Below are 43,721 nucleotides of genomic sequence, written 5' to 3'. Positions count from 1 at the left end.
GATGTCAAATTCTTATTGGTTGAACAGAGAATTTGAGCATCGGCTCGTCCGCTCAAATAGCCAGCCCCTCTTCAGGATCGATAGAGAACCAATGCCAACACCGCCGTGCTTTCACGCGATGTCAAATTCTTATTGGTTCTGCTCTGTATACCACGGCAAGTTCGCCGTCCACAAACCCTACCGCAACTGCATCGGCACGTTTCAAAATCCGAGCAGTTTCATCGCCGAATTCGAGGAAATCACGAAGTATGGTGCTCATGTTTTCCTGACACGATTCCCATTTACCCTCGTGCACTGCCTCTGGGATTGGGATCGAACGCGGAGAACCCACAAACATCTCGTCACAAGCCCAATCAGAGTCGGATTCGTCAAATGTCGGAGCGCCAATCAGTTCTACCGTAAACTGGCCGGCATTCTCGACCAGATTGAATGAGTAACCGCGTATCGCTGCAGTGTCTGAATCAGAGAAGCTACTCGCCAGCCAGACAGATAGTCGATCGAGAAAATTCATTTGAGCAGAACGGCAGGGTTCAGCGGGGCCGCGCGAACGACTCACCACTTCAAAAACGTCAGCTCGCGGCCTCCGCTGCAACCCATGGTTCGCCGCTCTTTGTGGTCAGTCAATCGGCTCAGTGGCGTCGGGAACGGGAGTACCATTGGCATCGCAGTATATAGGATTGCCAGCGTTGCCGTAGATGTGTAATTCAGGCATGTATTCATACGTGTATTTACTGCGGATGGTCCCATTTTGCCGCAGGTAATAGCCAACGCCACCAGTCGCCTTGTCGTAGGTTTCGGTCGCAAGCTCCTTGCCTTCAGGTGTGAACCAAGTCGACCGGTAGATCAATCCACGGAAGTACCATTCGCGAATCATCAGTGACCCATTGGCGTAGCGGTACTCTGCGACGCCGGTGCCACGTGGAAACCCGTGTTCGTTTTTATGATACGTTCCTGGTATTGCATCCGAGTAGATGTATGCAGCCAACGACAACGCAATTAGCGTTACAATGATGAGGAGCGTCTTGAGTCGGTACTTGAAGACGCGGCGAAGATTCATAAGAAATCGCGGATCACATCTGTCGGCGAACGCTACGAATTAACGGCGGGCGGCGAATGCCATTGCGATGGCCAAACCGACATGAGTCCGCCCGTCCGTTACATTCGATGGTTCCCCGCGATTCCCTATCGTATTCGGTAAGTGCCGTCGCCAGCGTGATCGCCACCGACGTTGGCCCAAATGTACCAATTTTTGTCTTGCCGCGGCGTGAATGTTAGCCGCAACCCACCAAATGTGTCGCGGTGTTCATAGAACCGAATTGCGGTTTCATTTTCGCCGTATGCGCTCGGTCCAATCTCGATGTCAGTGCACGTGAATCCATATTCGAGCATTGGACACCCCTGCTCGGGGTCATCCGGGTCGGCGGCGAGGAATACGCAAAGCGTATCAGGCATGAGGTTGAGCACGTACTTCAATCGTGCATCGCGAAAGTACAGGCGATGGCAAACAGGCGGTTGCTCTACATCCGCATACGGTTCTTCGGTTGCACGAAGGATGTCAGCGATTCGTTCGATGTTCCATCGCATTCAAGCATCAACTTTCGGGGAACGGCAGAATTCACGGGGGACGGGCGAAAGACTTGCGAGCAGACCATTAAACACGACTCCCGTCCTCCCGTGCAATTCATGGTTCCCCTTCTTCCGGCATCGCGGGCATTGTATTGTGGTCGCCAAATGCCAAATTCCACACCGCTCGCATGCGAGACGTCAACGTGAAGCATTCGCCTTCGAACTCTGCGTCCGCACAGCACCAATAGTAAATCATGCTCGCGTGAATTGGGGCGTCAGCAACCAGTTCGTTGAATATCGCCTGCCATTCCTCATCATTCAGTTGCCGATCTTCGAATGCGTGATCGGCAGAGGCCACAATCAATGACATCAGCGCGAATCGCTCATCATCGTCCAAATCGCTGGTGAGATACGCGTCGAGGAATTCTCGCACCCGAGATCCATCTGCGAGTTCAATCTCCCAGTCGTACAGAGAAAGGTCCGGCGAGAACCCAAATTCCGCATCAAACCTTCGTCGCGCCTCAGGTGTCACATATCGATCCGGCGGTTCAGTAGGAAGGTCGTCCACCATGTTTGTACAGAAGGCTTGTAGGGGAACGATCAGGATTAACGAGTCGGCGGTGAAAGACTTGGATCACAGTTCCAGACCGGATTCCGCCGATCCGTTACATCCCTTGGTTACGAGCCGTCTTGGCCGATGTTGGAAGTTAGTTGAGATGCGGATCTCAAGTTAACCACTGCGAATCGCCAAAGCAACTTCGAGCATTGTACGAGTGTTGATTCGGTCCCAGCGGGTGTTGGTTCAAGCACGGGGCGAAGCGGTGATAGAAGCGTGGGGATCGCCGGCGACAAGGCCATCCAGGAAGTGTCATCGCGCAGTCGACGGCGATCCCGTCGCTTCGAATCAGGTCAATCGATTGAGTTGAAATGGCAAGCCCCGTGCCGACCACTGGGCGGTCACGCCCGCAGTCCACGAAAGGCGATGACGAGTCGAAGCGTTGGCGACAATCAATCTGCGTTTCCAGAGCAAGTCGCCAGCGGTTCGGCTGGTCGTCGCCGCGATTGAAATTTTAAAAGGCGCCCGCACACAATAGCCGTCTCCATCCCCAGCAGTCGAGCGTTGGCATACGCAACTCGTGTGAGTGTGAAGCTGAGTCGTTCAGGCCGCGAGCGAAGGACGGAGCCATCAAGCAAACCATCAGCCAGTGACTGCCGCAATCCATCCGCTACTCCGGCTGAGTCTATTACTCGTAACTTATTTATTGGCGGTCGGGCGGGTGAGAATAGGGTGCCGAGACGTATTCTCACTGATTGCACCTTCGGTTGGCCGGGTGGTTGCCCGGTTGTCGTGACCTATTCTCACCGGTCGCGTGACCTATTCTCACCGGTCAGTGAGATTGTAGCGGAACCCTATTCTCACCGGTTGTGGGCGGCGGGTCAATTTTTTTGCGTCTGGCGACGGTTCGCCAGCGAATTGGTGAGAATAGGGGGTGGATTCTGGAGGTGCCGTTTTGATTGCAACTCTCTAGGACGAGCCGAGGTGGGATGGGACAGTGGGGGTGACGCAATCGAACAATGCATGTTCGATCTTGTGTCTTGAGCGAATGCTTGCAAACCAGCGGGAGGGTTGTCGGGGATGACGGTTTGCAGCGGCAGCGCGGATCAGTGAAATGAGAGGGATTCCGAAGGATTCCTGTTCGCCAGCGGTGGGGGATGCCGATCACCTTCTGATAGCTAGGGGTAGCGATTTTCAAGGACGATCAATCTGCCACCCGTCTCAGTGCATGCGTTGCCGAGAGCCAATAGGGAATAAGGATGTTCCGGATCAGGCTAAACTGTTTTTTCGCTGTTGCCACACTCACAGCCAGTCTGGTTGGGCAGGCCGCTGCGCAGGAATCCGATCAGCAGGAGACGGCTGCGGCCGAGCCAGAGTTTCGCCTGTTGCGGATCGCCGAACGATGGTCCATGCGCAGCGTGTCTCCGGTGCAATTCGAAGAAGACAACCTACTGGGTGGCAGTGCCCCCGAGGACATCGGTGATCAAGGCATTCAGCCGGTCGACAGCGGTCCGACACAGGGATTTGAATCGTTTCAATTGAGTCAGATTCCGGACAACTATGGCTTTTCCGATTGGAGTCTGATTAGCAAACCGCAGTTGGGCGGGGACACCGGATCGTTGGTCGATTCGGCCAGCTTTGTCGACGAACTCGAAGCGGTTCAGGGTACCAGCGCGGTCGCACTCAGCGAGGCACCGGCGGTCGACATCATCACCTCAGGCACTTTCCATCTGACGCCCACACCAGATGCGGCTGAAACGTTGGTGGACAATGCGAGCACGCAAAAAATTCGCGCTCGACGCCGCAGTCCGCTGGGATTTGATCCACGCATCCGGGGTTTTTATACCGGGCAGATCTATGCCTCACTTGATGGTTCGTACCAGTTTCCGGTGCGCAGCGATTTGGACGGCGTGTTTTCCAAGATCGACAAAGCACTGATCGGGAACGTCCAGGTTTACGGAGGTCCTTACACGGTACGCTACGGCAGTGGATTTGCATTTTTAAACGTCGACACGATCCCCGCCCCACGCTACGAAGACGGCTGGGAAAACCATGTGCGTGTTGGCACAAACGTGCGAGCCAACGGCGGCCAAACTTACAACACCGCCACGGTCTATGGCGGCGGCGAAAGTATGGGCTACTTCGCCAATGTCGGCTATCGCAAGGGCAGCGATTATGAAAGCGGTGACGGGCTACTGGTCCCGTCCAGCTATGACGCATTCAATTTGTTTTCCGGCATCGGTTATGACATCGACGAAACGACCCGTAGTGAACTGCGTTACATGCACATTGACGAAGGCAATACGGAATACGCGGGGCAGTTCTTTGACGTCGACGGATTGAAAAGCGATGGATTAAACCACAGCCTGATCCACCGTGATGATTGCACCGGGTTTGCCTATCGCGTTGACAGTTGGCTGAATTTCACCAAATTCGACGGCGACACATCCAACGGCAGTAAACGTCGTGCCGATTTCCCTGTCTTGCAACGGGTCGACCAAGCATTGGCAGGACAATTTCGACCGCCCAACGGTCCCGGATCTGGTCCTGGTTTTGATCCCAGCCGTCCCTTTTTTGGCTCCGTCAACGGCGATCTATTGAGCACCGGGATGCGTGCCGGCATGACTCAAGAAATCGATCGCGACACGACGTTTGGGATGGGAACCGACATTCGCTATGTCCGTCAGGACATCAACGAATTCTATGATCTGAACGGATTCCTGAATTCCAGTGGAATGCCGATGGGGACGTTTACCACCGGGTTGCCGACGGCCGAAGTGATCGAACCGGGATTGTACACCGAGTATTCGTTCGCCACACGTGATTACATCCAAACCGCTGTCGGGGCGCGGATCGCGTTTGCCCATTCGCAGGCGAACCCAAATGACGTCGGCGCCAATTCCAACTTCCGCGATGCTGGAACCGGTGCGATCAACCAGGATTTAGACGTCTCCGATGTTTTGACATCGTTCTTTCTGACCAATGACATTGATCTGGCACCGGGTTGGTCGGCGCGCTTGGGTGCCGGCTATGCCGAGCGGCTGCCCAATTTGGAGCAGCGTTACAGTGACGGGTTGTACTTGGCGATCATCCAAAACGGGTTTAGCCGGCTGATCGGCAATCCATCGTTGAGCAAAGAACGCAACTGGCAGGTCGATGCACAGGTGAGCATGGAAAGCGAATATGTGCGGACACGATTGAGTGGCTTCCATAGTTGGATCATTGACTATGTGACTTACACTGTCGACGAAATCGACGACCCGACCGGATCTCGAATTCTGAATTCGATCAACACGGATTTCGCAACGCTGACCGGACTGGAGTATTACGCCGAAGCCGACTTGTCACGTCGTTGGCAAACATTTGCCAGCCTGGCCTATCTGGAGGGGCGTGACCGGGAAATCGACCAACCGCTGGGCGGAATCACTCCGTTGGAAGCTCGATGGGGATTGCGTCTGTTGGACACGAGTCCGCAAAACAGATGGGCGGTGGAGTGGGGTTTGCGAGCCGTCGACAATCAAGATCGCTTAGGAACCTACCGCACCACCGGATCATCGCCATCGGTCACCCAATTGGAGACGGAGACGCCGGGATTCGTCACCAGTTACATCCGCGGCTACTATAGCCCGACCGATCGCGTCAACATCGTGATGGGTGCCGAAAACATCTTTAACCGCGACTACTATGAACACCTGAACCTGCGGTTACCAGCCAACGGTCAATTCATTGACACCGTCGTTAAATCGCCCGGTTTTTCACCGTACTTTGGTGTCGAAGTCGACTACTAAGGAAGGTGGGAACCGGCAGTGACCCCGGGCTAAGCTATTGAACGCCGTTGGCGTAGAGATGGGATTGAAGGCATGCGACTCTCCCAATGGGTGGCACGCGAAGCTGCACGACCTTCGGGGCGGGAGAGTGAATTGCTAAAACGCTGGCTTCTAAACTCACGCGTCGCGCTTGCCATTTGTGGGGAATCACCAGCCCTGGCGGGATCAGGTGCGAACAGGGATGGAAAGATTTAACGACTGTCGAAATCGAGGTCGATCGTGCCTTCGGCGTAAAGCGAACTTTGCTTTTGAATCTGGTCGCTCGAACAGGCATCGAGCGTGACCGTCACGCCAGGGTCATCGTACTGAAAGATCCGTGTCACGACTCGGTGCTGGGGAAAGACCTCCGTTGAGGCGTTCTGGGGTAGTGGACTGGCCAAGAGCCGGATGGATCCTGGCTGGCGTTGTTCGCTGTACTGTTCCGTGACCGTCACTGTCGCGCCACCACGATCGTTAACCGAACGTTCGACATGAAAGGAAACGCCGGGCAGATTGTCGGAGGTGAACGCATCGGCCAATCCGATCGGAATTGCGGTTCCGGACATCGTTTGTTCTTGAAAACGCAGCCACGCACGGACTTCGACTCGGTCCAATCGTGTCGAAAAATCATCGATCCGGCACAGCAAGATGGGGATCGGTTGATGCAACTGAAATTCAGGCATGCTGAATGAATGTGTCACCTTGCTTTGACGACTGGACAACCGGCTATCCATTCCCGTCAACTCAATCCAGATGTCGACAGGCCGCGGAGTGAATTTCCCATTGCTCCGGCGCTCGGTTGCACTCTCGATCGCCAACTGCACCGTCAGTCCGCGATTTTCACGCGTGCTGATCGGGCCGGCAGCGACCGTGAATCGACTGGCGTCGCTGCCGCGCGTCGAAAGCATTTGCAATTGCGTTGATTCATAGTTGAATGGCCGGTGCAGCAGCGACTCGCTAGCAAGCTTCAGCTCAAATGCTTCACCGCCTTCGACGCGAACGTCAGCGGATTGGTCGATCGGTTGCCGGCTACTGGGAACGACAGCGCGAATCGAAAAGGGTTCCGCCGGACGAACCGGTTGCCCTGCGGACACGCCAATTCCGATCGGTGGCCACTGGGAAATCGCGATCTGTGATCCGAAATCACCGCGGGTGCTTGCAGGCTCTCGATTGCGTTGCCAGTAAACTTCTGGCTTGGAACGAATGTTTTGCAAATGTCGTAGCAAGGCTTGGCCATTGGCGGCTTGCAGCACATCGGCTTTTGGGAAATCCTTTTTCAGTTGCGTGTCTTGGTTCAAGTAGTTGACGATCGTGATCCGCACGTTGTCCGCTTGAGCCGTCGCCGCACGGATAGCGGATTGTCGCGAATCATCCACCGGGGCATCACTGGTTTGAACGACGTTGGGTTTGCCATCGGTCAGCACGATGATGTGACCGCTGCGCCCGGCCATCTGCTGAATTGCTTTTTCGATTGCCAGGTAGGTCGGCGTGGTTCCGATCGCTTGCATGGCGGTCAATTGTTTTTTGAGTGCCAGCTTTTGCTCGGTATCGAGCGGATTGATCGGCAGTCCGACATGCACGTCAAAATTCGGGTTGTGCGGAACATTTTCATTCGCCCGAATCCAACCGCCATCGACCTCTCGTTGACCAGATAGTTTGACCACCTGCAATTTGTCTACGCCATTTTCTCGCTTTGGTTGAATGACCGTTTTGTTGCTAGTGGCCGATTCGATCTCCACAAATCCATAACGATCACCAAACAAAATCAATCCGATTTCCACGTCGGGGTCGAGTCCGTCGACAAAATTCAACACCGCGTTTCGGGCCGTGGTCAGCCTGGAGAGTTGGTTACTGGTTGGTTGGCGCATCGAAAGGGAGCAATCAAAGACCAGCAGCAATCGTTCCGGTTCCTGTTGGTCGCGAAGAACGTGGGCGGTGGGAGGACCATACTGGGGTAGCCGAAAAACTGTCTTTTGGCCATCCGTTGGCTGCATGATTTTCAGTTCGCCGTGACGTCGCAGCCCGCGAAAGAACATTGATGGAGCGAGTGAATCGGAGTCGTCGGAAAACTGTTGGGGAACGGTCATTGAGACGGTGACAGATTCTGTCGCGGGTTCGCTCAATTCAACCGCATGTGCTTCTTGGCTTAGATCAGCCCAGACCGATAGGTAGCCTGTTGGGATGAACGCAGGTCGCTGGAGTTTGAATTCGACTGGTTTCCCGGCGACAAAGCGTTTGAGGACGCCGTCGCGGTTGTCGGCGGTCGGATAGGGTTTCAACGTCGTTGTTTCGTCGACGCATGTCTGACCCTGTGTCAATCGTTCGCCCAAATTGATGCCATCCAGGTTCATCGCTAGCTGGGGAAACAGGGGATTCTGATGCCGCGACGACAGCAATCGATTGGCCGCGGCGACAAAAAACGGACGCGTTTCCGACGCCGTAGCGGCACACCAGAATTCGTCCATCGTTCGCGCGGCATGGTCATAGAGAAACAGTTGTTGATCGAGCGCAAACCGGCCGCGTCCGAGACGTCCGACGGGATCAGGCGTATGACTGAACAACATCGTTCGCCCTCGCAGGTAGGTGTCCCAATGTTCCAAATCGCGCCGGATGGATCCCACACTTGCCTTTTGTCGCGATTGGTCGATCGGCGTCTGCATCACCTGGTCGGCAGTCATTTGATCTGACAATTGGCCTTTGACCAGATCTGCGACCAAGGATCGAAACCCGGCGCCGCTGCTTTGAAATCGCTCCGCCAAACCCAGCGTTGCAACTGGATCGGTATTGTCAGCCGATGGTGATTCATCGGCCGGTTGATTCATTTCGGATCCAGACGAAACGCGGATCCAATGATCCCAGGCTTGGCTGTCATCAATCGACATCAGTTGCAAAAACTTTGAATCGTCGGTGAGCATCGATTCGGAGTCGAGAATCCAATCGGCGGATTCCGAATCGTGGGACCAATCCTGGTTCAATCCGGGGACGACGGGTTGCTGCTCGATCAATCGGCACAGCCGATCGTGAACCTGTTGCCGCAGCATCGCCTGGCTGGTTCCTGACCCGACCAACAAGGCAACGTTTTGGCGCAGCGCACGAGCATCACTCGCCTTGACATCCGTAGCGTCGTTCAAACGATCGATGATCCGCTTGTTCAGATTGTCCAGTGCGTTGGAGGCGGCGACGGTGGCAGCGACAATTTGTGTTTCCAAGGTTTCCAGCGATCGCCTGTCATCATCTTCTGGTAGCTGTAGATGCCGATCGAGTTCCGCCAGACTGTCGATCGCTTGTTGCAGAACCACGCGGCTCTGTATGGCCCGCAAACGTTCGTGGTTTTCGAACGCCGCCAAATCACTCATCAACGTTTCCGCGATGCGTGGGATCGCGTGCAGCATTTTGTCGCGCAAGATGTATGCGTCGGAGATTCTGGCGGCGGTCTTGTTTAACCCCTCCAGGGCCGGCGCGATGAAGCGTTGCCAGCGGTCGCGCCCGGCGGACTGTTGATCGCGATCGTGAGACAACATGCGGTCGATACAAGCCAGACGGTGTTGATTGATTTTGTTCAATCGCCGGCGAATCCAAAACGATGACCTCAAATCCTTGGCGCACAAGGTATCGCGGACGGCGTGTTGCGAATCCATCACAAATGCACGAGTCGCGGGATCGACATGCGTCAGGTCATCAGCATTCAGCATTCGTAACAGATGCGTTTCCAAAAGTTGGGCGGGACGGTCCGTGGTCCGCAGCGGGTGTGTCGACAGCAATTGGCCCGCCAAATCGAGCGATGAATTGTCAAAGTTTTTTTCCTGCAACCAGGGCAGCAGGACGCGAACCGCTTGCGACTCGTTCAATGACATCGCGGCAGCAGCGGCGACGTCCGGTTTCTTGTTCCACTGTTGGGACCATTGCGTCAACTCCGGTGACAGCGGCGCCGGCGGGTGGAAGTAGTCTTGGAGCGTGAGTTCCGGAAGCGAATCGTTTTTTGGCAACGTGTCAGGACCAGTTTCAAATTTGGTCAGATCACTTTTGCATTCCGCCAGCAATGTCCTGAAAGATTCACGGTAGCCATCGCCGGCCAACAACAATGCGTCCAACCGAGCAAGTTTTTTTTCCAACGTCGACCAGCCGAGCGGGTCAAAGGCCAGCGGTGAATGTGTCATTTGTGACAATTCGTTATGGCGTTGCCACAGTGAATCAACGGTCGCGAATTGTGATTCCAATTCATCGACATCCACCGCAGGGATGGTCGGCGCGGTGACTTGTTCGGGTTGGCGAATGAAGGCCCAGTCGGCAGCGTTGTCGCCGATCAACACGGGCGTTTGAATCGCATCCCATTTGGCGGCGGCCAATTGTTCGACACGAGCTGAGATGTAGCCCGCTATTTCACCCACGCTGACCAGACCGTCGCGATCGCGATCGCGTTTTCCGGTCAATGCTTCAACCATGGCTTTGGTGAACAACCCCTGTCCGGAATTGGGGTCCCACCAACTGCGTTGTCCGGGACTGGATGACAGGATCACTGCGACACGATCGGCGTGGGCGGAACTGACGCGTGCGCAGGCCGGGGCAAACGATTCGGAAAACTGTCCCCAATCCCACTGTGGTCCCACCCGCGCGGCATCGATAAACATTACCAGCCGAATGCCTTTCCCGTTGTCATCGCGGTCATCCAGTGTTTTCAGCACCGCGTTGAACAGGTCTTGGAACGGGATCCAGGTTGATTCGCGATCGGCGCGGCTATCGCCCACGGCTAAAAACGCAGTTCCCTTGTCGACAAATCCATGGGCACTTAGATAGATGGCGATCATTTGGCCATCGGGACCACCGGGCGTGGCCGTTTTCAATGGTTTGGTGATCGCATTGATCAGCGATCCGGTTTCGTACTCCATCGCGCCGCCGGCCGCCGATAGGTCGCCGATCAAGCGAACGTTTTGCTGTGGGTCGCCATCGCGTCCGGCAAACCATGCGGTCAGTAATTCGACGTCTTCGCGGGCGTAGGGATTCGGCCCGGTAAACAGCGCATCGTCTTGGTTTCGAATGCCAGCACCGGTCACCGCCGAGACGATCAACGGAACGTCATGGTCTGGGGTTCGCAACAGCACCAACCCCAAGATCACGATCAGCGCAACGGCAAGCGTGACCAGCATGCTGACTTGGAACAGCAACGTGCGTCGTGGGCGTCCCTGTCGACCGAATTCAGAAGCGGTACGAGCAACCGGTCTGGTTTTCGATTTTCGCCATCCCGACCGTTGACTGGCTTTTGCCATTGAAGTGCTACTCAAAAAATCGAATTCGGTGACTCTCCCCCCACTATTCTAGCGGTGAAACGTTGGCCACATTGATCTGATTGAGGTCTCGGCGGATTGATAGAGACAAAAAGCGCGTCTCCAACGCGCCTTCGCCGCTGATGCAGACGGTGATCGTTGTCCGCCGGTTGTTGTTTCGCAAAAATGCGACAGAATGTTCGAATCACGACATCATGTGATCACGGGAATCGAATTTGAACCCCTTTGCAGCAAGCCAACGCGCCAGAGACGACGATCCGTCGGGGCCGAGCGACGACAGTTCGCAAGCCGTCTGGTCGATTGTTTTCTGGGCTGCCGCTTGGTTCTTTTTCATTTTGCTCAGCTATTCGATTATCCGCCCCGTACGCGAGACGATGGGGGCGATCGGTGGAACTAGGCAGCTTCAGGGGCTGATGTTGGTGACGTTTGCGGTCATGGTGCTGGTCGTGCCGATCTATGCCACGTTGGTCAATCGTCTTCCGCGTCGATGGTTGGTCCGAGTGGTCTTTCATTTTTTCTGTGTATCGTTGCTGGCGTTCAGCTTGGCACTCGATAGTGGAAACGAATCGGTGCAGGTGTGGGCGGCGCGAACCTTTTTCGTTTGGGTCAACGTTTTTGGACTGTTCTCGACCAGCGTGTTTTGGTCGGTGCTGGCGGATTTATTTTCTAGCGAGCAAGGTAAACGATTGTTCGGACGGATCGCCGCCGGAGGCACTGTGGGTGCGATCAGCGGATCGCTACTGACCAGTCAAATCGCGATCAAGGTTTCGACGTCGACGTTGTTGTTGATCCCGATCGCCACCCTTCAATTGGGATTATGGTGCGCCTGGCGGCTGGAAAAAAGAGTCGCCAAACAGGCGACCGAATCAACATCTGATGCAACGGTTGAATCCGGTGAGGAAGCCTTGCCGACCGGCGGGTTATGGGAGGGCATCACCCATGTGCTGAGTTCCCCGTACCTCGCGTTGATCTGCATGTTCCTGTTTTTTGGCCAAGCCGCTGGGACACAGCTGTATTTCCAGCAAGCCGAGATCGTTGCCCAGAGCGTTGTTGACGATCAAGCCAAGACGCAGGTGTTTGCCTACATCGACTTTGCCACGCAGATCCTGACGTTGACCGCTCAGTTGCTGCTGTCCGGATTCATTTTACGGCGGTTGGGCGTGAGCATTGCGTTGTTGCTATTGCCACTGGTGTATCTGGTTTCGTTTGTCGCGTTATCGTTTCACAGCAGTCTGGCGGTTGTTGCGGCCGCCATGGTGGCAGCGCGAGCAACCGGTTATGGCATCACGGTTCCGGCGCGAGAAGTGTTGTTCACCGTGGTGAGTCGCGAAGCAAAGTACAAATCAAAAAGCTTCATTGACACGGTGGTGCTGCGTGGCGGCGACGCGATTTCCGGGCAAGTGTTCGGATTTTTGCGAAGCACAGTCGGACTAGCGTTCACGACGTTGAACCTGTGGACACTACCGATCATCGCCTTATGGGGTTTCCTGGCCATTCGACTCGGCAGACAACAATGCCGCTTAGCCGATTCGATTGCTGATGACTTTGACCGCGACGCAGGCAATTGATTTTGGCGGAAAAGCAAGTCAGCTTGGCTCGTCAGACTCGACCGGATCCTGTGGTTCGGTGACCTGGATATTCGTCGCCAGATGTTCCAGTGCGGTTCGTTGAATTTCGTCGGTGGCGACGTGTTCTTCGTGGCGTCGAGCGATTTTGGAATTGGCCAGTCGGCCGAGATGCACGACCGGTTCGCCGGGCTGGACCGCCGGTAGAGTGGTCATGCCAATCACAATGCCGGAGAAGGGACTTTCCAACCGGCTTTGTTCCTCGGTTAACAAATTGCTGTTCGATGCGATGGCCTGGCCCTTGACCACACTGTCACCGGGAGCCACATGCATCGACATGAACCCGCCACGTTCGGCGCGCACCCATTTGGTCTGGCGAATGACCGCCTGATTTTCCGGTGTGTCGGGTTTGCCGTCCATCATCTGCAGTTCTTTCAGGACATTAAACACGCCACGCAACATGCAATCGACGACGGACGATTCGACTTTCCAGACCTCGCCGCCTTCGACCACGATTGTCGGACATCCCAACGCGGTGGCCTCGCGGCGTAGCGATCCCTTGGGGCCTTTGCCGTGCAGGATGATCCCCGCCCCGAATGCTTCGGCGAGTCGCTTGCACTCTGGATTTCCCAAATCAGCACGGGCGTTCGGGAAATTCGTGCGGCGGACCGCTGCGGTGTGCAGGTCGATGCCAAAATCACAGCGTTTGATCAAGTCGTCAAAGATCACTTTGGCCAACCGCGACGCCATGCTGCCCTCGGCAGTGCCGGGGAAGCAGCGGTTCAGGTCACGGCGATCCGGCAGATAGCGAGAATGTCGCTCGAATCCCAGTACATTTAGCACCGGGACCATCAACAGCGTCCCCGCCTTCAATTCCCAACTCGAATCGCTCAGCATGGCCCGAATCGTGCCGGTGCCGTTGATTTCATCCCCGTGCAGAGCCGCGGTCACAAAGACCGTCGGCCCGGGTTTTAATCCGCGGCGGATACCAATGGGGATCGCTACATTTCTGCTGCTGTAGCTTTCCGAAACGACGAGTTCCGAGCTGACGGATTGGCCGGGTGCGACCTGATGGCCAAACCAATCAGAAGAGTCGTTCGAGACAGGCATGGATGTTGATTCAAGGGAAACGAAGCTGCCGGGCGAAGCTGCCAGCTATGCCCCATCTTACGCATAAACCGGCGGTGCGGAAGCGTTTTCGATTGCCGCCGGATCGAGCTTTTTGATTTTTGGTGCCCGTTGCTTGCGTGTTTTCGATGGCACCATCGACTTCATCGATTCCTGCTTGCCAAAACACAACAAGCGATCGCCGGCTTCTAGTGTCCGCGATGGCCGGGGGTTGGGAATCACGGTTTTGCCGCGATACAGAGTCAGAACATTGATATCCTGTTCCGAAAATGCGGCATCGGTAATGGTCATGCCGACGAAGTGCGAGCCTTCTGGAACCGCCAACTCACAGACTCGATAGCCGCGGCTGACCGTCAATCGCTGGCGAATATCCATTTCCGGGAAATCCACGTAGGCGGCGCAGTACTCGACAATCGCACCGGCGATGTCTCGGCCGGTGGCGCGCTCGATGCCCTCTAGCCCTGGCGAACTGTTGACCTCCATCACCTGCGGTCCGTCATTGCCTTCGAGCATGTCGACGCCGGCGACTTGCAAACCCATGATTTGGGCGGCGCGGATTGCCGTGTCCCGGTACGTGTCGTCTAAATCGACCGACTCGACGGCGCCACCGCGGTGAACGTTGCTGCGAAACTCATCGCCCTGTGCAACACGTCGCATGGCACCGATCACGCGATCCCCCACCACAAAGGCGCGGACATCGCGGCCTTTGCTTTCGGCGACAAAGCTTTGCACCAACACGTTCTGTTTTGCGGTTTGCAAGGTTTCGATGATCGCTTCGGCGACCTTGATCGAATCCGCCAGAATCACGCCGACACCCTGTGTGCCTTCGAGCAATTTAATGATCACCGGCGCACCACCGGTACGCTCGATGGCCGGAATCACATCGGCGCGGTCGCGGACAAACGTCGTTTTGGGCATGCCGATGTGATGACGACTTAGAATTTGCATGCTCCGCAGTTTGTCACGGCTGTTGGAAATGCCGCTCGATGAGTTGGCGACAAACACATTCATTTGTTCCAACTGACGAACCACCGCGGTACCGAAATACGTGATGCTGGCACCGATTCGTGGAATCATCGCATCGTAGTCACCGAGCGGTTTCCCCTTGTAATACAAGTCCGGTTTGCCGGCTTGTAAATCGATCGAGCATTTCAGTGTGTTGACCACCGTGACTTGGTGGCCTTGGTCTTTCGCCGCCGCAACCAGACGACGTGTGCTGTAGCAACGAGGGGCGGTCGATAGAATTCCAAGTTTCATCGCTGGGGTCCTGATCAGGCGAAAATAATTCGGTTTCGATAAGAATGACGGGGGTCGGGGGCAATTGGCGTCCCGCGCTCAAACCGGTCATGCAGTGGTCTATTTTAGTGCAATTGCTGTGCCACAATCCGATGATTCCACGGTTACAGTGCAACGTAGCACAATTGATTTCGCAGGCGGTGTTGTTAAAGTCAGATCGCGTCCGATTGGCAACATTTGAGCCGAATCGGTCACCAACCGGATTTACCCCGCAAGAACTCCACCCCCAAGGATTTCCCCATGCCATCACTGCGTTTGCCCCATTGCCTTGTCGCATTTGCCCTGTTCACTGCTGTGACCTTTGTTGGCTCGACCGGCCAAGCCGAGGACGGCAAGTGGATTTCTCTGTTCGACGGCAAGACGCTCGACGGCTGGGAAAAAGTCGGTCGCGACACGAGTGTGTGGGAAGTCAAGGACAATGCCATCGCCGGCTCGGGCGATGCGTCGATGTTGGTCTGCACCAAAGGCCCCTATAAAAACTTTCGCTACCGCGCCGAAATCAAAATCAACGATGGCGGGAACTCCGGTCTGTACTTCCGTACCACCCGCAAGCCCGGATTCACCGACGGTTACGAAGCTCAAATCGACAGTACGCACACCGACCCGATTCGCACCGGATCGATCTACGGAATGTGCCATGTCTACAGCGAACTCGTGAAACCCGGGACCTGGTTCACCTACGATTTAGAAGTCCGCGATGACGTTTGGCGAGGACGCGAAATGACGCGAATCAAAGTCACTGTCGATGGCAATGAACTGTACGAATACTTGGATTTCGACAAGACGTTCAAAGAAGGCCACTTCGCCTTTCAACAACATGATCCCGGTAGCAAAGTCAGCATCCGCAAAGTGGAAGTGATGCCACTGCCGTAGGGCTGCTGCCCGAGTGACGCTGCCGCTGCCCCCCAAGTTCCCACCCCATTACTTGCCAGGTTTTCTGAGATGCGTTTGTTCAATCTGTTTTGTTTCGTTGCCGCGCTGTTGATGCCGGCCGCGCACCTAGATGCCGCCGACGACGGATTCGTTTCGTTGTTCGACGGCAAGACACTGGACGGTTGGGATGGGAATCCCAAATTTTGGAGTGTGCAGAACGGTGCAATCACGGGTCAGACGACGGCCGAGAATCCGACCGCGGGCAATACGTTTCTGATCTACCGGGGCAAAGAGTTCTCGAATTTCGAACTGCGGTTTGAATACAAAATCGTTGGCGGCAATTCCGGCGTCCAGTACCGCAGTTTTCAGCCTCCGAATGCGAAAGACAACTGGGTTGTCGGTGGCTATCAAGGCGATTTTGAAGCCGGTGACACCTATTCAGGGATCCTGTACGGCGAGAAATTTCGCGGCATTTTGGCCAACCGTGGCCAGAAAACTGAATTGGTTCGCAAGGACGGAAAATTCGAATCCAAAGTGGTCGGTTCCGTAGGCGAATCGGCTGAGATTCAAAGCAAGATCAAGAAGGAAGATTGGAACGAGTACTCGATCATCGCCGACGGGTTTCACTTTGTTCACAAAATCAATGGAGTACCCACCGCGGAGTGCACTGACAACGATGCAGAGCAACGACGTCAGACGGGGATCATCGCCTTGCAATTGCATGCCGGTCCGCCGATGAAAGTTCAGTTTCGCAACATCCGCATCAAACAACTTGCCGCGGTCAACGAAAAGACCGGCGCGATCGAAAAGAAAAAAGTCGTGTTCATCGCTGGCAATCCCAGTCACGGCTACGGCGCTCACGAACACTATGCCGGTTGTCGGCTGTTGGCCACGGCGCTCCAGTCCGCGATGCCGGCGTATGAAGTCGAGGTGTTTCAAAACGGATGGCCCGAAGCGGGCGCGAAAGCGATTGAAGACGCGGACACGATCGTCGTCTATTGCGATGGCGGCGGACGACACTTACTGAATCCACATGTCGACGAATTCGACCCATTGATGAAGAAAGGCGTCGGTCTGGTCTGTCTGCACTACGGCGTTGAAACACCCGCGGGAAAAACGGGCGATGCATTTTTGGATTGGTTGGGCGGCTATTTCGAAGCCAATTGGTCGGTCAATCCACACTGGGAAGCCAGTTTCGAATCGTTTCCCAAACACCCAATCTCCAACGGGCTAAAGCCATTCAAGATCAACGATGAATGGTACTTTCATATGCGGTTCCGCGACGGCATGGATGGCATCACGCCGATTCTATCCGCCCATCCACCGGAATCGACGATGAGCCGTCCGGACGGCCCGCATAGCGGCAATCCGGCCGTTCGGAAATCCGTTGCGGCAGGCGAAATCCAGCATCTCGCTTGGGCGTCCGAGCGAGACGGCGACGGACGTGGATTTGGTTTTACCGGCGGCCACTTTCACTGGAATTGGGCCGATGATAATTTTCGCAAGTCCGTCCTGAATGCAATTGTCTGGACAGCTCATGGCGAAGTGCCTGCTGACGGGGTGTCGACTCAGACGCCGTCACAACAACAGTTGGAAGCCAACCAAGATGAACCGAAACCCGCTGGAAAGAAGTGATTCGATCATTTCAGTGGTTGCAACGTTGTCCTCGGTCTGAGCCCTCCGACCTCTCCTTCCGGTCTCGTTTTCTTTTTCGATTGTTGTCCTCGTGAAACCGTTTTTCTTTTTGATCGTTGGTCTGTGTGTTCCGTGGTTGACTGCTAGCTGCGTGGCACAGGACCTGGGGGAACAACCGGACGATGCCACGCTGGTCAAACTGACAGCGTCCAGCACTCAGGCGGGACACGCCGCCTATCACGCGATCGATGGAAATCTTGACACACGTTGGTGCGCTGATGGCGGTGATTACCCGCAGTCACTGCAACTGGAATTTGAGAACCCGACGCGTGTCAACAAGATTCAACTGGTTTGGGAGTTCACCGACCAATGGATGAAATACATCGTCGAAGGTTCACTCGATGGCCAGGCATGGTCGATGTTGTTGGACAACAGCCAGACCGATCGACCGCTGCCTGAATCTCAGCCGCTGCCGGATCCAGGCGAATTCCGCTACATCCGGATCACCGGATTGGCCTCCCAAGGCGGCTGGTGCAGTATCCGTGAACTGAAACTGGGCGGTGATTCGATCGGCACGCTGTGGCCGGCGGAATCCCGCGCCGGATCGGCTTTCGTGGCGCTGCAGTTGGATCCCTATGCGAACCAAGGAAACACCGTTCCTCGGATCGAACCGCTGTCGACCGATCAAGAAGCTCAGATCTTGAAGGACGTGAGAGTGCCGGACGGTTTTAAAGCGACCGTTTTTGCTGCGCCCCCAGCGGTTAACTACCCGGTCTTTGTCGCTGCCAGCGTGGATGGAACGCTGTACGTCAGCTCCGACGGAAACGGATCACTCGGCCGCGCCCCGGGACGGGGACGTGTGATTCGATTGCGTGACACAGACCATGACGGACACGCCGATGAAACCAAAGTGTTTTGCGAAGTCGATTCACCACGGGGATTGGTTTGGGACCGTGACCGGTTGTATTTGATGCACCCGCCCAACCTGAGTGTTTTCATCGACGAAGACGGTGATGGTGTCGCCGATCGGCAACAAACGCTGGTCAAGAACTTGGCGTTCGGTTTCGACAAACGTCCGGCCGATCACACCACCAACGGTGTCAGTTTGGGCGCGGACGGCTGGTTGTACATTGCCGGCGGTGATTTTGGTTTCATCGACGCGGAAGGTACCGACGGACGCAAGCTGACCCATCGTGGCGGCGGGGTGATTCGAGTCCGGCCCGATGGCAGTGATTTACAGCTGTATTCGACGGGCACACGAAACATTTTGGAGGTCGCCATCAGCCCCGAAATGGATCTGTTTGCCCGCGACAACACCAACGACGGCGGTGGCTGGGACGTACGGCTGCACCATCTAACAGGCATGGACGATCACGGCTATCCGCGTCTGTACAAGAACTTCAACGATGAATGTATTCAGCCACTAGCTGACTATGGCGGAGGATCAGGTTGTGGTGCAGTGTTTATCGACGAACCAGGATTTGGTGTCTGGAACGATGCCCCCTTCACCGCCGACTGGGGAACCGGTTCGTTGTATCGACACACCGTCTCGCCGATCGGATCGACGTTCCAAGAAACGGCGCCTCCGCAATCATTCATCAAAATGACCCGCCCTACCGACGCCGATGTGGACGGCAATAGCCGTGTCTATTGTGCCAGTTGGCGGGGGGCAACCTTTGACTGGAACGGCCCCGACGTCGGTTACATCGTTTGTGTTCAACCCAGCGAATTCCGGCCAGCACCGCTGCCTGATTTTGCCAGCGCCAGTGACGATCAACTCGTTGATTTGATGGGATCCCCCAGCTACCGTCGACGGATCGCAGCGCAGCGAGAACTGATGCACCGTGGTGAATCGGCGTGGCGACAATTGCTCCAGCAGAGCATTGATTCTCGCAGCGATCAACGCAATCTGTTGGACCAGTTGCAAACCACGGCGACCGACGCGGAGTGCATTGCCGCGTTGGATAGCGGCGATCCTGTGGTCGTGCACACGGCGATACGATGTCTCGCACAGCGCGCGGCGATCGATCCGTGCTTTGTTGCTCTGGACAACAACACCGCGCCCGCCAAACCAATCCTGCGGGCGTTGGCAATGATGCACGACCGGCGTGTGGTTGATGGATTGATCCAGCGATTGCCCACGGCGAATCCCTCGCAGCGGCGTGGACTGTTGGCGGCGTTGTGCCGATTGCATTTCCAGGAAGGTCAATGGAAAGGCGATTCCTGGGGCACCCGCCCGGATACACGTGGTCCGTATTATCAACCGGAATCGTGGAGTGAAACAGCGAAGATTCAGCAGACGCTGCAACAAGCATTGCAGGCGGCCGGTCCGAACGAGGAAGCGGATCTGATTCAGTTGATGCAGCAAAACCGAATTGAATCCGATGATGTGCTGGACCGCATGCTGCGGTTAGCGGACAGTGATGACCAATGGTTGGGGCCCGCCGTCGCTCGCCTGGCATCCATGAAACGCGTCCCGCCGCGCGCCATCGCGTTGCTACAGCAGGCCGTGCAAAAAGAGGGGCTGGATCCAGCTGTCCTTGCCAACGCAATCGTTGCCTTGACCAAAGTCGACGACAGCGGTGCAGCCGAATCAATGTTGATCGGTTTGACGAAGTTGCACGCTGTGTCCAATGCCATCGACACCCAGAAACTGGCCCGGCAGGCATTCGTTGATTCGCAGCAGCTGGAAAAATTTGTCCATTTGTTTGCGGAGACGTCGGCCGAAACATCAAGTCAATCGCCATCGGCGGGGCCGGGATTGTGGTCCGACGCAGCACTGTTGGCCATTGCCGCAAGATCCAATGCCAGCCCGGAAACACGCGAATCCGCTGCGAGCGCGATTGATCGCGGCTGGGACAATCCAAATCGCCGGATGCGATTGATGCTCGCAGCGGTCACACTGGACAATCACTTCCTAGACGACCGGATTTGGACAGCGTGCCAAAATTCCGATGGCAAAGTGGCTGAAGCGGCGACACGTGCTGCAAGACAATTGAAAATCCAAGCACCTGCGGTGGACGATTCCCCCCAGATTCAGTCGATGTCCGTTGAACAGGCAACCGATAGCGTCGCAGCGGCAACGGGTGACGTGACGATCGGGCAGAGAGTATTTGCCAAAGCAAACTGTGCGGCCTGCCACACGATCAGCAAGGATGAAGTTCAAAAAGGGCCGTTCTTGGGCAACATCGCAAAAACCTACAAGCGGCCTGAATTAGCCGCTGCGGTGATCCAACCGAGCAAGACGATCGCGCAGGGATTTGCGACCAACTCGATCTTAACCGTCGACGGAACCGTGCTCACAGGATTTGTCACCAGCGAGCAAAGTGACCGTGTGACGTTGCGAGACCAAACGGGCAAAGAATTCACCATCCTGTCTGACGACATTGAACTTCGAAAGGTGCTGCCGACATCGGTGATGCCCTCTGGACTACTGAACGAATTCAGCGTCCATGAGGTGGCATCGTTGCTCGATTACCTTCAGTCGCTGTCGCCATAGTCGGTGCGGAACGGAGACGCGGGCAGCCCGGATTGGTTGTAGAGATTGCAATCCGGATTGTTTGCCCAGCCATAGCGAACGGCCGTCGGCGATTTGATTGTCGCCGCAGAAACGACGACCGTATCCGCTTGGATTTCGGCATCCCCCCAGACAAACTTCTTATCGTCTGCTGCGATCGCAAACCCATTTAGTTTGTCCCCTTGGGCTACTAAGCCGGCGCCAATGCGATCGAATTTCAGATAGGCTTTGCCGTCTTTGAATTCGGCGGAGACAAACCGGGGGCCACCCGACACGACGTCTTGGTGATACGCGATTTCGAGTGCCGACAGTGCCAACCGACGTCCCACTTCTTGTTTGTTGCGGGGGTGGATATCGTCGGCTTGGCCGATGTCGATCGCCAGCGCCAAACCGACGTTCTGGTCGTTGCGTGCGGTCAACCACTGGGCCTCGCGCAATTCCGCCCAGCCCGATTCGACGGGCTGCTGTTGCGGCGCCATGAAATTGGCCAGCTGGACCACCAAAAACGGAAACTCCCCTTGGCCAAATCGAGCACGCCAATCGGCGATCATTGTCGGCAGCAAGGTGCGGTACTGCATTGAGCGTCCCGCATTCGATTCGCCTTGGTACCAGATTGCCCCGCGAATGCCGTAGGGAACCAGCGGCGCCAGCATGCCGTTGTACAAGACCGTCACAACGTTCGGATTGTTCTGCAACGGTTGCGGTGCGGTGGTCGTGTCTTTTAGCGCCGTGCTGACCTTGTAACTCCACTGTCCGGCCAGCGGCAACGTTTTTCCACCTTTGATTTCAAGTGACAACTGCTGGGGCTGGCCATGCATGCCTCCACCGCCGCCGGTGTCTAACACACGAATCGTGATCACATTGCGACCGGCCTGTAAAATGCCGCTGTCGATCGAGTAATTACGCTGGGCGTTCCAATCATTCATCGCGCCCACCATTTGACCGTTGACCCAGGTTGTGTCACGGTCGTCGATGCCGCCCAGGTGCAAGACCGCCGCTTTTCCGGCGTCTTCCTGAGATACGTCCACCGCTGTTTGGAACCAGACGATCCCATCAAAATCACTGAGGCCCTGCGATTCCCAGAGGCCCGGGACGTTCATTGATTTCCAATCACTTGCATCCACATCGGCGGCATTCCATGCCTGTTTCGAACCCGGATCGTTCTCGTTCCACCATTTCTGCATCAACTGGTTGAAATCCAGTTTGCCCGAACTCTGAGCAGCAATCACATTCTGCAGTGAGGTGACGGCAGGACGAAAGTCGTCCATCGTCATCAATGCTTCGGCGCTCGTCCAGGCTTCCGCGATCGTGCCACCCCAGGACGTGTGGACCAGTCCGATAGGGACATCCAGTTGTTGATCCAGTTCACGTCCAAAAAAGTAACCCACGGCACTGAACCCGCCGACCGTTTGCGGAGTGCACCGCTGCCATTGGCCGTCGACTGTCTGCTGCGGTGACGGGGAGACGCGTTTGGGGACGGTGAACAATCGAATCTGCGGATAATTCGCTTCTGCAATTTCCTGTCGCGCGTTGTTCGCGGCCTGTACGGGCCACTCCATATTGGATTGACCGGAACAAATCCAAACGTCGCCCACCAACACATCGTTCACCGAGACCGTTTCGGTGCCGGTGACTTGCAAGGTGTGTGGACCACCGGCAGTGAGTGGACCAACGGTTGCCATCCAGCGACCGTCATCGCCAGCGGTTGCGCTGGCCTGTTGGCCGGCGATTGAAACCGTGACAGTCTGACCCGGTTTGGACCAACCCCAGACCGGAGCTTTGATGTCACGTTGCAACACCATGTGATCGGTGAACAACGGATGCAAAAACGGCAGGGTGTCTGCGGCGGCAGATGTCACCGCCGTGGCGGCGATTACCAAGAAGCATGCGGTCGCAATCGACCGTCGAATCGTTTTCATTGGGATTCCATGGGGTGGAAAAATCGACCTGGACAGAGGATGGGTCTGCACGCAGCCCCATCCTGGAATCCATGATTCTAACCACCCGCCCCGCCGAGCTGCTTGCTTGCGTTGCCGATGCGCTATCGCTTTTGATTCAGTCTTTCTTCATGCCCAATCCGTCTTTGACGGTGTCGGTCACTGCCTGAACTTTCTCTTCGATCTGGGCCTTTTCAGCTTCGTCGCTGATGTAGTCACGCAATTCGATCAATTTTTCTTTGGCGGCGTTCAGGGTATTGGTGACGGATTCGGGAAGCTTCAACTTGCTGAGGTTGGTTTCGATCTTTTGGATCAAATCGTCCGCAGATTGTTTCAGCTTTTCTGGTTCGTCAACCATTCCTTTGAGCGCCGCAAATTCGTCCTTCAACGGACTCATGAATGCTTTGGCGTCTTCGCCAAGTTTGTTCAATGCATCGCCGGCATTTGCGGCAGCCTCTTTGGCGGCTTCCGTGGTGCTTGCGGCAGCAGCGGAAGCGGCTTCGCCAGCATCGTGGACGGCGGAGTCGACTGATTCGGTCGCCTTTTCACCGCACCCGGCCAGCGATCCAAATGCGACGCTAGTAGCCACAACCAATCCGAAAAACCGAAACTTCGTCTTCATCTTTAATGCCTGGGTCGAGGAACACTGGAATTCACGATCAAATCGTGAGAGACGCACATCTTAGAACCAAGCGAAAGCGTGACAAGTTTGCGGAGGCTCTTTGCCCCCCAAAATGTCGGGAACCAAACGATCGTGCCGGTTGGGTAGGCGAGGAAAGAAGGTGGGCCGCTGGCAGTCGATCAGTCAAGCTGATCGTGATGAAGACGGGTTGATTCCCCGCGTGCCCCTGGCGATAAGTCAGATCGAAAAATCAGGGATGTTGTCTGATCGAGTACGGCGAGCTCCTAAAAACCTAGTGATGACGCCCCCTAACTCTGTTGGCTGGCACCGGCTAACCCGCGAATTTCGTCGATCAACTGGACGATTTCGTGCTGGTGCTGGTCGAACGATTGACGGAGTTCCTGCAGATGGCCGCGCCGCGCGTGCTCGAGCATCTCTTGGATTTCCAGTGCCACCCCGTCGGCGTCGAACGTGCTGAGCATGCCTTTGAGCTTGTGCAAGGGTGCGGCGGCAGATTCACACTCCCCCTGGCCGAGACTGGATTCGATTTGTTCCAGCACTGCCGGACAATCCGGAGCGGTGATCGCAGCCATCTCGCACAACAGGTCGACGTCACCGTCAAGTCGCTCAATTGCGGCAGCAAAACGTTGCTTGATGTTGGATGTTCTATTCACCAATTCGCACTCCACTTTCTAGGCGTATGTCATAGGTTGCAATCCGATCTCGCAACTTGCCTCGCGTGATACCCAAAATCTCGGCAGCCTTGCTCTGATTCCCATCGGTCTCACGCAATACACGCAGTAGCAAATAGCGTTCCGCATAGGCGATTGTTTCGGCATACATGTCAGTCGAACGTTCTTGAAACAGTCGGTCCACGATGTCGGGCAATCCGCGACCGTTGGGTTCGGAAAGATTGGCAATCGGTTGCGGATCATCGGTCGGCAACGTACGCACGTCGGCGTCGGAATCTTCGACCAATTCAGGCATTTGGTCTGCGCGGATGGATTCAGGCAACAGGTCGGGTACCAGCACCGGCAGCACCGTGTCCAAAACACAACGGCGGACGACCGCGCGCAATTGGCGGACATTGCCCGGCCAGGAATGCCGCTTGAGCAACGAGACGGCTTCGGGCGAGACGCCTTCCAGATCCGGTTTGCTGAACTCGCTTTTGGCCTGACTTAAAAAATGCTGAATCAACATCGGAATGTCGTTTGGCCGATCACGCAGCGGCGGCAATTCAATCGTCACCGCGTTCAACCGATACAGCAGGTCTTCGCGAAAATCGCCATCGGCAACCATTTTTTCCAACGGACGGTTCGTCGCGGCAACAATCCGCACGTCGGTCTTCAATTCATTGTTGCCACCGATCCGTTCGAACCGCTGGTCTTGCAGCACACGCAACACCTTGGCTTGCACGATCGGCGCCATGTCACCGATCTCGTCCAGAAACAGCGTCCCGTTGTTGCACTGTTCGAACTTTCCGATGCGGCGCGAATCGGCGCCAGTGAAGGCGCCCTTTTCATGGCCAAACAACTCACTTTCGAGCAGGTTGTCCGGCAGGGCGGCACAGTTGACCGCCAAAAACGGGCCTTCGCTGCGGTGGCTATATTGATACAGCGCCCGAGCGACCAACTCTTTGCCGGTTCCGCTTTCACCGCGGATCAATACGGGAACGTCTTGCTTGCTGACACGACCGATTGCCTTGAAAACCTCCAACATCGGCGTGCTGCGACCGATGAACAGTTCCCCGGAGTCTTTGGCCAGATCTTCGTCGGCAACAATGGCAACCGGTACCGATGCCAGTTCGCGTTGCTGAATCGCTCGGGAGACGAGGGTGCGGAGGTGCTTGACCGCCAACGGCTTGGCCAAGTAATCGAACGCGCCCAACTGCATCGCTTCGATCGCCGTTTTACTGGCCGCTTCGACCGTCATGAAAATCACCGGCAATCTGCGATCAAGTTCATGAATTTCGCAAAAAACCGCCATCCCATGACGATCGGGCAGGACGATGTCCAACAGCACGGCATCAAAATGCCGCTTCGACGCGAGGTTCAATCCCTCCTCGGCTGTCGCCGCCGTCTCAATGTCGGCCACGCCGTCGAGCGCTTTGCGGACAAGCAAGAAGATGGACGGATCGTCATCAATGACTAATACGGTAGGCATGAGCTTTTCAGGGCGACTTGATGTTGTGCGACAGGCTAGTGAGGGGGATCAAACGTGCAGGTTCCAAGGTTATCGCAGGTGGTCGACGGTGCCAATCGGCTGACTTGTCGAGTGATCGGGTGTTCCGCACTGCCGCACGCGCATGTAGGCGAGGTGCTGTGCCGCGGTTCGGATATTGGTGATGTGGCGACGCAGGATCGCGGTGATGGCTGCGTCACTGACGTTGCCCGCAGCCGATTCATACGCCCGGCGAGTTCCTGACTCGGCATCCACCACCGAGTTGATTAACTCGCTTTTGCGACCACTGACGACTGCGGACTTGCAACGTTGCCACATCAATCTCAGTTGATTCAATTCGGTTGATGGCGAAGCGACGTTTATCGTGGTCCCGACAAGACGCTGAAGCTCGGCCGCTTGCCCGCTGCGCTGGACGCTGATTTGTTCAAATGCGTCGGCCAACACGGGGTCACTGACCCGGTGTCGCGCCCACTGATAAAAATCACGACTGTCGCGGTTGAGGTGAACCAATTGACAAAGCTCCGGTTGGTGGGGCTCCGGCTGGATGTTCACAGACTGGTCCTCCGCCGAGTTCCGCGCGTCGGGACTCGGGGACCCCGTGCGGGAGAATGACAGGCAACGAGTTGACGATAGCTTCCGCATGGATCAGGGGGGCAAGAGAGAACGAAAAATTCAACTCAAGCCGCGGGTGCACTTGGCGTGCCAATGATCACCACACCGGCTGGTGGTTGCCGCCGCTCTGATCTGCTGGCCGCTGGGCGACCAGGCTGGCTAAAAACACACCAGCCGCAGCAATCATTCCAGCGAGCAGCGCTTGGTTGGCGTGCCTGCCGCACGAATCACATCGCAATCAAGGTTCCGGTTGCTCTGAATTGCCAATCGCCCGACGCAGAAAACGCACAGAGTCTGAGATCAAGCCGAGTCAATTGGCACACGGGATGCGACGAAGTTGCTGAATGATCACTTGATCGAAAACGGGGTCCGTCAGAAGCGTTGCGTATAGAGCGCGGGGCGCGGCCACACACTTGGAGAAATATCGTGAACACCAGTCATACGAAACCTGACGTGGAACCTGAGCCCGCCAACGGCGGTAAGCCGTTTCGCAATTCCACGGTCGACGAACACCCTGCGGACAGTCGCCCCCTACAAGAAAAACTGCACGACCAAGCGGTCAATGAAGAACCGCACTTGGCAAAGGAAGTTCCCAGCAGCCCCTTCGTGATCGTGGCGTTCAGCTACCCTGTACTACTTGCACTGGCCATTCTATTGCTGGTTGTGGTCACGTGGTTGCTGAGATAGTCGGCAGGTAAACTGCGGGCCGTCGAAGGAGCTTTTTCGGAGCTCCCGTTTATCTCCTGTCCCGCTGCCTGCCCGCCTTCATGCTGACCAATCACGATTCATCACAACCCGGCCAGTACAGCGGAGGGACCTTTGTTGTCGGCATCGGCGCTTCGGCGGGAGGGGTGGAGTCACTCGAAGGCCTGTTCCGAAATTTGTCTCGCCACGACGACTGTGCCTATGTCGTCGTTCAACACCTGTCAGTGGATTTCAAAAGCCAACTGACACAGATTTTGCAGCGTTGGACTGACATCCCGATTCAAGCGATCCAGGACGGGACGCAAGTTCGTGGCGGAAACGTCTATGTCGCTCCAGCGGGCAAGCGGTTGATCGTTCACGAGGGACGCTTTCTCGTTAGCGACAAAGACCCCCGGGGTGTCTCGTTACCGATCGATGAATTCTTTCGCTCATTGGCCCAAGAAGTGGGCCGCTATGCCATCGCGGTGATCGTGTCAGGCACCGGGTCCGATGGAACATTGGGCGCTCAAAAGATTGCCGACAGTCAAGGGTTGGTGATCGCGCAGCTGCCTGAAACCGCCAGTTTCAAAGGCATGCCCGAAAGTCTGATCGCTTCTGGGGCGTCTGATCTGGAACTCAGCCCCGACGCAATTCCGTCTGCGATCGACCAATTCATCACCACCAATCTCTCAACCAGCGATCCAGCGGATCGGAACACTGGGCATCACAGTGGCAGTTTGGATTCCATCCTGCAGCAATTGGATGAACACTTTTCGATTGATTTCTCGCAATACAAACAAACCACCATCGAGCGGCGCATTCAGCGGCGGATGGGTTTCAAGCGTCTGGACGACTACGACCACTATGCGGCTCTATTGCGGCAAGACCCGACCGAACGCAAACGTTTGTATGACGATTTGCTGATCGGGGTCACAGCGTTTTTTCGCGACTCCACCGTGTTCGATTTACTTGGGAAAGAATACCTGCGTGAATTGATCCAGGATCTGCCGTCGGATCGTCAATTTCGGGCTTGGATCCCCGGCTGTGCCAGCGGCGAAGAAGCGTATTCGATTGCCATCGTGCTTCATGAGATTTTTGACGAACTTGGCCGCACGCCGAACGTCAAACTGTTCGCAACCGATCTGAATCGGCGTGCCATTCAAACCGCTAGCGCGGGGATCTATTCGGCCGCGGCGATGTCCGGCATTGATGACGTTCGAACCAAACGCTATTTCGAACGGACCCCCGGTGGATTCCAGGCAATTCATGAATTGCGGCAAATGCTGGTGTTCGCGGTCCACAACGTGGTCACAGACACTCCGTTCTTGCGATTGGACATGGTGTGCTGCCGAAATCTATTGATCTATCTGCAACCGTTCGTGCAGAAACGCTTGATTTCATTGTTCCATTTCAGCATGCGAAAAAACGCTTTGTTGGTCCTGGGAACCAGCGAAACGCCAGGCGAATTGGGCAGCGAATTTGAGGTCATCGATACCAATTGGCGCGTCTACAAAAAACGACAGCAATCATCGACGGCCAGAGCTTTGGCGATTTCGGAAACGTTGCGCAGCCCGCTCACGATTCCCGGCAGCGGACAACAGACGCCTTCTGAACCCACAGCACCGATTGAAACCAAAGGCCCGCTACTGGACCAGTTCATGCCGACCGGCATTCTGATCAATGGCAAACAAGAAGTGGTTCATTGTTATGGCGGCGCGGAGTCGTACCTGAGAATTCCAGCCGGCCGAGTGTCGCGTCAGATCACGGGTCTGGTGCTTGAATCACTGCGTCCGGCAATCAGTCGGGCGTTACAGCGGTTGGCCAATACGGATGCGTCGACGACCGCCGGTGGAACACTCGGCCCGATCCAGGATGGCCCAATCGAGAGTGGCCCCATTGAGAGTGGCCCGATCGATGCTGGCCTGTGTGATGTCGTCGTGACCGCTGAATCGGTCACAGCGGCCCCGGACTGGGTGTTTCTGCGGATTCAACCGGCAATTCATCCCACCGGCACTGCATCGGCGACCCATGCGGACCTAGCGGCCGGTTCGCCGGCGGGCGCGGAAACCAGTGCAGCAGACCGCTCGCCGGATCGACTCCACATCGTGGAGGAAGAACTGCAGATCACACGTCAGAATCTACAATCCACTATCGAAGAATTGGAAGCCGCCAATCAAGAGTTGCAATCCACCAACGAAGAATTGACGCTTAGCAACGAAGAACTGCAAAGCACCAACGAGGAACTTCACAGCGTCAACGAGGAACTGTTCACCGTCAACACGGACCACCAACGCAAGATCGGTGAACTGATCGAGGTCACCGACGATTTGAACCAGCTGTTGATCGGTACCGAAGTCGGTGTGATGTTTTTGGACGCGGACCTGCGAATCCGCCGATTCACGGAAAACATGACCACCGTCTTTGCACTGGTGCAGGAAGACATCGGCCGCAAAATCACCACGTTCAGTGGGCAATTTGGCGACGCAGATTTTGTCGGTGGTTTGCACCAGGTACAAGCAACGCGGCAATCAATCGAATACGAAGTCACCGGCAAAGACGATTCGAGGTTCCTAATACGGGTCTTGCCATATTCGACCATCGCCACGCCCGATTCGGAATTGCCGCAACTGATTGTCACCTTGGTCGATATCACGTCGATCAAACGCGAGAATGCCAAACGGCAGCGATTGCGAAAATTGATCGACCATTCCAGCGACTTCATCGTTTCCACCGACGGCAACGGGATCATTGAAACTTGGAATATTGGTGCGGAAAAGATGGTCGGTTTGAAACGTTCCGAAGCCACCGGCCGACACATCGTTGACGTACTGAAAGACAAGATTAGCGAACGCCCGTTTGAGGATTTTTTTGCAGCGGAATTAAAAGCCGAGCACGAGGAAATCACGAACTGGACGCTGCGAGAGACGGATCGGCAGGAAGCGTTGCGAGTGCATTGGCGCGCGTCATTGCAACACGATGAAAACGACCAAGTCGTGGCCGTTTCAATCATTGCCCACGATGTCAGCGAGATTGCTTCCGCCAATCGTCGGGTCGCTGCAAGCGAACGTGAGCTTCGGCAGGTGATGGAGAGCGTCACCGAAGCGATCATCGTCTTGGACAAACAGTGGCGATACACGTTTGTCAACGACGGGATGTGTGAAATGATGGGCATCAATCGTGACGATCTGTTGGGCAAACAGATCTGGGACGTTTTTCCCGACGCCCAGGGCACTGCTTTTGATGCCCAATTCCACGAATCGATGCGGACGGGAAAGACCATTCGTTTTGAAGAACACTATGCCGGAACGAATCGTTGGTACCAATGCTACTGTTTTCCCCACGAAGATCGTTTGACAGTCTTCTTTACCGATGTCACTGATTTACATCTCAGCAACGACCTGATTCGGCAACAGGCTGAAATGCTGGATCTGTCGCACGATGCCATCATCGCATGGGAATTAGGCGGCGGCATCTCGTTCTGGAATCGCGGTGCAGAACTGCTGTACGGATTTAGCCGCAGCGAAGTGATGGGGAAGGTGATTCATGATGTGCTGCGAACCGAGCATTCGGTGCCGCGCGATGAAATCACTGCGGCGATGTTGGAAAAGGGAGACTGGGAAGGTCGCGTGGTGCACTACACGCGTCAAAATCAACCGCTGGACATCGCATCCCGCCATCAGTTGATTCAACTCAATGCCGTCGGGCGACAAGTGGTCATGGAAATCAACCGTGACATGACCGAATACGATCAACTGTCCAGCCGTGTCGCCCAGTTGGCATCGATCGCAGATCTGACCACGGATTTTGTCGGTACGATCAACGCCGACGGCCAAATTCTGTATCTCAATCACGGGGCGGCTCGAATGCTGGACTATGATTCGCCCAAGCAGTTACAGGGAAAGCACATATCCGAGTTGCATTCCCCTGAAACCTATCGGGTGCTTCGCGATTTGGCGTTGCCAACGGCCGCCTCCGGCCAGGCCTACCAGTTCGAATCGGAATTGTTGACGAAAGCAGAAACGCCGCTCCCGATCAGCCAAGTGGTGATGGCACACACTGACGGCAATGACGTTGTCACTCACTATTCCACCATTGCACGCGACATTTCAGGACGCAAGACCTATGAACTGGAGCTCGAATCAATGCGTGATGCGGCCGAAGCCGCCAACCGTGCCAAGTCTGCGTTTTTGGCGCAGATGAGTCACGAGATTCGTACACCCATGACGGCGATCTTAGGTTGCAGCGAACAGTTGCAAGAGTCCGTTCGTCTGGAAGAAAATAAACAGCTCAGCCGTGTGATGGTCGAACAGGGGCATGCGTTGATGGCCATCTTGGACGACATTCTGGATCTGTCACGTATCGAAGCCGAAAAAATCGAATTGGAATTCCGCTACATCAACGTCGCCAAAGTGCTACGCGACTTGCACCGGTTGATGATGCCACGGGCCCAAGACACCGGGCTGGCGTTTGAGTTGGATTTACAGGGCGAATTTCCTGTTCGTTTTCATACCGACCCGGTTCGATTGCGACAAATCATCGTCAACTTGCTTAGCAATGCGTTCAAATTCACACCGCGAGGAAGTGTCACGTTACGGGCCTGTTGTCGTCATGAGACGGATGAATCCATGATTCAGATCGACGTTGTCGACACCGGTGTGGGCATCGCAGATGAAGGGCTTCAGGATGTCTTTGATGCCTTCACGCGGCTTCAGAATCCGAAAGCCAACGCGGCGGGAACCGGATTGGGATTGACCATCGCGCAACGTTTAACCAATCGACTTGGTGGCGAGTTAGAGGTCGAGAGCGCCGTCGGCAAAGGCACGACATTCTCAATCCGTTTGCCGGTTCCCCATCCACGTGACGCCGTCTACGCCGTTTTTTCCGAGCAGCGCGCCCACGCCACCGGAAACGATTCCACCGTCGAAGCCGAACAACACGAAAAGCTGCCGATTCATATTTTGGTTGCCGAGGACACACCGGCAATCCGTTTCTTGTTGTCACGGATTCTCAGTCCGGTCGTGCAAGATTTAACAATGGTCGAAAACGGACAACAAGCCGTCGATCTCGTCACCGATGATCAGACCGTTTCGATGGTGTTGATGGACATGCAGATGCCGGTGATGTCCGGTGTTGATGCCACTCGCGAAATTCGTCTTGCCGGCTACACCCTGCCGATCATCGCGCTGACCGCCGGCGCCATGGATGCCGACCGCAATCAGTGTCTAAAAGCCGGTTGCAACGAATTTCTAACCAAGCCGATCAACAAACGAAAGCTGTTGTCACTGATCGAGGAACTGGCGGAAACCGAGTCGGATTCGCACTGAATGCCAACCCGATTCATCCGCCACGATGCCATGTTCGTGTAGTACCGGCACCGTCGTCGCTGTTCGGCTAGACCAATAGTGTCAGCATCATGGTTGCAAATCCCAGCACCAAGAAAAAGCCGCACATGTCGGTGACCGTGGTCAACAGTGGACCGCTCGCGACGGCTGGGTCGACGCCCATCTTCTTTAGACACAAAGGAATCAAACCGCCGATGGAAACGGCGACCATTGTGTTGATCGTCAATGCACCACCGACCACCAGTCCCAGATACACGTTTCCGCTAAAGACAAGGGCCACGATCCCCACCAGTAGCCCCAGGATGGATCCGTTGATCAGCCCGACAGCGATTTCTTTGCTCCAGACACGAAAGAACTCACTGGGCCGAATCAGCCCTAATGAAAGTTCCCGCATACTGACCGCAACGGCTTGGTTGCCACTACAGCCACTCATGTCGCTGATGATTGGCAAGAAAACAGCGAGCGCGATCACCGATTGCAGCGTGTCTTGAAACGTCGCGATCACAGCCGCTGCGCCGATGTTCAAGACGATGTTGACACTCAACCAGCTCAATCGACGTCTGGAACGCAGCCACAACGGCATCGTCCGCAGTTCTTCCCCGCCGACAATCCCCTGGCTTTTCAAATAGTCGCTTTCGGCCGCACGAACGGATTCGTAATCAACCGCCTCACGCCGCACCACGCCTTGCAGAACCCCTTCGCTGTCAACGACGGGGACGCCCAAATAGGCATGTGATTCGAACAATTCGACCAGTTCGTCCAGTGGAGCGGAATCGGCGACCGAAACGGGATGATGAATCATCACATCGGAGATCGATGCCGATCGCCGTGCGAACAACAGGTTGTGCATTCGCAGCACACCGACCAGTCGCCCGGCATCATCACAAACGTAGCCATAACGAATGTCCATATCGTCGTGGCGTTGGTGATCGTGACTCAGTTGTTCGATGACCTGAGCGACTGACATGCGATCACTGAACCGCAGCAATTCGCAGATCATCAATCCGCCGGCGACGTCGTCGTTGTAGGCGGCTAGTTCGCGCGCCGCGGCAGCTTCCTCGGCCGGCAATTCATTCAGAATCGCCTGCAATTGGCTTTCATTCAAATCGCCCAGCACGTCGGCTTGTTCGTCGCTGGGCAACTCTTGGATGATCGCCGCCGCCGAGGCCGCTTCGAGCGATCCGATCAGCTGAGCCGCCTGGACCTCCGGCAAATGGCTTAGCAACTCCGCCGCATCGTTGGCGTGCAGTGTCTCCAGGACTTGGTGCGTTTCCTGGTCGTCCAGGTGGCTTAGTGCCAATGCCTGGTCGGCTGTCGACAGCTGCGAGACATAGTCATCGAGCGCATCGGCATCACCGCTGGTCGCTAGATCCAGCATTGTTCGCCAAGGTTGTTCTGTGTCTGGCGTTTCGGCGGGCGCCAGCGTTGCTGGCTGATTGTCATCCATTGTTTCAGGCAACCTTGGTGGACGCGGCATTGCGATCGGGCATCAATGCTTCCAGCGATTCCAGCGATTTGATATGCAAATCACGCTGCGGGAATGCGATCTCAATCTCCGCCTTCTTAAACTCTCTGGCAATGGCGTTGTTCAGGAAATTGACGACATTAACATACATTTCCCGTGTGGGGATAAAGACACGCAACTCGACGTCCAGAGTGCTGTCACCAAAGCCTTTAAAAAGCGTGCCCGGACCTGGTTCACGCATCACATAGGAGCATTCCCGTGCGATCCGCATCAAAATGGTTTCGACTTGCTTGATATCGGTGCCATAGGCGACACCGACCGGCAGCACGACACGGCTGATCGGATCGCTAAGCGTCCAGTTGATCACATTGTCGGTGATGAATTTTTTGTTGGGGACGATCAATTCGCGGCGGTCAAAATCGGTGATCGTCGTGGCGCGAATCTGCATCTTGGTGATGTTGCCGGTGATGTCGCCGACGGTCACCAGGTCACCCATTCGGATCGGGCGCTCAAACAAGATGATGATCCCGCTGACCAGGTTGGCAAAGATCTCCTGAAGCCCAAAACCTAGACCGACCGTCATCGCTGCGGCCAACCATTGCACACTGCTCCAGGACAATCGAATGATGTGGCAAGCCAGCAACAAGCCGGCCAAGGTGGCGGCGTAGCGGATTAAAATGGCCAGTGCTTGACGACCGCCCTGATCGACAGGCAATCGTTCCATCACGGTTAAATCCAATAGCCCCGGCAAGCGGCGGCCGATCATGATTGTCCCCATACAAATCATGATGGCTTTTAACAAATCCATCAGAGTTGTCGGCACGTTGTGGTCGACCATTTGCACGCTTTCGGTGCCATTGGTGGATGTCACGGCTTCGGCGACGGTTTCAATGTTCTGCCACAGTTGGACACGATCCAAAATGTGAAGCGCCGGCAGCACGTCGGCCCAAATGATCCAACCGCCGCAAATCATCATCGCCAGCGTCGCATAGCGCAACAGGTGTCGAAACTCGTGCCCGGCGGATTGATACGGCGGCAGCGGCTCGGTCGGTTCTGATTGCACGACCACGTTGGACATCGAAAGCGGCGAATCGACTTCGATCGGATCATTTTCCAAGGCTGCCTGTTCTTCAGCGGCTTGCTGCTGGCGAATCGCCTGGTTGTGGCTGGTCGCTTCCAACCAACACAGGGCAAGCGCATACATCAGGACGACACCAACAATCGCAGCTCCGGTTTCAGCCAGTCGCCCGGAAAGCTGGTAGGCCGAATAGTGGTAACCCAGAATCGATAGCACGGCAAATCCACCGGGTGCCGCCACCGCACCGCACCAGATCAATCGGCGGGCGCGAAACAGAAAGGCGTTGGGCGAACGGGCCGCGATGGAGTTCATTAGACTGCCGTTTGGCATCAACAACACGCCGATTTGGAACACAAACAGCGACACCGACAGGATGAACAGCAGGCGATGCAAGCTGACGGTTTCGGCCAATTCACCAAAGTGCGCGAGTTGCAGCAAGGCGATTAGGGGCGTCCCAAACAAAAACGTAGCTCGCAACGTTCGTCGCAGCGAGCGCGTCGCCGCTTCGGGCCATTGGAACAGGGTTTCGGCGATCCCGCCGACCCGGGCAATCTCGCGTAAAAATTCGCAGCTCCAGACCAACACCACGGTGGTCAAACAGGCATCGCCCACGGATTGAGTCCAGGGTGTGGCGTCGGCAGCGGTTTTCAATCGATAGCCGAATGCCAGCAGCAACACCGGCCAGCGCCCGGCGATCAAAAACGTGATTGCAAACGCTGAAACGTAGCGGCCGAAACTTGCCTGTTCCCCGGCGGCTGGTCGTTCGGCCAAGTCACGCTGAATCGAAAGCAATTTGGCGCGGAACAGCATGATCAGCGCAAACAATGCCAGTACGCCCAATCCGATCGCAGGGCGGCGGGCGATATCACCACAAGCGACGCGCGCCACTTCGTTCCATCGCGACTTGCCCAACAGGACTCCCATACCGGTCGTCGCTTGTTGGAAATCATCGCCATTGAGCATGTCGTCACTGCGCATCCACAGGATTCGCTGGTCCAGGAACTGACGAAATGCCGTCACTTCTTTTTGCAGCGTCTGATTGGCAAAATCCAAGTCATTCAAATCTTGCAGGTAGGTTCCCTGATCGGGAATCGCATTGGTCAACAGCACCCGGCGGTCTTCCAACAGTCGGGCGACCACACGGCTGACCTGGTCGGTTTCAAATCTGTTTCTCAGATCGGCTGATTCGTCGATCATTTTTTGCGCCAGCTCGTCTGGGTCGACGCTTTCCCGTTGCAGTTTTTTCCACTCCATCAATTGCAGATGCACACGCGGCATTTCTTCTTTGACGAATGCATCGCGCTGATAGAACTCTTGGGTGTCTGGCAGTTCGCTACGTTTTTTTCGCAGCAGCACCCCGGTTGATGACGTGGCGCCGGCGTATTCGACCTTTTGCCGCAGGTCTTCGAATTCTTCGGCAAGCGTTTTCGACAGGTCGGTCAACGTTTTGACTTGGCGACCGATTTTTTGGATCCCCGACGCGGTGTGAATCCGCGCTTCGGCGATCGCGGTGTTGCCTTCGGCCAACGAGCGCAGCGCCGGGTGCGCTTGTTCAGCCGTCCGCCTGGCAACTTCCGCCTGGCGCTGTGATTCATCTTTGCGCCATGCTTCAACGGCGGACTGAAATGCCGCCAACTGCTTGCTCTGTTCTTTCAGATCGCGTTGGACAACGCCCGTTTGCAACGACAACAATTCGGTAGCGGCTTCTAAATATCGGCGTTCCGATTGCAGGCGTTCGCGTAGTTGCAGCTGATGACTGAGCCGTGCTGCCTGTTCAAACCATTTGGTCCGTGCTTCGACATCGACCGGTGCGACGGGGGTTAGCTGCTCGCGGTTCGTCGCAATCCGCTTTTGTAGTTCGATGACTTCCTTGGCGATGTCCTGCAACCGCGCCGGCCGCCCGTCAGATTCCTTTTTCTTGGCAGCCAAGTCGACTTCCAAGGCTTCGACATGCTGTTTCAGTTGCACCAACTGTGACTCCAATTGAGCGACGGTTGGATCGGCCGGCAGTGAGATTTCCGCGGCTTGAGCGGGCGCAGCCAGATTGGACCGCAATTTAGCAAGCGTTTCTGGGATCGCCTTGGATTGGCTTTCAAAACTGGCGCGCCGGGCGATTTCTTCGTCGGCGGTCGAAAGCAGCGCAAGGGCCTTGGTTAGCCTAGCTTCACATTCGGGTTGCTGGGTTTCTGACAAGCCCGCCGATGCGATCGCTGATTGTTCTTTTTCGACCAGCTGCTTGGAGATTGCGATCGGAGTTTCGTCCGGTGTCGGACTGGCTCGATCCGTAAACGACGCGGCGACGACGCCATTTTGGGAAACGGCTTCCTGGCTACCAGCGATGCTGGAAAACAACAAAATGGCAGGCAAAAATGCTAGCCAACGGCGAGTGATCACGGGACAAGCTGGCGGTTGAGAGAGGGGAACAAAGTTCAACCGATGAACTACGCGATCTGCATTCGGAGCGTCAACAGGATCTGGGCCCGGCTGATACCGAATCGGCTGCCCCACCGCGGATTTTTGCGGCGTTTTTCGGCAATCATTTGCCTGGATTGGCAAACAATTCTGGCGGTTCCGCGGGGGGATCGTTGAAGTGACCTTGGCTAACTGGCTGGGGGCGTGTAGCTTGTCCCGTTAACGATATGCAAATTCAATGACAAATGGTCGGAACGGATCGAGAAGCGTGGCTTTAATCCGCAGACGTGTTCTGACTTGTATGAGAACCAAACCTGAGCTGAGTTCTCCACCTTCTCGCCCCGGTGAACGTAACGATTCACCCTCTGCTGCCAACGCTCGGTCACTTGGACCCGCCCACCAGCGTTAGATTGACACATACAACCTTATCTCGCGATCGCAGTCAGCCCGCACTTTGACCGGCTGATGCATCCGATGACAACCTACCCCGCGTGTCGGGTCGGCTCCGTGAACGTTTCACTGAAGCCTATCAGGCACAACTATTTTGAAGAGTTTTGGATAGAAGAAATGGAACAAGGCACCATCAAACGTATTACCGACAAAGGATTCGGTTTTATCTCGACTTCGGATTCCCGCAACGACCTGTTCTTTCACAGCTCCGCTGTGGAAGGCGTTCAGTTCAACGACCTGCGTGAAGGCCAGGAAGTAACTTACAACGTCGGGCAAGGCCCCAAAGGACCGCGCGCCGAAAACGTTCAACTGATCGAAAACTAGTTGCGTTTGCCCGAGCGATCGGGGTTTTACGTTTCAGGCTCGCTGCGTGTGCTCGGTCATTCGGAGCGCTCCAGCAGCCAGTTCCACACCGCCAGATTTTCGCCTTCTGACTCGCCGAGCGCTGTCAGATCGGTCGGAGATTCTGGAGTTGATTCAAACGGAGTTTCGGCGCGAAAGCCCCAAAGCTCTGCTCGGCCATCGGTCACTCGATAGCCAAAGGGTTTGTGGCCGACCGGTTCGGTCGGCCCCAAATCACCCACCGATTGGTCGGCCGATAATTGCCCCAGTGTATCCGGCCAGCGACCGTGGCGTTTCTCATACAGCCGCAACCCAATCGCTAGTTTGACCAGTCGCGTTGACATGGTGGATCGGACAATGGCGTTGCCATAGGCGGCCAATGCCGGAGCGGTCAATTCCGTCATCAGCGTTTCGTACTGATTCAGCCAATTGGCCTCTGCCCGTTGAGCCTGGAAATCGGCGTCCAACGCAACGATCTCGTGATAGAACGAATTCAGATCGTCGGTCGGAATCGATTCTGCACGCTGCATGTAATCCAACGACGCCAATGCATCGAGCGGTCGTTGATTTAGATTCATCGAATGTGTCGCCCGTGGATCAGACAGCCGCTGGACGTTGTCGAACATCGGCTGCGACATCGCCCTTTCGCCGATGATCGCAATCCGGTATCCGGATCCAAAGTCATCCAGCGCCCGGTATTGTGTCAACAGTGCCGACAATTGCTCGCCGTCGAGAAGGTCCAGTTCGATCGCTTGTTTGCTGTACTGGACTGTGATCCCGACGATCGCAATTCGGACCAATTGGGACACCAACACCGGTTCTTTCTCAAGTGATCTGGCGACCCCAATCATCGCCACTAGCGAATCAAAGACCTGATCGTGATCGTCGCGACGGATCGCATCTTCCAATTCCAATGACAGCAGACGGACCGCCGTACGCGTGGCTTGGATGTATGGCAGTAGGGTATTGAAGGAGTCAAAATCGGCTTTCGTCCAGATGGCGCCGCTGCCTTCGACGATTTGATGGAGTTCCTTTAGCAGGTCCGAGTGTTCGGCCAAGAACACTTGGACTTGCCGATCGTAAGGATAGGGTTGACCGGGAACAAAGGCGACTTCGTCCTCCGGGGTACCCAGGATCGGGATCTCGCGGCAAGCCGTTTTAAATTCAGCTGCTTCCAGCTGATCCAAGAGCTTCATCCAACGCTCGGAACGCTGATGATCCATCTGTGCCGAGCGATATTCCATCATCGTCTGGTCATCGATTGGCAATCCCCGCGCGACGATTTCGTCACGGCGTTGATGAAGGGTTGAAAACGCATTTGAACGCCGCGCCATCCACCAGGTCAGCGGGCCTCCGCACAGCACGATTGGGACCCCAATCAACAACACCGCCATCAAAATCCATGCGCGAGAGGTCGTCGAAGTTTCCGTGATTGGCATTGAATCGGTGGGGCGAGCGGAAGGCGGGTAAGAATCGTTGGAACCGAGTCCCACTTTGTCAAAGTTCGATCTTTGGGCAGGACGGGCTTCCAAGTCCGTCGAAATCGTACACAGGTCAACCGTAAATTTATGCTTTGGCGCACTACTAATGGGACTCCAACGATTCGACGCGGCGTAGCCAAACCAATGACCCGTTGTCACCAAATTTCGATTGGGTACCAAAGTCAGCGATATACAGGCTGCCTGTCGATTCGTCCTGGGTGATGTCCAGCGGTCCTCGCAACTGCAATTTACCCGTCGGACTGCGTAATTTGTCGATTCGCTCTGGCAATCCGTCCGCTCCCAATGCGATCGCTGCAATGTCACCAGCGGAATAGAAACAACACAGGATCCTCGTTTTCAGCGGGTGTTTGAATGTCGGTCGATATTCGATCATGCCATTCGGGCTGGTGCCGCCCCACTGCCAGATCGGGTACATCAATTCTGGGGCAAACCCCGCTTCGGGCTTGGTACCGACCGGATAATCCGTGATCTCGAACGGGTCTTCGCCGTTGGTCGGATTGCCACCGGCCAAGACATAATTGCCGATCGACGGGTTAGGAAACCCATAGTGCCGTCCACGCTGCAGGATGTACAAACTTTCGTGGTCCGGGGTGACTTGCTTGATCAACTCGTTTTGGTCGCCGGGCAACTCCGGATCGTCGGGCACGCCGTCGCTACGTTTACCACGGTCATTGATGTTCACCGCCGTGTAGAGTCTGCCGTTGGAATGGGCAATGATTTCCAAGGCGTTACGGATTCCAGTGGCAAACCGTTTCACGACCGCGCCGGAGGCATCGGGGTCGTATCGTTCGCCACCTGGATACACGTCGACTGTCTCGCCACCAATTTTTTGGTAATCGATTTCCAGAATACACGCCGACAGCGGTTGCTCGGGAATTCCCCAATTCGGCGGTCCCCCGGAACTGCTGGTCGATCCAACCGATTGATAGAGCATCCCATCGACGAAACATAATCCGTTGGGTTGATGCGGAAGCGTCTCGTGACCTCCCTGGACTTCGCGTCCATGGGGCAGCCCTTTTACGACGACTTGGTAGTCGATGATCTGGTCACCGCGGATTTTCAGGCGAGCGATTTGCCCGCTGAAGTGATGGCGGGGATCGGCTGGGTCGGACAGTCGTTCGGCATAGCTGACCCACAGTTCCAAATTTTCAGCGGTCGACGCAGGATGAAATTCCAAATCAATGAATTGACGACTTGTCGTAGGATCATGAAACAGCACGCGGCGGTTGCTCGGGCGACCCTCGGCATCAAGATCCCAACAAAGGATTTCACCGAATGCGCTGGCCGCATACAAGCGACGGTCGGGGCCAACGACGACCGTGGTCATCGACCGTGTCGAGTCAAACGGTTCCGCGATGAAATCGAGGCCCCCACCGGTACTCTCCGTCGCCGCCGTCGTTCGAAAGACGATTTGAAACGGATCGACAGCAGAACCATCGCGGGCCCGCAATCCGGTCGAGGCGACCAAGCGATAGAGCTGATCGGGTTCCAGAAATTGCTCGGGAGAGATCGTGATCGATGCGCCAGTGAGATCCGTGGAAGACCTGATCTTGACCTCTGATTCACTTCCCGCCGTTTGGCAGGTCAAATGAATCTCCGCCAATGTGGCCACGTCAATCGCATCGCTGAATCTTAGGTGCAGCGAACTCGATGTTGACACCTCTGTGACCCCGTCAGCCGGATGACTGGCCGCCAGCCGCACTGGCGCTTCTGCTACACAAGATCGAAGTGATCCCGCAACGAACCAGAGCAAAAGAAAGCAAACGAATAGAGTCGGAGTGCGCATGAATGATGCCGCTCGCCAGAAAGTGTGAGAGTCAAATGCGATTTGTGCCCACGCACAGAATACCATTTGACGACCGGCAGGGAGCCTATCGAAGCGACGCGGTGTCGCCAAAGCATCAACGATCAATTGCCTTGAAAACGGCCTGAAAATTGATTTGTTTTAGGGGCTTCCCAAATTTGGAATTCTGCCCAAACTGGATAATGGTCGGAAACCTTCAAGGCATCGTCGGCGGAAAGCCCGAGAATGCGTTGCAGATCATAGACCCCCCAACGCCCGGTGAATTCGGCCGTTGATTGCGCATGAAACAAGATGTTGTCATAAGCTTTGGTCTGCCGCGTGTTGGTCATCACGCCGTGTACCGCCCAGGAGATTCCTGGGACCTGCCCGAGTGGACCGAGTTGAGATTCGCTGGCGTTCAAATCACCCAACAGAATCACGTCGTCTTCATCAGCACGCGCCGTTTGCATGATCTTGAAAACGTCTGCCAGCGCGGCGACCTCCTCGGGAACTTCATCCGGGTCGGTGTGTGTGTTGACCATCCAAAACGTAAACGCGTGTTGTGGTGAATTTGTGCGGGCGCGAAATCGTGCAGCATAGGGTTCGCGGTGCAACAAATCGGTCGGATCCGAAATCGTTCCGACCGCCGACGGATCGTATTCGACACGTGAGGTGTCAAAAACGAATGCATACTGTTCGGTACTGACCGTCCGCCCCAACCGTGGTCCGACTAAATAGTTGTATTGGCCGCCGTTCGCGTTGACCGCGGCAACCAAATCCGGAATCACATTGTCATCTTTGGCGCGGACTTCTTGAATTGCGACGATGTCAAATTGTCGAATCACGTGCGCAAGGACATTCACAACGTCCGGTTTGGACATCTTGCTTTGTCCCAGCACTTGAATGTTGTAGCTGGCGATCAGCAGGCTGCCGGCGGGACGATTCGACGCTCCCGGCGAGGCTGTGTTGAGCGGTGCGGAGGCCAATTTTGCATCGGTTGATCCATACCGAGATTGCAGCTGCGATGTGATGCGATCGCTCAAACCGCCGATGGCTCCCGGCCCAACGTTCGCCCCCGCCGCGGGTTGCCCGTCCGGTCCCGTTGCCGCGCTACCGGATCCTTTGCCGACCGCCAATACCTGCTGAACGATGGGACCGATCAGCGGCCAATCGGGATTCAGGTAGCCGCCCAGACCGCTGCTCGAGAGCAGTGTGACAAAAACCCATGTGAACATGGGAGAGCGGGACTTTTTGCGTGCCATGCCAGGCCTCCATGCCTGTGATCGCGCGTGCCGATAGATTCAGCGATCGCTTAGGTTTGCGTGACTGCGAGCGCTTCGCCGGCCAGACGTGAAAGCCGGGCGTCCGAATCAGCCGCTGCCAGACGCAGTGCCTGCAAAGCGGTGTCGGATCTAGCTTCGATCTTTCCAAGTGCCCACACCGCGCGCTGCCGCACATTGATCTCGGTCGATGTGGTGACGAGACTGGCCAACGCATCCTGGTGATCGCGCGCGGCGACCCCACAGCGTCCGACCAATGTGATTGCCCAGTAGGCCACTTCAGATTGATCGGATGTCATCAGTTCGGCCACGCTGGCCAGTGTCTCAGCCGGTGGTGGCCCCATATCTTCCAATGCCGCGACAGCAAATTGTGCCACGGCTTCGTCGTCGCCACAGGCCTGGACTAATTCGACTGCCGCAAAACCAGCATCGGGCCCCATTTGGCTGAGCGATTCGGCTGCCTCGGCGCGCTGCCCGGCGTCGCCGCTGCGCAAGTTTTGCTGTTCGTCCATGATCTACAAAAGTCCTTGTCAAAAAAACCGAGAGAGGCTTGGTGATTAGACGATTTGTGCCGCCGCCGCAATAGAAATCAGAACAGCCCGCGATGTGCGCAAGCCGATCCGATGCGTTGGGCATTGTTCTTTGGTAACCCGACGCGTCAGTTTAGGAGCCAGCACTTTTACAATTCACTCTCCCGCCCCGCGAGGTCATGCAGCTTCGCTCACGGCTCAACAGGGTGGGGGTTTGCAGGGTGAGGTTGAACAATCGCCTCATGTTTTGAGCTGACACGAACAGGCCTGTCTCCGC

At 55.8% G+C, this 43,721-nt stretch carries 26 protein-coding genes; 8 read left to right on the top strand and 18 right to left on the bottom strand.

What is annotated here, in order from left to right; genetic code table 11:
- Positions 1-121: 121 nt before the first annotated feature.
- The 4 genes from NHH03_RS00160 to NHH03_RS00145 form a co-directional block, all read right to left on the bottom strand.
- Positions 122-511 carry a hypothetical protein gene (locus tag NHH03_RS00160; RefSeq protein ID WP_253153563.1) on the bottom strand — a complete coding sequence of 130 codons (390 nt, stop codon included), beginning with the start codon at positions 509-511 and terminating at the stop codon, positions 122-124.
- Positions 512-616: 105 nt separating this feature from the next.
- Complete coding sequence (locus tag NHH03_RS00155; protein ID WP_253153562.1) at positions 617-1,057, bottom strand: hypothetical protein; 441 nt, start codon at positions 1,055-1,057, stop codon at positions 617-619.
- Positions 1,058-1,182: 125 nt separating this feature from the next.
- Positions 1,183-1,584, bottom strand: coding sequence for a hypothetical protein (locus NHH03_RS00150; protein WP_253153561.1), 402 nt, complete (start codon positions 1,582-1,584; stop codon positions 1,183-1,185).
- A 97-nt stretch (positions 1,585-1,681) separates the two neighbouring features.
- A complete protein-coding gene (locus NHH03_RS00145) occupies positions 1,682-1,999 on the bottom strand; it encodes a hypothetical protein (protein WP_253153560.1) in 318 nt (105 codons plus the stop codon).
- Between the two features lie 1,382 nt (positions 2,000-3,381).
- Between NHH03_RS00145 and NHH03_RS00140 the strand changes: the two genes are divergently transcribed.
- On the top strand, positions 3,382-5,910 hold the full coding sequence (locus NHH03_RS00140) for a TonB-dependent receptor plug domain-containing protein (protein ID WP_253153559.1): 2,529 nt from the start codon (positions 3,382-3,384) through the stop codon (positions 5,908-5,910).
- 230 nt (positions 5,911-6,140) lie between these two features.
- Here the strand turns inward: NHH03_RS00140 and NHH03_RS00135 are convergent, their stop codons facing one another.
- The gene (locus NHH03_RS00135; RefSeq protein WP_253153558.1) at positions 6,141-11,192 is read right to left on the bottom strand and encodes a vWA domain-containing protein; all 5,052 of its coding nucleotides are present in this window, start codon (positions 11,190-11,192) and stop codon (positions 6,141-6,143) included.
- Between the two features lie 233 nt (positions 11,193-11,425).
- On the opposite strand from NHH03_RS00135, the gene NHH03_RS00130 reads away from it, so the two are divergent.
- Entirely contained in the window at positions 11,426-12,778 is a 1,353-nt protein-coding gene (locus tag NHH03_RS00130) for an NTP/NDP exchange transporter (RefSeq protein WP_253153557.1), read from the top strand.
- An 18-nt stretch (positions 12,779-12,796) separates the two neighbouring features.
- Here NHH03_RS00130 and NHH03_RS00125 read toward each other — a convergent pair whose 3' ends face one another.
- Both NHH03_RS00125 and NHH03_RS00120 read right to left on the bottom strand, forming a co-directional pair.
- Positions 12,797-13,885, bottom strand: coding sequence for a succinylglutamate desuccinylase/aspartoacylase family protein (locus NHH03_RS00125; RefSeq protein ID WP_253153556.1), 1,089 nt, complete (start codon positions 13,883-13,885; stop codon positions 12,797-12,799).
- A gap of 57 nt (positions 13,886-13,942) precedes the next feature.
- Positions 13,943-15,160 (bottom strand): RimK family alpha-L-glutamate ligase, encoded by a 1,218-nt coding sequence (locus NHH03_RS00120; RefSeq protein WP_253153555.1) that lies wholly within the window; start codon positions 15,158-15,160, stop codon positions 13,943-13,945.
- 279 nt (positions 15,161-15,439) lie between these two features.
- Here NHH03_RS00120 and NHH03_RS00115 point away from each other — a divergent pair, with 279 nt between their 5' ends.
- From NHH03_RS00115 to NHH03_RS00105, 3 genes are all read left to right on the top strand, one after another.
- Positions 15,440-16,072, top strand: coding sequence for a 3-keto-disaccharide hydrolase (locus NHH03_RS00115; protein WP_253153554.1), 633 nt, complete (start codon positions 15,440-15,442; stop codon positions 16,070-16,072).
- A gap of 69 nt (positions 16,073-16,141) precedes the next feature.
- Positions 16,142-17,707, top strand: coding sequence for a family 16 glycoside hydrolase (locus tag NHH03_RS00110; RefSeq protein WP_253153553.1), 1,566 nt, complete (start codon positions 16,142-16,144; stop codon positions 17,705-17,707).
- A 91-nt stretch (positions 17,708-17,798) separates the two neighbouring features.
- The gene (locus NHH03_RS00105; protein ID WP_253153552.1) at positions 17,799-21,206 is read left to right on the top strand and encodes a DUF7133 domain-containing protein; all 3,408 of its coding nucleotides are present in this window, start codon (positions 17,799-17,801) and stop codon (positions 21,204-21,206) included.
- Here the strand turns inward: NHH03_RS00105 and NHH03_RS00100 are convergent.
- The 5 genes from NHH03_RS00100 to NHH03_RS00080 all read right to left on the bottom strand — a co-directional run bounded on the left by NHH03_RS00100 (position 21,188) and on the right by NHH03_RS00080 (position 26,516).
- Complete coding sequence (locus NHH03_RS00100) at positions 21,188-23,143, bottom strand: sialate O-acetylesterase (RefSeq protein ID WP_253153551.1); 1,956 nt, start codon at positions 23,141-23,143, stop codon at positions 21,188-21,190. The two genes, NHH03_RS00105 and NHH03_RS00100, sit on opposite strands and share 19 nt — an antisense overlap.
- 136 nt (positions 23,144-23,279) lie before the next feature.
- Complete coding sequence (locus NHH03_RS00095; RefSeq protein WP_253153550.1) at positions 23,280-23,783, bottom strand: hypothetical protein; 504 nt, start codon at positions 23,781-23,783, stop codon at positions 23,280-23,282.
- A gap of 308 nt (positions 23,784-24,091) precedes the next feature.
- Positions 24,092-24,457, bottom strand: a complete 366-nt coding sequence (locus tag NHH03_RS00090) for an Hpt domain-containing protein (RefSeq protein ID WP_253153549.1) — start codon at positions 24,455-24,457, stop codon at positions 24,092-24,094.
- Entirely contained in the window at positions 24,450-25,946 is a 1,497-nt protein-coding gene (locus tag NHH03_RS00085; RefSeq protein WP_253153548.1) for a sigma-54-dependent transcriptional regulator, read from the bottom strand. The genes NHH03_RS00090 and NHH03_RS00085 overlap by 8 nt, the downstream gene beginning before the upstream one ends.
- A 69-nt stretch (positions 25,947-26,015) precedes the next feature.
- The gene (locus NHH03_RS00080; RefSeq protein ID WP_253153547.1) at positions 26,016-26,516 is read right to left on the bottom strand and encodes a DUF2383 domain-containing protein; all 501 of its coding nucleotides are present in this window, start codon (positions 26,514-26,516) and stop codon (positions 26,016-26,018) included.
- 513 nt (positions 26,517-27,029) lie between these two features.
- Between NHH03_RS00080 and NHH03_RS00075 the strand changes: the two genes are divergently transcribed.
- Together NHH03_RS00075 and NHH03_RS00070 are read left to right on the top strand one after the other, a co-directional pair.
- On the top strand, positions 27,030-27,263 hold the full coding sequence (locus NHH03_RS00075; protein WP_253153546.1) for a hypothetical protein: 234 nt from the start codon (positions 27,030-27,032) through the stop codon (positions 27,261-27,263).
- Positions 27,264-27,343: 80 nt separating this feature from the next.
- On the top strand, positions 27,344-32,584 hold the full coding sequence (locus NHH03_RS00070; protein WP_253153545.1) for a chemotaxis protein CheB: 5,241 nt from the start codon (positions 27,344-27,346) through the stop codon (positions 32,582-32,584).
- 67 nt (positions 32,585-32,651) lie between these two features.
- Here NHH03_RS00070 and mgtE read toward each other — a convergent pair whose 3' ends face one another.
- Entirely contained in the window at positions 32,652-34,049 is a 1,398-nt protein-coding gene (mgtE, locus tag NHH03_RS00065; RefSeq protein ID WP_253153544.1) for a magnesium transporter, read from the bottom strand.
- A 4-nt stretch (positions 34,050-34,053) separates the two neighbouring features.
- Positions 34,054-37,512 carry a mechanosensitive ion channel domain-containing protein gene (locus tag NHH03_RS00060; protein ID WP_253153543.1) on the bottom strand — a complete coding sequence of 1,153 codons (3,459 nt, stop codon included), beginning with the start codon at positions 37,510-37,512 and terminating at the stop codon, positions 34,054-34,056.
- A 519-nt stretch (positions 37,513-38,031) separates the two neighbouring features.
- Between NHH03_RS00060 and NHH03_RS00055 the strand changes: the two genes are divergently transcribed.
- Positions 38,032-38,331, top strand: coding sequence for a cold-shock protein (locus tag NHH03_RS00055; RefSeq protein ID WP_449338817.1), 300 nt, complete (start codon positions 38,032-38,034; stop codon positions 38,329-38,331).
- A 56-nt stretch (positions 38,332-38,387) separates the two neighbouring features.
- On the opposite strand, the gene NHH03_RS00050 is transcribed toward NHH03_RS00055, so the two are convergent.
- From NHH03_RS00050 to NHH03_RS00035, 4 genes are all read right to left on the bottom strand, one after another.
- On the bottom strand, positions 38,388-39,788 hold the full coding sequence (locus NHH03_RS00050) for a hypothetical protein (RefSeq protein ID WP_253153542.1): 1,401 nt from the start codon (positions 39,786-39,788) through the stop codon (positions 38,388-38,390).
- Positions 39,789-39,933: 145 nt separating this feature from the next.
- Positions 39,934-41,637 (bottom strand): Ig-like domain-containing protein, encoded by a 1,704-nt coding sequence (locus tag NHH03_RS00045; protein WP_261363988.1) that lies wholly within the window; start codon positions 41,635-41,637, stop codon positions 39,934-39,936.
- 122 nt (positions 41,638-41,759) lie between these two features.
- Positions 41,760-42,896 carry an endonuclease/exonuclease/phosphatase family protein gene (locus tag NHH03_RS00040; RefSeq protein ID WP_253153539.1) on the bottom strand — a complete coding sequence of 379 codons (1,137 nt, stop codon included), beginning with the start codon at positions 42,894-42,896 and terminating at the stop codon, positions 41,760-41,762.
- 50 nt (positions 42,897-42,946) lie between these two features.
- Positions 42,947-43,426 (bottom strand): HEAT repeat domain-containing protein, encoded by a 480-nt coding sequence (locus NHH03_RS00035; RefSeq protein WP_253153538.1) that lies wholly within the window; start codon positions 43,424-43,426, stop codon positions 42,947-42,949.
- Positions 43,427-43,721 lie beyond the last annotated feature (295 nt).

It is taken from the genome of Stieleria tagensis, from assembly GCF_024129865.1.
Lineage (GTDB): Bacteria > Planctomycetota > Planctomycetia > Pirellulales > Pirellulaceae > Stieleria > Stieleria tagensis.
This window is presented reverse-complemented; position numbering and strand designations above follow the sequence as displayed.

Coding starts and splice junctions, on each gene's coding strand:
- NHH03_RS00095 (WP_253153550.1), bottom strand. CDS start 23,783: ATGAAGACGAAGTTTCGGTTTTTCGGATTGGTTGTGGCTACTAGCGTC.
- NHH03_RS00120 (WP_253153555.1), bottom strand. CDS start 15,160: ATGAAACTTGGAATTCTATCGACCGCCCCTCGTTGCTACAGCACACGT.
- NHH03_RS00115 (WP_253153554.1), top strand. CDS start 15,440: ATGCCATCACTGCGTTTGCCCCATTGCCTTGTCGCATTTGCCCTGTTC.
- NHH03_RS00110 (WP_253153553.1), top strand. CDS start 16,142: ATGCGTTTGTTCAATCTGTTTTGTTTCGTTGCCGCGCTGTTGATGCCG.
- NHH03_RS00135 (WP_253153558.1), bottom strand. CDS start 11,192: ATGGCAAAAGCCAGTCAACGGTCGGGATGGCGAAAATCGAAAACCAGA.
- NHH03_RS00150 (WP_253153561.1), bottom strand. CDS start 1,584: ATGCGATGGAACATCGAACGAATCGCTGACATCCTTCGTGCAACCGAA.
- NHH03_RS00140 (WP_253153559.1), top strand. CDS start 3,382: ATGTTCCGGATCAGGCTAAACTGTTTTTTCGCTGTTGCCACACTCACA.
- mgtE (WP_253153544.1), bottom strand. CDS start 34,049: ATGGATGACAATCAGCCAGCAACGCTGGCGCCCGCCGAAACGCCAGAC.
- NHH03_RS00070 (WP_253153545.1), top strand. CDS start 27,344: ATGCTGACCAATCACGATTCATCACAACCCGGCCAGTACAGCGGAGGG.
- NHH03_RS00125 (WP_253153556.1), bottom strand. CDS start 13,885: ATGCCTGTCTCGAACGACTCTTCTGATTGGTTTGGCCATCAGGTCGCA.
- NHH03_RS00100 (WP_253153551.1), bottom strand. CDS start 23,143: ATGAAAACGATTCGACGGTCGATTGCGACCGCATGCTTCTTGGTAATC.
- NHH03_RS00155 (WP_253153562.1), bottom strand. CDS start 1,057: ATGAATCTTCGCCGCGTCTTCAAGTACCGACTCAAGACGCTCCTCATC.
- NHH03_RS00045 (WP_261363988.1), bottom strand. CDS start 41,637: ATGCGCACTCCGACTCTATTCGTTTGCTTTCTTTTGCTCTGGTTCGTT.
- NHH03_RS00160 (WP_253153563.1), bottom strand. CDS start 511: ATGAATTTTCTCGATCGACTATCTGTCTGGCTGGCGAGTAGCTTCTCT.
- NHH03_RS00050 (WP_253153542.1), bottom strand. CDS start 39,788: ATGCCAATCACGGAAACTTCGACGACCTCTCGCGCATGGATTTTGATG.
- NHH03_RS00085 (WP_253153548.1), bottom strand. CDS start 25,946: ATGCCTACCGTATTAGTCATTGATGACGATCCGTCCATCTTCTTGCTT.
- NHH03_RS00040 (WP_253153539.1), bottom strand. CDS start 42,896: ATGGCACGCAAAAAGTCCCGCTCTCCCATGTTCACATGGGTTTTTGTC.
- NHH03_RS00035 (WP_253153538.1), bottom strand. CDS start 43,426: ATGGACGAACAGCAAAACTTGCGCAGCGGCGACGCCGGGCAGCGCGCC.
- NHH03_RS00055 (WP_449338817.1), top strand. CDS start 38,032: ATGACAACCTACCCCGCGTGTCGGGTCGGCTCCGTGAACGTTTCACTG.